Raw genomic sequence first — 57671 nt, forward strand, 5'->3', positions numbered from 1 at the left:
ATTTAACCAAACACAACTTGATCAATAACCCGTTCAAAACCATTATTTGTATATACATTACAATCTATGGTTTGTTATGGATAAGCAAAAGAATAGGCAACCGCGAAACAGGGCTATCGCATCGGCATCAAAGACCACCGAATTTGATGTAGCATTCCTCAATGCGCGCATCGTTTCTATGCAGCCCGGCAAACACGGTTACGCCATAAATTCTAACGCTTATTTGTATCTACGCGACGGTAAAATCGCCGCACTCACCTCTCAGCCTCTCGCAGCAAACGCAAAACAATACATTGATTGCCAAAACAGACTGCTCACTCCCGGCTTTATCGATTGTCACACCCATTTGGTTTACGCTGGTAATCGCGCGGATGAATTTGAAATGCGCTTGCAAGGCATGCCGTATCAAAAAATCGCCGAACAAGGTGGCGGCATCCTCTCCACCGTTGCCGCCACTCGCCAAGCCAGCGAGCAACAATTAGTTGATTTAGCATTGCCCCGTTTAGATGGTTTGATTGGTCGCGGCGTGACAACGGTTGAGGTGAAATCCGGCTACGGATTAGCGCTCAACGATGAGCTTAAAATGTTGCGTGCAGCGAAACAATTACAAGACCATCGTGCGATTCGAATCTCCACCACGTTATTAGCCGCTCACACCGTACCAAGCGAATTTAAACACCAGCCAGAGCGATACGTCGATCTGATTTGCGAGGAAATGATCCCCACGGTCGCCGAATTGGGGCTCGCCACCAGCGTTGATGTCTTCTGCGAATCGATAGGCTTCAATTTAGCGCAAACGGAACGTATTTTTTTGGCGGCATCCCAGTATCAATTGGGCATCAAAGGCCATACTGAGCAACTGTCCAATCTTGGAGGAAGTGCCTTAACCGCCAAGTTCAATGGCTTGTCAGTCGATCATTTGGAATATCTCGATGAAACCGGCGTGCAAGCGATAGCTCAAGCAGGGACAGTCGCCACGCTATTACCCGGCGCGTTCTACTTCCTCAACGAAAATCAAAAACCACCCGTGGCACTACTGCGTCAATATAACATTCCGATCGCGCTGGCTACCGATTTAAACCCCGGCACCTCACCTTTCGCAGATTTAACTATGATGATGAATATGGCCTGTACTCTTTTTGGTTTAACACCAGAAGAAGCGCTACGTGGTGTCACACAGCATGCCGCACAGGCGCTTGGTGTTAGTCAGTCTCGCGGACAGATCCAAGTTGGGTTTGACGCCGATATTGCTATTTGGGATGTCGAGCATCCTGCCGAGTTCAGTTATTTGCAAGGCGTACCACGTTTGTACGCGCGATTAGTCAAGGGAGCAATAAGCTATGCCTAATCCACCCAGCACTCAGCAAGAATTCCATTGGCAAGGCCGAATGGATGAAGAAGATGGCGCTGATGGCCTTCGCATTCATCAAATTATTGAACCGATGCAGGTCAAAGACCTTCCTGCCACCAGCAAGGCGGTTAGCATACTAGGATTTGCCTGTGATGCAGGCGTAGCGCGTAATAAAGGCCGTATTGGCGCGCGAAAAGCTCCTGATTTGATCCGCCGAGCACTGGGCAATATGGCCTGGCACCAACCCACAAAACTGATCGATTTAGGCAATGTTGTCTGTGACGATGACTTACTTGAAAAAGCCCAATCTGACTGTGCAGATATTATTGCCAAAGCCCTGAGCACAACGCCTGTGATCACCTTAGGTGGCGGGCACGAAGTCGCTTGGGCATCATTTCAAGGATTAGCCCGATACTTTGAAAAAAACACGCCAAATCAAATCCCCAGAATTGGCATCATCAATTTTGATGCACATTTCGATTTACGCACTTTTGAGCACACCAGCGCCGCGATAAAACCCAGTTCTGGCACCCCTTTTCAGCAAATCGCCAACTATTGTCAGCAAAAACAGTGGCCGTTTCATTATGCCTGTTTAGGGGTGAGTCGGGCCTGCAATACCAAAGCTTTGTTTCAACGCGCTGATGCGCTCAATGTATGGTATGTCGAAGACAAAGATCTCTCTCATCTCAATCATGTTTACCATCTAACGCAACTGCAGCACTTTATCGATAATTGCGATGCTATCTATCTCACCATCGATTTGGATGTCTTCCCCGCGGCGATTGCACCCGGCGTCAGCGCCCCCGCCGCACGAGGCATCAGTCTAGACACACTTAATCTATTTCTCGATCGCATCTTACATTACAAAGATAAGTTGGTGATTGCAGATATCGCTGAATATAACCCGACCTATGATATCGACAGCCAAACAGCCCGATTAGCCGCAAGGTTATGCTGGGATATTGCCAACGCTTTCTCTGAAAAATAGATCACCACAAGGAATTTGTTATGCCGGAACAAAGCGATACGCGTCTTGATACTCAACGAACCATTCACGCGCCGCATGGCACACAACTCCGTGCTCGTTCATGGATGACTGAAGCCCCGTTGAGAATGCTGATGAATAATCTCGATCCAGATGTGGCAGAACACCCCCACGCTTTAGTGGTGTATGGTGGCATTGGTCGCGCGGCTCGTAACTGGGCTTGCTACGACAAAATCGTTGAAGTGCTAGAGAGACTCGAAGAAGACCAAACCCTGCTGGTGCAATCGGGTAAACCTGTTGGCGTATTCCCCACCCATAAAGATGCCCCTCGCGTTCTGATCGCCAACTCAAATCTGGTTCCGCATTGGGCCAATTGGCAGCATTTCAATCAACTCGATAAGCAAGGTTTAATGATGTACGGCCAGATGACGGCGGGAAGTTGGATCTACATCGGTTCACAGGGCATCGTACAAGGCACTTATGAAACCTTCGTCGCGATTGCAAAACAACATTTTACCGGAACGAGTGAAGGCCGTTGGATTCTCACTGGCGGTTTAGGTGGCATGGGCGGTGCGCAACCCCTTGCCGCAACCATGGCAGGATTTTCGATGTTGGCGGTTGAATGTGACGAATCGCGTATCGACTATCGTCTGCGCACTGGCTACGTTGATAAGAAAGCCACCACGCTCGATGAAGCACTGAGAATCATTGAGCAGGCTACGGCGCCAATTTCAGTCGGCTTAGTCGGCAATGCTGCAGATGTTTACGCTCGATTGGTTGAGCGCAATATCACGCCAGATGTGGTGACAGACCAAACCTCAGCGCACGATCCACTTAACGGCTATTTACCGCAAGGTTGGAGCATGGAATACGCAGCTAAAATGCGTTTGCAAGATGAGGAAAAAGTGGTGAACGCAGCTAAAGCGTCGATGGCAGAACAAGTCAAAGCGATGCTGATACTGCAATCTCGCGGCGCAGCAACGCTTGATTATGGCAACAACATCCGTCAAATGGCTCTCGAACAAGGAGTCGCGAATGCGTTTGATTTCCCCGGTTTTGTCCCCGCTTATATTCGACCACTCTTTTGCCAAGGCATCGGCCCGTTCCGTTGGGCGGCGCTCTCCGGTGACCCTGAGGATATTTACAAGACTGACCAAAAAGTAAAACAACTGATTCCTGACGATCCTCATTTGCATAACTGGCTCGATATGGCGCGTGAGCGGATTCAATTCCAAGGACTACCCGCTCGTATATGTTGGGTTGGCCTTAAAGATCGCGAGCGTTTAGGCCAAGCTTTTAACGCCATGGTAAAAAGCGGTGAACTAAAAGCACCAATTGTGATTGGTCGAGATCATTTGGATTCGGGCTCCGTCGCCAGTCCCAATCGAGAAACAGAATCAATGCTTGACGGCTCCGATGCGGTATCCGATTGGCCACTGTTAAATGCACTACTTAATACCGCTAGCGGGGCAACTTGGGTTTCTCTGCATCATGGTGGTGGTGTGGGTATGGGCTTCTCACAACATTCTGGAATGGTGATTTGTTGTGATGGCAGCGACGATGCAGCTCGCCGCATTGCTCGTGTGCTCCACAATGATCCCGCAACGGGCGTCATGCGCCATGCTGACGCTGGATATGATATCGCCAAACAATGCGCCGCTGAGCAACAGTTGGACTTACCCATGATGAATCATTCCTCACACGAGCTAGGAGAATAGTGATGTTAAACTTAGTTCTTAATCCTGGTCATTTAAGCTTATCCCAACTACGCCAAATCAGCCGTAGCCCCGTCAATTTAAGCCTTGATAACGCCAGCGTTGCCGATATTGAACAAAGTACCCAAGTAGTAGAACAAGTCATTGCGCAAGGACGCACCGTGTATGGGATCAATACCGGATTTGGCCTGCTAGCAAATACGCGAATCGAACCACAAGATCTGGAAATTCTGCAAAAAAGCATTGTCTTGTCTCACGCCGCCGGTATTGGACAATTGATGGCCGATGAAACCGTACGTTTGATGATGGTGCTTAAAATTAACAGTCTTGCACGGGGCTATTCCGGTATTCGCTTATCGGTGATTCAAGCTCTAATCGAATTAGTTAACACTCAAGTTTACCCTTGCGTGCCGCAAAAAGGCTCGGTCGGCGCGTCGGGGGACCTTGCTCCACTCGCCCATATGAGCACCATATTATTGGGCGAAGGACAAGCTCGTCACAATGGCAAAATTATCTCGGGCGCTGAAGCGCTCAATATAGCGGGTTTACAACCGATTACACTCGCCCCCAAAGAAGGTTTGGCGTTATTGAATGGCACCCAAGCATCGACAGCCTTCGCGTTAGAGGGGCTATTCGCTGCAGAAGATCTGTTTGCCTCAGCAACCGTCTGCGGTGCGATGTCGGTTGAGGCCGCACTCGGTAGCCGAAAACCGTTTGATCCTCGCATTCATCGTGTTCGTGGTCATCGCACCCAAATGGATGCCGCCGCCGCTTATCGATACTTACTCGATAACCACAGTGACATCGGTACATCGCACAACCAATGTGAAAAGGTTCAAGATCCCTACTCTTTACGCTGCCAACCTCAAGTGATGGGGGCGTGCCTGCAACAAATTCGCCATGCCGCTGAAACTCTACAAGTGGAAGCCAATTCTGTTTCAGATAACCCACTGGTTTTTGCCGATGATGGTGATATTATTTCAGGCGGTAATTTTCATGCAGAACCTGTCGCGATGTCGGCGGACAACCTTGCGCTGGCGATTGCCGAAATCGGCAGCTTGTCGGAAAGACGCATGGCTCTACTTATTGACAGTGCATTAAGTAAGTTACCACCGTTTTTGGTCGATAATGGCGGGGTTAATTCTGGCTTTATGATTGCCCAAGTCACTGCCGCGGCATTAGCGAGTGAAAACAAAACTCTAGCTCACCCCGCCTCCATTGATAGCTTACCAACTTCGGCTAACCAAGAAGATCACGTTTCAATGGCCACATTCGCCGGCCGACGTTTGCGTGATATGGCCGAAAACACCCGTGGCATTTTAGCTGTGGAATATCTTGCGGCCGCACAAGGGTTAGACTTTAGAGCCCCGCTAAAATCCTCTCCAAGAATCGAAGAAGCCAAGCGCCGCCTACGCGAACAAGTCGCCTTTTATGATAAAGACCGCTATTTTGCAACGGACATTGAACGCGCGAATCGCTTATTAAAACAAGCCATTCATCATGATCTTATTCCTTCGAACATCTTTATGAGCATCTAGAGATTTAATCTTATTTTTAAACTAAAAAGTACCTGGATTAACAGGTACTTTCTCATACAGGTGCTACTTAACGATTAAAATCGGTAACCAAGGTTAGCATAAATTTGCTGTGAATCTTGTTCCAAGTCTAGAGATACGTGATGATTGTCGTATTCATAGTCCTCCGCAGTACCTCGAATACCCACACCTAGATTGAAATTACGAAATTCGTAGCCGGCCTCGACTCCGAACGTAACTGCGATGCCCGTCAAAGGCCCGCTTGATGTGTAATTCAATTTATTATCTTGTAGAAAAAAATCATGATCCGCATTTGCGAAATGAATTCCTGCAATGCCTAAAATATAGAAATTATCCACATAGTATTTAGGTTTTACATTCAAACCGAATGAAATAGAATCGGCCTTGAGGCTATAAGACTTATTGGAGTTAGTTTTTCCTTCAATCTTAATATCACCAAGATCTTGGTATTCAGCCTCAACTCCAATATAAAAATTAGAATCAGGAACAGCCTGAAATTGGTAACCAACCTGAATAGCATAATAATTATTATCTTCTGACACTATAGACGTATCATTAATGTCAATTTCCGTATGCCCTAAATTCGCTCCTAGATAAAACCCTTCGCGGTCATTGGCAGATACACTTACTGATGCTACAAGAGCCATGGTTGCTAATATAGTTTTCACAAATACTTCCTTCTATTCACATATGAACAAAAAGTAGTATATGGCGACAGTTTCGATATGCAACTGTTCGTTTTTGATACGATTCAACATTTTTTTCAGAACAGCATCACTAAAAAACCATAACTAAAACATAATTTAAACATCTGCTACTACAAAAAAATAACCATTTAATTAAAGCCGCTGCATATAAAAATCAAATCAAGCAGGGATATGAACTTAACTAGAGATGCAATTGATGAGATACAAAATAAAATCAACAAGAATATTACATGAGGGAAATTACGTTACAAAAGTAAAACAATTATTTTTCACGAAAGTATATTCAAAAAGCGTAATAGGTACGCCCGAAACTCCTCCAATTCGTGATCTGAAAATTCACTGCTAATTACTGAAAACCGTATTTTATAGGCTTCTGCTATCTTTTTTTCAGTTTCTAACCCTAAGTTAGTCAACTTCAGCATCATATATCGCCTGTCGTCAGGGTCTTCTTGTCTAATACAATATCCACTATCGATTAACTCTTTAATCATTTTACTAACGCGGGATTTATCGCCCAAAAAGTCAGCATCTTTTGTAAACTCTGACATAGCCACCGAACCATTGTTTTTAGCAGCCAAACTAATCATGTAAGATTGCTCTGGCTTAATAGATACACCTTGTTTTTTAAGTTCGCGGCTAAACTCCATTCGACTTTTATTTGCTACCATGTTAGCAATTAAACCAAATGCTTTCGTTTGAGGGTATTTCATATTTAACCTACCTATTTAATTATGGATAAAGATAACATGGCCGTTATTGGTGGAGAAATCTGACGGTTGCAATTAGAGACTACCTCACAATTTATGGCACTCTCTATCAAACAACGTTCAAAAATTACCATTCATCTAACTCATCAACGCCCTCTGGCCCCATCCATTCAACCAATTGCACTCTTCTCTTACTGCAACTGGATTGACCAGTCAAAGAGATTACTCATATATAATCCCTCCCAGTTTTGGCTACTAAGCGTAAGATATGTCTCTAACACCGTACTTTTCTTCACAAGATCATCAATTTCAATTCACTCGTTTACAAGCAAGTCATTTTGCTAAAAAAGTAGCGGGCGACTTCAACCCACTGCACGACGAAGACAACAAGCGCTTCTGTGTACCGGGTGACTTATTGTTTGCTGTTTTATTAAGCAAAGAAGGTGTAAGCCAAAAAATGCGTTTCGATTTTGCCGGCATGGTGAATGATGGCGTAGCGCTGCATGTTGAGCATAAATGTAGCAAAGAAGCGGCCGTAATTGATGCCAACGGTAAAGAATACTTACGTATGTCGCGTGAAGGCGAAGTCAACCACGATGCAACGTTCATTGAACATGTCGTTAGAAATTACGTGCAGTTTTCGGGCATGAACTTTCCGCATATCATGGTCCCATTGATGGAAGAGAAGCAGATGATGATCAACTGCCAACGTCCTTTGGTTATCTATGAAAGCATGGAAGTAGAATTCACTCGCCTCGATATTTCAGCACCTGAAGTCATCTTCTCTGGTGCCACCTTCGATGTACAAGGTAAACGTGGTGTCGTCACGCTTAACTTCGACTTCAAACAAGACGATGAAGTGGTCGGTAAAGGCGTTAAGCGCATGGTTGCCAGCGGCCTAAAGCCCTACACCCAAGAAGACATTGATGATTTAGTTAATCGTTTTAACGAACGTAAAGATCGTTTTCTAGCAGAATTCTCTCAAGCCGCTTAATTCGCGCCTTCAACTGATTTCCCAAGCCCTCGCCTAATCGCGAGGGCTTTTTCGTTGCCGCTTCTCTTCTCTAGATTCTCGCCCCTCGCTTCTATTTATCTACTGCTAATTTTTCTTTTGCTTCGCTTTCAAATAACCCCCACTGTTGCATAGCGATATATCCTGCACCACTGGTCGATAATTATACAAAAAATTAACAAATCAAATTTTTATACATTTATATTGCATAATATCTCACTTGTAGTAGCATGAATGACATGTGGTAATTAATGCAGTATTTAAGCATGAGTATTCAAGTTAAGCAGATCAATAAATCATACGGTGACACGCAAGTTCTTCACGATGTCAGCTTTGAATGTCACAACGGTGAAACGCTTGTTTTGCTTGGCCCAAGTGGTGCAGGTAAAAGTTCACTTCTTAGAGTACTTAACCTACTTGAAACCGCTGACAATGGTCAGTTGTCCATTGCCGATCACAGTTTTGATTTCAATCAGCCGATTGAAGAAAAACAAGAGCGTCAGTTACGTCGTAAAGTCGGCATGGTATTTCAACAGTACAATTTGTGGCCACACATGACGGTCATGGAAAACCTAATTGAAGCCCCAGTTAAAGTCGTTGGCATTCCTGCTGAACAAGCAAAACAACAAGCACTTGAAGCACTTACCACTTTAAAGCTTGCCGACAAAGCAGACACATGGCCAATGCAACTCTCTGGCGGCCAGCAACAACGTGTGGCGATTGCTAGAGCACTGATGATGAAGCCAGATGTATTGCTATTTGACGAACCCACCGCCGCGCTTGATCCTGAAATCACCAATCAAGTGGTGGAGATCATCAAGCAGCTGAGTGCGACAGGCATTACTCAGGTAGTCGTAACACACGAAGTCGATTTTGCGAAAAAAATCGCCTCTCACGTGCTCTATCTGGAACAAGGCCGCATTGTTGAACACGGCACTCATGACGTATTTACCCAGCCACAAACTGAAAAGTTCGCGGACTACTTAAACCACTAATTATTCACGACGCTGCTCATTGACGGAGACAGCTTTTGTAATCTAGGAGTTATACAAAATGAAAAAAATTCTTCTTGCTTCGTTAATCGCTGTTGTTTCATCTCACGCACTTGCACAACAAGACATCAAGTTCGTTATGGAAGCAACTTACCCACCGTTTGAGTTCATGGATGAGAACAACCAAATTCAAGGTTTTGACGTCGATCTTGCTAACGCTCTATGTGACGAAATGAAAGCCAACTGTACTTTCCATAACCAAGCATTCGATAGCCTAATCCCTGCTCTTAAGTTCAAACGTTATGACGCTGCTATCTCTGCAATGGATATTACCGAAGCACGCTTAGAGCAAGTTAACTTCTCTAACGCATACTACGACAACTCTGCCGCTTTTATCTCGCTACAAGGTAAAGTTGCTGACCAAGCCGATCTAAAAGGTAAGCGTGTTGGTGTGCAAAATGGTTCAACTCACCAAAGCTACCTTATTGAACAGATGCCTGGCGTAACCGCAGTACCATATTCAAGCTATCAAGATGCGTTTCTTGATATGAAAAATGGTCGTATCGACTCAGTCTTTGGTGATAACGCAGTGGTTGCAGAATGGTTTAAGCGCGATGATAACCTTACCTATGTTGGCGACAACATCACGAATGCAAAATACTTTGGCAATGGCTTTGGTATCGCAGTCAATAAAGATAACCAAGCGCTAACGGATAAGTTAAACAGCGCACTAAAAGTGGTTATGGCAAACGGCGTGTACGAAGAAATCTACACCCAATACTTCGGGAAATAATATGCCATTAACGGGTTACACATTGTCGCTCGTTCAAGCAAGTTGGATGACTATCCAACTTGCTTGCACCAGCCTACTTGTTGGTCTTGTACTGGCCGTTCTATTTGCTAGTGGAGAGATGTCGCGCCGGGTTGCACTAAGATGGCCAACAACCGCATTCGTAACCCTAGTGAGGGGGTTGCCAGAACTACTCGTTGTACTGTTTATCTACTTTGGCTCAACCCAAGTTTTGTTTTTACTGACAGGCGAATTTATTGAGATCAGCCCGTTTATCTCCGGCGTTGTCGCTCTGTCACTGATTTTTGCCTCTTACGCTTCTCAAACCATTCGTGGCGCGTTGAAAGCAGTAAATCGTGGTCAACGTGAAGCCGCATTAGCACTTGGTATGTCGCGTCTGCATATCTTTTTCAAGATAGTACTGCCACAAGCCGTTCGTCATGCCTTACCGGGCCTTACCAACCAATGGCTGGTGCTGCTAAAAGACACGGCGTTAGTTTCATTGATTGGCGTTACGGATCTACTTAAACAAGCTCAGTTAGCGTCAGCTTCCACCCATGAAGCCTTTACTTGGTATGCCACGGCAGCGGCCATTTATCTGGTGATCACTCTGATCACACAATACTTAGTGAAAATTCTCGATAACAAGTTTGCTATCAAAGGCATGAGTCGTATTCAAGGAGCAAAAGCATGAAAGCAGAATACCTTTGGCAACTCCTTGAAGGCTTAATGACCAGCTTTCAACTGACCATCGCGTCACTGTTGGTCGGTTGTATTTTGTCTTTACTGATGACGGTAACGTTGATCATGCGCACTCCGGTTATTCACTGGTTTAGCCGCGCTATAATCACACTCTTTACTGGGACACCCTTGTTAGTACAAATTTTCTTAGTCTACTACGGGCCAGGACAATTTGAATGGATTCGTGAAAGCATTTTTTGGGTCTGGTTGAGCCAACCTTGGTTTTGTGCCATGTTCGCGCTGGCGCTCAATACAGCCGCTTACAGTGCGCAGCTGTTTAAAGGTGCGTTCAACACTATTCCAGAAGGACAATGGCAAGCCTGTAAAGCACTTGGCATGGGTAAAGCCACCAGTTTACGCGTATTGCTCCCTTATGCGTTACGTCGTGCTGTACCGGCTTATTCAAACGAAGTGATCTTAGTTTTCAAAGGCACATCGCTTGCTAGTACCATCACGATTATGGATTTGATGGGTTATGCGCAGCGTATCAATGCACAAACCTACGACACCCTGACTGTATTTGGTATCGCTGGAGCATTCTATTTGATGGTGAATGGCATATTAACCCTACTGTTCCGTCAACTAGAGAAAAAAGCCCTCGCCTTTGAAGCGGCCTGATGGCAGATAGCAAACAAAAAAAGGGAAGATAAACGTCGTTTATCTTCCCTTTTCCATATGTAGACCAATCAAATTGTTTAGATCCAGCGCCTAACCTTTTGCTTGTAGTCTAAGTATTCTGCGCCAAATAGACTTTCCAACGCCCTCTCTTCTGGGCGAATTTGGAAACGGTTCATATAGAATACAAAGCCGAGCGGAAGAAATAAGCAGATGAGGTTTTGTTGCCAGTAGCCAATACCCAACAATAAGATCAGCAGAGCCAAGTACATTGGATTGCGTGTATAAGCAAATACGCCACTATCAACAACGCTCGTGGCAGTGTGGACTTTGACTGGGTTAACGGTGGTTTTGGCTTTGCGGAATTCATAAACGCCCGCAATACCGATAACCCCAGCCAAAATCACTGCCGCCACCAACACCACATTGGTAAATGGCAGCGCAAGCGCGAAACTCAGCAGCACTTGGTCTAACCTAATCATCGCCATGACAAATAGGATAAACAGTGCCACTGGGGGAATTTTTCGCTCTAGTATCTCCATTAAACGATCTCTAACAAGGCTTGCAATGGGTGTTTTGTTTTCACATGTTCAAAGCGCTTTACTTGGCTGCGACAAGAGTAACCCGTTACCAAGCAACGATCTGCTGGAAGCTCTTCCAAACGAGGTTTCCAACTTAAAGCAAAAATATCCTTCGACATTTCCAGCTTATCCACTTCATGACCAAAAGTACCTGCCATACCACAACATCCAACAGGCACTGTATTGAGCTTAGCCCCAAAGTGGTTAAAGATCGCGCCCCATTCTTTCTCAGCATTCGGCAGCTTTGTTTTCTCAGTACAATGCGCCAATAAATGCCAAGGCTGGGCATCACCTGAGCCAGTATGAAACTCATTCAAACGTGGCAACATCCATTCATGCACTGTCAGAACATCAAACTCACCACGCTTATCACCCAGAATTTCGTTATATTCATCGCGATAACAAAGCACCAATGCCGGATCAACACCCACCATTGGAATACTCAAATCGGCCACTTGTTCTAAAAACATCGCAGTACTTTTGGCATTGCGAGCAAACTGAGCTAAGAAGCCCTTAATATGCTGCGCTTTACCGTTTGGTTTGAATGGCAGTAGCACAGGCGTTTTGCCCAGCTTAATCACCAGTTGAACAAAGTCATCCACCACATCTGCATCGTAGTAACTGGTAAATGGATCTTGCACGATCAACACATGATTGGCTTTATCTTCACTCGACATCGCCGCCAACGCCTGCATATCAAACGCTTTTAACTGTGTCACTCGTTTCGCCAGCGTAGGAATAGAAAGAAGTGGCGCATCAACATAGCCAACCGTTGAAGCAGTTAAACTTTGTACCCACTTTTGCTTGAGTACGCCGTTGACCAATTTTGGTGCTTTCGCCATCAAAGGCAACATGGTTTCAATATTGGCGACCAAATAATCTTTAGCTGGTCGCTGGTAGCGGCTGTAATAGATGTTTAAGAAACGCGAACGGAAGCTTGGTACATCTACCTTTATTGGGCACTGACTTGCACACGCTTTACAGGCTAAACAACCATTCATTGCTTCATACACTTCATGAGAGAAGTCGTATTGGTGGCGTTTATTAAAACTATTACGTACACGATCAAGCAGCGTTTTTACACTGGCTGACTCAAGTGATTGCTTTTCGAGATCAAGGATGTCGATGCCTTGCTCTGTCAATTGACGCAGCCATTCACGTACCAAACCCGCTCGGCCTTTTGGTGAATGACGACGATCCGCAGTTACTTTCATTGATGGGCACATTGGCGAGGCGGTATCGTAGTTAAAGCACAAGCCGTTACCGTTACACTCCATCGCCTGTTTGAAGCTGTCGCGCACTTTGACATCAATTTGGCGATCGTAGAAACCGCGTTTGGTGTCAGACACTTTTACCAACTGTTCGTGGCTTTCAAGCGGTGTACAGATCTTACCTGGGTTCATCTTATTATGTGGGTCAAAGGCAGATTTCACCCGGCGAAGCTCAGTGAATAGAGCTTCTCCAAAGAATTCTGGCCCATATTCAGACCGGAAGCCCTTGCCGTGCTCCCCCCACATTAAACCGCCATATTTGGCCACCAGCTTAACCACTTGATCGGAGATCTCATGCATCAATTTCTCTTGCAATGGATCACACATATCGAGCGCTGGACGAACATGCAGTACCCCCGCATCAACATGACCAAACATGCCGTAGTTAAGCTGTTTTTCATCTAATAGTTGGCGAAATTCGTCGATAAAATCCGCCAGATTTTCTGGTGGAACACAGGTATCCTCGGCAAAAGCGACTGGTTTGGCTCGGCCTTTTGCTGCGCCAAGCAAGCCCACGGCTTTTTTGCGCATATTGTAAATTTTGCCAATGCTAGCGACATCATTCACCACTTGGTAGCCGATAATACCCGCTTCCTCATTGACTAACATTTCGTCCAGACGTGCCGTTAGCGCACTGAGTTGCCCTTCTACTTCCGCAATATCTTGGCCAGCAAATTCGACCATATTGATGCCCAGCATCTCTTTATCTGGCACATCAGTAATTAAGTCGCTGACGGTATGCCAAACAATGTCTTCTTTCGCCAGATTAAGGACTTTTGAATCGACCGTTTCGACCGACAACGCTTGCGCATCCACCATAAATGGCGCATTACGCAGTGCAGAGTCAAAGCTGTTGTACTTCACATTAACTAAGATTCGCGCTTTAGGAATCTTGGTAAGATTTAGCTTGGCTTCGGTAATAAAGGCCAACGAACCTTCAGCGCCACACAGCACGCGAGTTAGATTAAATTGATCGCTACTTTCATCGATAGCATTTTTTAAATCGTAACCGGTTAAAAAACGGTTTAATGGTGGGAATTTCGCCACGATGTCTGCGCGTTTATCACGGCATACTTGCTCGGTCACTTGTAGAGCATGAGCGGCATAAGTATGTTGATTCGGTAGGCCGTTAGATAAATCAGATTCTAAAATGGAGCCATCGGCAAACACGGCTTGCAATGATAGAACGTGATCAGAGGTTTTACCGTACTTTAATGAGCCTTGTCCCGACGCGTCGGTGTTAATCATGCCGCCAAGCGTGGCACGATTACTGGTTGATAGATCGGGAGAGAAAAAGTAACCAAATGGTCGAACCGCATCATTTAGCTGATCTTTGACAACGCCAGTTTGGACACGCACCCAACCTTCTTGTTCATTAATCTCGAGCACTTTATTCATGTGGCGAGAAAGATCCACCACCACGCCTTGAGTCAATGATTGACCGTTGGTACCTGTGCCGCCGCCACGAGGAGAAAACTTCACTCGCTCATAAACAGGTTTGATACTGATTTGACCAATCAGTGCCACATCTTCAGTGGATTTAGGGTGAACAATCGCTTGTGGTAGTAATTGATAGACACTGTTGTCTGTCGCTACAGCTAAACGGCTAGCGTATTGCGTTTCGATATCACCGGTGAATCCTGCCGCTTTTAGTTCTTCTAGAAAACTAAGCACAACATGATCAACATCCGGTTGAGAATGAAGTCTTGGTAACATTGCTTCCTGCCCCTACTACGCTGATCCATTCAGCATTGGGTTGTTATTCTTTGAGTTTGGTCACTTTACAACATTTAAAAGCGTGATCAAAACAGATTCGCAATGCCAAAATGTAATTTGTATCTAAGAATCAACGAGATTAAGCTAGTAGACACTCGCATTCATACAATCTAACCAATTGGCTCAGCGGCAAAATTTGCTGCAGTTTATCGAGAACAATTGGTGCATAATTAACCATCAGGGTTTGGCATTAAAATGAAGAAAAATAAAATCGTAACCACAGAAGATATCCTTCTCAAGCTTTGTCAGTCAGTGACTGGTGTCTTAACTGCCGCCACCAATTCCCCTGTGAATTACTCTGCCATGGTGCAAAAGATCAATAAAACCAGCCTAAAGCCTGATTTTGGCTGTTTCGTATTATTCGATGGTGGTTTCTCAGGTCTTGTCGTCATTAACTTTACCGCAAAATCAGCATTAGAAATTTACACTAACTACATGCGTAACATGGGCATGCCTGCAGAAGAACTCGCGATTGCTCACACCTCCGATGAAGTGGGCGATGTTTTGGGTGAGCTTATGAACCAACTTGTTGGTGACTTTACCAACAAGATCCGTAAAGAGCTGCAAACGCACATCACACAAAACCAACCAAAAATGCTGTCGCTGAACAAGCAAGTCATCTTGTCTGTAGACACTAATCTTGACCGCCCACAGGCGCGTCGAGTGACCTTCTCTACCGAGAAAGGCAACATTTTCTACCTTGAATTGGCGATGGACAAAACTGAATTTATCCAACTAGAAGAATTTGAAGTGGATGCAGATGAGAATCCAGACGATATCCTTGAGTCTGCTCGTCAACAAATGCAAGCAAATGAAAAGAAAAACCAAACAAGCAGCAATAGCGATGCCGATGATTTGCTTAGCGAACTCGGCTTGTAGTATTTCGCTATAACATCAGCCGTAAAAACGAAGCTTTGTTACTTTTAAGGCTCCTAATCATACTCTGATAGGAGCCTTTGCTACTTTCTGGCTACCCCACGAGCAAAATTTGCCGCCGATAATGGCTGCGAGAGTTGCGAGCCACTGCAAGAACACGTTAAAATAGCCGACTTTGTTATTTTTACGAGTTTTGCCGCGATCTATGCATAAACAAAAAGCCTTAAAAAAGATTGCCAAGTGTTTAGAACTTGGTAACTCTGCCAACGTCAATGAAGCTGCGAATGCGATCAAAATGGCGCATCGCCTCATGCTCAAGTATGGCTTGGATAAGGACGATATTGAGTTTATCAAGATGGGCAAAACGCAATCAACCCATCTACTGCCAACCAGTGTGAGCTCAACCCTACTGCGTGTCATTCGTGGTATTAATACCAAATTTGGCGTTGAAGCGGTGCTGCTCAACCACAAAGGGTTAAAACGTGTTGAATTTATTGGTGAAGCCGATCGTGCAATCTTTGCCGCCTTTGCCTTTGACATCGTTTATCGCGAGCTTAATGAGCATACTGGTAAGTTCCGCAACAGTTTTGCCGGCAGTGGTACATCAAGCTTAGAAGTTACCCGTCGCGTTAACTCTTATGTTTCAGGCTGGGTGGAAGGCGCACTCGAGAAATTGCCGATAATTTCTCCTGATGAAGAGTCGGCAAATAAAATCGAAGATTATATTGATAAAGAGTTCAAAAATATCGACCGTGAGACCTTTAAGCAGCAACTGCGTGAGGCGATGAAAAACCTCACCGATGATTATGAAGTTGGCCTTAAAAAAGGCCGTACACTCTCTGTTAGTCGCCCAATCGACGGTGCACCTGCTCGTAAACTGCTCAACTAATTTCGCCTCAAACCCTCTCTAACTGGTGGCATAGTGAACAATTCATTCATGCCACGTTAAGCTTTTGTCAAATATAGTGAAGTGTATTTGACATAAGGAACATCATAAGGTTAATTGCATCCCATCAATTTGCTGTATGTATTCCTCACATGGAGAGACTCACTGTGAAAAAACTGACTCTTGCACTAGCTTTGACTATTGCACTTACCGGCTGTCAAGCAACTCAACGTCAAAACGCAACTACTGGCGAAAGCGAAACTAACTCGGCAACCTCTGGCGCACTTATTGGTGCGATTGCAGGCGTAGCGATTGGTCTAGCGACTGGCGATGATGCTAAAGAGCGTCGTAAAAATGCGCTGATTGGCGCAGCGGGTGGCGCAGCAATTGGTGGTGGCGCGGGTTACTACTTTGACCAACAAGAAGCGGCACTGCGTAAGCAGCTGCTTGATTCAGGTGTTCAGGTTGAACGTGTTGGTGAAAACCAACTGATTCTACGCCTAGAAAACGGCATCGGCTTTGCGTCTAGCTCATACCAACTTGATCCATCAATCCACCGCACTCTAGGTGGTGTGGCTACAATTTTGGTTGAATACCCAGATACTAGCCTTGTGATCAATGGCTACACTGATAGCACTGGTAACGATCAAATGAACCAAACACTGTCTGAGCGCCGTGCTGAATCAGTACGTAGCTACCTTGTTCAACAAGGTGTTGCCCCTGGCCGCGCAATCGCACGTGGTTACGGCGAACGCTTCCCACTTTGTTCAAATGAAACCACCAGTGGCCGTGCATGTAACCGCCGCGTAGAAATTCAGATCCTACCTCTAAAATAATCAGTTTACTGACTATTTACCATGCCAATGGGTTTGCGCCCTGCGGCATGGTTGTTATAGTTCTACCTCCGCGCAGCGAATAAACAACCATACCGACATCGAACGAATGAATAGCCACGGAATAGGAAGTCCCACTATCATGCATACGCTAAAGACATTCATTGCTTCACTTGCATTGTTTTCTTCCGTCACTTTCGCTAACTCGACTTCGATAGATGAACTAACGGCACAAGCAGAACTTAACAACCCTCGCGCTCAATACCAAATAGCTCAAGCCTATAAGACCGGTGATGGAGTTGCCCAATCATCACAAGAAGCTCTCTATTGGTTAGAACAAGCGGCCAACAATCGTTATAAGCTCGCACAACGAGAACTCATCGACCACTATCTCCACGGTGATTTAGGCAAGCCCAATCAAGAACAGGCTTTTTATTGGCTAACTAAATTGGCGATCTCTGGCGACGACCAAGCTCAATTTGAGTTGGGGCAACTGTACCAAACTGATAGCGATAAGGTGGATACATTAGGCCAAGCTAAATTGTGGTATCAAATCGCAGCAGCCAGTAACCCTAAAGCAGAAGAAGCTTTAGCGAGTATTTTGGAACAAGAATTCAATGCTCAAAGAGCTAAACAGTTAGCAGCAATAGAACAACTTGATGATCAACATCGAGAACAAAGTGCCCACAGTGCGACCAATACACTAAGTTCATTGCTCAACCCGCTTAGTTTTGTCCTTCTCACGCTCGTAGCTGCATTGTCGATGATCCTTGTGTGGTTATGGCATAGACAAAAAAAATCCATTGGTCAAATTCATGCTCATTCAGCACAAAACTTGTCGCAAAACGACGAGCTCAAACAACAAATTCAGCAGCAAGATAAAGCGCTGCGCAAGCAAAAGCAGCAGTTAGAATTGCTTTACAGTCAGTTGAAAAAACAACAATTGGCACTAAAAGCACAATCAATACAATCCACTACTGCAAATAGCAGCCAAACACCCCATATGGATCTCGCTTGCGCAATGTTTGGCTATAAGCCAGCGCAGTTGCCTGACGAAAAACAGATTAAGCAACGCTACAAACAGCTAAGTAAAATCTATCATCCTGATCTAAAAGGTAGCGAAGAAGAAATGAAACGATTAAACACGTGTTTAAAACTTCTTCTCAGCACTGTTAATAAATAGTTACACATTAAAAACGCAAACCTTACCTACGGTGAAAACTTAGGCATACCAATGCCTGAGCAATCGATCACCCTCTCAGTTCAAGTAACAAAATATTAACCCGCAATAACTAAATGTGTCATAATACGTCGCGAAGATAACCCCTAGTCATAACGGCGGGAGCCTAACATGTACACTATCGAAGGCGTATGCGATTGGTGCAAGAAGCCAAGCTTACTTGCCAAACATGAATATATTGACGGTTTATGTCACCACTCTTGTAAAGAGTGTTTCGACTTGGCAGCGCTGGACGTGCGCCAATTTAATATTGCTGAATTACAGCAAAGAGCCCGTCAGGCGCAGGTAATGCAATAATTCATCATCATTGTAAAAAGAATGACTCGCGAGAAACCACCAGCTAATGGTGGTTTTTTTATGCTATCAACTTTTGCTTTACGGTTTGCTCAATACCGCATCGGGCTGCCTTTCAGGCTGTGCCATCGCAAAGGCTTCTTTCTGATTAAGCGTGTGATACAGCCGTTCAATGGTTGGGAACGGCCCAAGATCCATCTCCAGCCGCAAGGCATTATAAACTTGAGGTACGAGACAAACATCAACCAACGACACCTCACTACCCACACAATATTTCCCTGCACTGTCGGCTAACTTATTCTCCAAGCTACAAAAACCACGATAAATCCAATGTTTTAACCATTTCTCCTTTGCCTGTTGGTTCAACTTAGCTTGGGCAGTTAAATATTGTTGCACACGTAGGTTATTAAGCGGATGAATATCAACCGCAATATCGTTCGCTAAGGCTCTGATCAGATATCGCTTTTCACCTGAGAGTGGCACTAACAAGGGCTCGGGAAATTGCTCATCCAGATAATCTAAGATCACCAAAGATTGGTTCAAGCGCAAACCACCGTGTACCAGCACCGGAACCAATTCATTCGAGTTAAGGGTATGAAATTCAGGTGAATGTTGCTCCCCGCCATTTTTAAGCAAGTTAACCGCAATATACTGATATGGGATACGCTTTAAGTTGAGCGCAATCCTCACCCGATAGGCTGCGGAGGATCGCCAGTAACCGTATAATTGCATTAGTTCTGCACCACCTTTTGTTCAATTGCACCGAATAAACTGATACCGTGTGAATCTAACATTTCAATTTTTACCCGGTCACCAAAGCGCATAAAAGAGGTGGTAGGTTGGCCATCACGGATCGTCTCAATCATCCGTAGCTCCGCAATACACGAGTAGCCTAACCCGCCTTCACTGATTGCACTACCATGCTCTGTACCTTGCTTATTCGAGACCGTGCCCGAGCCGATAATTGTCCCCGCCCCTAACGCGCGCGTTTTTGCCGCATGAGCGATCAACTGGTAAAAGTTAAACGTCATATCGCATCCAGCATCTGGACAGCCAAACAACTCGTCGTTGTAATAACTGCGCATCGCGAGATGTAGTTTTCCTTCACGCCACGCATCTCCCAACTCATCCGGCGTAACGGCCACCGGCGAAAATGCCGAAGAGGGCTTGGATTGATAAAAGCCAAAGCCTTTGCCGAGCTCTGCGGGAATCAAACCGCGTAAAGAAACATCATTGACCAGCATAAACAAGCGGATCATCTGCTCACTTTGCTCCACGCTACAACCCATCGGCACATCATCAGTGATCACCGCCACTTCCGCTTCAAAATCAATTCCCCACTCTTGAGAGGAAAAAACGATGTCGTCACAGGGACCAATAAACGTATCCGAGCCACCTTGGTACATCAGCGGATCATGCCAGAAGCTTTGCGGCATGTCGGCACCACGGGCCCTACGCACCAACTCAACATGATTGACGTAAGCACTCCCATCGGCCCATTGATAAGCGCGCGGCAGCGGCGATTCACAACGGTGTGGCTCAAACGGTATGCCTTCGATTTCTCCTTGATTAAGGGCGTGATACACCGCTTGCAAAGGCGTTTCTAACTGATGCCAATTATCAAGCAATTGCTGCATCGTATCGGCAATATTCGGCACGGCAATGCAATGTGTCATCGCGCGATTGACCACCACCAGCAAGCCATCTCGAGTTTGATTTTTTAATGTGGCAAGTTTCATACTTCTTCACTCCCTAAAGTGGCTCAGTTAGGCAGATCGCCAACTATAAACATAGTCCGGTAATTCAACCGCCTGCGCCGCGGAAGAAAACTCAAGTGCATGGCGGGTATCAATCATCACGGCAACTTCATCAGTGCGTTTTTTCGGATTTGATTGACTGGCGGCAAAGGCCTTAGGATGAGGTCCATGAGTAAAACCTGCGGGATGAAACGTCACCATGCCCGCTTCAATATTGTCACGACTGAAAAAATCACCTTCGTGGTAAAACAGCACTTCGTCATAATCATCATTGTTATGATAAAACGGCACTTTAAGTGCGCCTGGATCGCTTTCTATTGGGCGTGGCACAAACGTACACACCACAAATCCTTCTCCGACAAACGTCGTGTGGGCAGACGGCGGTAAATGATAACGATGGGACATCAGTGGGCGAATATCGCGCCAATTGAGTCTAACGACCGACAAGTCGCCATGCCAACCAATGGCATCAAGCGGATTAAAGGGATAAGTAATGGTGCTGACTTGATTATGTCGTTTAACCAATACCTGCGTGGTGGCTTCACTGTACTGAGCTTGAAAAGCCGCGTTGATTTGAGGTACATCCAAAGCTGCGGGGTCAAATATCGCATGTTGACCGACTAAGCCTTTCTCTGGCAAACCATAGCTACCATCACTGCACTCAATCATTAACAGAAACATTGGCTCGTGGGGTTCTAAGCGCCAATTGGTTGACCTCGGGATCAAAACGTAATCACCGGTCACGACACTTAAATGGCCATAATCACAAAACAGTTCTGCAGAGCCTTGATGAATAAACAGCAGTTCATCACCGTCGGCATTGCGGGCAATAAAAGGCATATTTTCCTTCAGCCGCCACACGCGAACTTTGCACTGTGCGTTATGCAATAAGGGCGGAACATCCCAAGGCGAAGTTTGCTTACTTTGCTCGACATGATTGAAGTTAAACGCACGTGGCCGCAGTTCGCCCTGCCACTCTTGCCAACCTGTTGGCGCGTGTTGATGGTGAAAATGGGCCGCTGGGCCAAAAAAGCCAGAGCGGCCGGCTTCTCTTTCATAGATGGCTTGCTTAGGGAAATCAGCGTGAGCTTGTTTTGAGCAAATCCCTTCGCGGTGCGGATAAGTGATCCCTTTACGCATCCTTTAGCACTCCTCGCTGTATTTGATCCTCTTCAATCGACTCAAACAGCGCTTTAAAGTTACCTTCGCCAAAGCCCTGATTGCCCTTTCGTTGAATGATTTCGAAAAATACTGGACCGATAACCGTTTGAGTGAAGATCTGTAGCAAAATACCATCTTTCATCGGCGCGCCATCAATCAAGATACGTAACTGCTTTAATCGTTCTAAATCTTCATGATGCCCTTCCACTCTCTGATTCACCTTCTGATAATAGGTATCGGGGGTTGGCATAAACAGCATTCCTCGTGCGCGAAGATCGATTACGGTCTGGTAGATATCATCAGTACTCAGCGCAATATGCTGAATACCTTCGCCGTTGTATTCGCGAATAAACTCTTCAATCTGCGATTTGTCATCTGATGACTCATTGATTGGAATGCGTATTTTCCCACAAGGTGATGTCATCGCTCGGCTCACTAACCCGGTGAGTTTGCCCTCTATATCAAAATAGCGGATCTCACGAAAATTGCCGATACGTTCATAGAATCCCGACCACACGTCCATATGGCCTTGTTTAACGTTGTGGGTTAAATGATCGACCTCAAACAAGCCAACACTTTGTTCACGACAGCGCTGTTCAGCATCGGCATAAAAACAAAAATCGACATCATAAATACTCTGTTCACCATAACGATCGACAAAGTAGATCAAACTGCCGTCGATACCATGAATAGCCGGAATTGAAAGCTCCATAGGGCCAATTTCCGTCTGGTATTCAGTGGCGCCATTGGTTAATGCATAGCGCATGGCCTCGCCACTATTTGCCACCCGAAACGCCATACCGCAGACCGATGGGCCATGCTGCTTGGCGCAGCGATGGGCTTGGCTATAAGGCTCGGCATTGACGATAAAATTAATCTCCCCTTGCCTAAACAACCACGCTTCTTTCGAGCGATGTTTTGCAATTTCAGCAAAACCCAGTGATGCAAACAAAGATTTAAGCTGTTCTATGCCTTGCTCATCCGCGGCGGTGTACTCAACAAACTCAAAACCATCTGTCCCTAATGGATTGTATTCACTGTTCATTTTAACCTCGCTGTCCGTCTATAGCCGTTGTCATTGGTCGTAGGAATGACTGCTTTAATTAACTTTGGCCTACGGAACTAAACATGGAAAACTGAGACGGAAACTTGAATGGGAAAGAGACTTCCTGACAAATGTAAAACCAACTTGCCACTGCTTGTTTTTAATACAATGCGTTGATTTATCGACAATTAAAATCCGCCACCCGTAACAATTGGTTTACATCGTGTAATTGTTGCAGCCAGATAGGGAGAAACTTTGATTTACATCAGGGTATACCCCTGCAAATCAGGGCTATGTTAACTGCCTCTGTTCCCTAATGAGATATAACAATGAATCCAATTAACCGTGATCGCCTGGTAGAGCATTTCTGCCAACTAATTAAAATCGACAGTGAAACAGGCTTTGAGAAAGAGATTGCTGAAGCGCTTGCAGAACAACTTGGTGAGCTTGGCTTCACCGTTCATAAGCTACCAGTACCAAAGCAGTACACTAATGGTTTCAACATCTATGCACGCTTAGAAGGCACACTTGCAGACAGCGTGGTAATGAGTTGCCATATGGATACAGTGACTCCGGGCAAAGGCATTGAGCCTATCATTGAAGATGGCATCATTCGCTCTAAAGGCAATACCATTCTGGGGGGCGATGATAAATCAGGCATTGCTGCGATTATGGAAGCAGTCCGTTGTATCCAAGCTGAAAACCTTGAGCACAAAACGCTAGAAATCGCCTTTACTGTCCATGAAGAAGGTGGTCTACACGGCTCTGAACACTTCGATATGAGCTTCATCAAATCGGATAAAGCGATTGTACTTGATACCGGTGGCCCAATTGGCAGCATCGTTAACGCAGCGCCTGGCCAACAAAAAATCGTTGCCAAAATTATTGGTCGCCCTGCACACGCAGGTCTTGCGCCTGAAGAAGGCATCAGTGCGATTGGTGTTGCTGCCGATGCAATTACCCAAATGAATTTGCTACGCATTGATTCAGAAACTACCGCAAACATCGGTATCGTTGAAGGTGGTAATGCGACGAACATCGTTATGCCTGAACTGAACATCATCGCTGAAGCTCGCTCACTGAATAACGATAAACTAGCAAAACAAGTTCAGCACATGATTGATACCTTCCAAGCAGCAGCAGATAAGCATGGCGCAACGGTAGAGATTGAATCAACCCGAGCTTACGATGGTTTTGTTATTGCAGATGATCACCCACATATCGAGCAAGTAAAAGCCTCTTTCAGCGCCATTGGCGCAGAGCCAATCACCAAAGCAACGGGTGGTGGTAGCGACGCAAATAACTTCAACAAACTGGGTCTAACGACAGTAAACATCTCAACCGGTATGTCTAAAGTACATACCACGGAAGAGTTCATTGCTATTGATGACATGGTTAAAGTCACTGAGTTTGTGCAGCACTACTTAACACACTAATCATTTCCGGTTAGTGACCGACAAATTAACGCTTTAGGCCTGATAAATTGCAATTTATCAGGCCTTTTTTCTTGACCTTCCCCTAGGGGGAAGGATTATTTTAAACACCTCTCTTTTTGAATTGGTCTCAATATGCACGCAAAATCTCTGCGTACAATTTGGTTAGTGTTGCTTACGGCATTGACGCTTGTCGCGTCAAATATGGCGTCGAGCAAAACACTAATGCCAATTCAAATGCTGCAAATGAGCCAACACAATTTAAGCTCATGCACGCCGGAGATGATGTCTGATATGGCATCCGCAACGAGTCATCATCAGATGATGCCGTCATCTAGCGCTACTGAAGATTGTTCAAGTAGCGACTCTCTCTATCATGAATGCTGTGATACCACTTGTATTACCGTCTTAGCAGCGTTACTTGCTGAACCAACCGAACACATTCGCATCGCTCACGCGGTGAGTTTTCCGCTTGAATCCCATCGAGATATTATTGAAATAGCTCGTTCACTCTATCGCCCGCCAAACGCTTAAATTCTATTCATTTCAGTACTGTTTACATCGCAACACGCGCTGTAACCACCCTACTTTCAATGCCCGAGGATTCGCTCCACGCGCATTTACTATGAATGGATTGAATTGTGAAATTTCATCTAAATTTGGTGACGTTTGCGCTCGCAACTGCAATGAGCTCACTCACCCCTGCCATGGCTGCAGAGCAAAATAGGCCAACATCCGCCTCAGAAACGACCTCTGCCAAGGCTAACAGTGTCGATGGTTCGGTTAACCTTGAGCAACTGATCAATCTTGCCATCGCTGGGGACGCAACGCGTCAACAGTTAATCGGTCAATCTCAAGCAAGTCTAAATAGTGGCCTTGCGAAAGCAACGCTGGCCGATCCCACCATCAAAGTGGGTTTTGGCGGTGTGCCTGTCGATAGTTTTGCGCTGGACGAGGATCCAATGAGCAACATCTCTTTAGGGATAATGCAAAAATTTGACCGCGGTGATAGTACCGTCTACCAAGCAGAACAAGCCAAAAATCAAGCTAATGTCGGGCTCAATCAAGCGAATTTGCGCGCGCAAGAAGTCGCAATGCAAATCACCACGCTTTGGTTAGAGCTTGGGTATAACCAAACGGCAGCACAGTTATTACAAGAGCAAAAACGCTGGTTGATTCAATTGGAAGCAAGTCTTGATAGCAATTACGCATTAGGGTTAAGCGAATCACAGGATGTGATTACCGCACAACTTCGCGTCAGCCAATTGGAACAAAAACTGCTCTCTAATCAACAGATGCAACAAGGCATTGTTGCGCAGTTTTCTGAATGGTTTCCTGCTATTTCAGCTCACTCTGTCGAGATGTCGTTGCTAGACCTGAGTCATATCAAAGCATCGAATCAAATCGACTGGACAAGGCTTAACAGCAAATTAGCGACACTGCAGAGCCCAAACGATCGCTATGCGCTATTACGCCAACATCCTATGTTGCAATCACTTGATGCGTCCATTCTCGCGGCAAAATCGCAAGTATCTCTCGCCGAACAAGCTTACTCACCGCAGTTCGGTGTTGAGCTTATGTATGCGCATCGCCAAGCTAATAATATGCGAGGAGAGCCCGCCCCCGATATGGTAAGTGCTTATCTCACCCTCGATGTGCCGCTCTTTACCGGGAACAAACAAGATAAAGCCCACGCAGCAGCACAATACCAAGTTGGTTCGGCGCAAGCACAAAAAGATGCGTGGTTAGCAAAGCTTAATAGCCAACTCTCAGCTCTGCTCTCTAATCGTCAGTTCACTCTCGAACGTATCGAGCGCTACCGCTCGACGCTGCTTAAACAAGCCAATGCTCAGCGTAAGGCAGTTGAACAAGGTTATCAAAATAACAGCGCCACATTTAGTGACATTGTCACAAGCTCAACTAACCAGTTAGCCATTGAACTTGAATACCAGCGTTTACTGACCGACTTGAACATTATCAACAATCAATTAGCCAATTTAGTCGGCGCTTTCAACATAGAGCCACAACTCACGCTTACAACCGACGAACATCGCTAGGAGTATTTCATGAAAAATTTAAAAATCGCTACGGTTGCCCTACTCGTGGGTGGTGCCCTTGGATTTTCCGCTAATCAATGGTTGATGCCAGCTTCGCACTCCACTGCATCGACATCACTAAGCAGCACCAACGAACCTTCGCAAGAACCACTTTATTGGGTCGCGCCAATGGACCCAAATTATCAGCGAGATAAACCGGGCAAATCCCCTATGGGAATGGATTTGGTCCCTGTTTACGCTGAAGACTCAAACCAACCTCAAGCCAAAGGAACCGTCACCATTTCCGCCGCGGTAGAAAACAATCTTGGGGTAAAAACAACCCAAGTCGAGTTACAGCCCCTGCGTCCGACAATCGATGCTGTTGGCTATGTTGCGTTTGATGAAAGCACGCTATGGCAAACGAATGTCCGCACCAGTGGTTGGGTGGAAAAACTTTATGTCGATGCAGTCGGCGAAAAAGTAAAACAAGGTGACGTGTTATTTACGTTCTATTCACCTGACTTAGTCAAAGCACAAGAAGAACTGCTTAATGCTAGCCGTACTGGACGCAAAGCAATTATTAGCGCCGCAAAGCAGCGACTAAGTGCGCTCGGTATTGATGACGCGCAAATTCAACAAATCTATCGCCGTGGCAAGGCCAAACAACACATTGAGATCAAAGCCATTGCTGATGGCGTAATCGCCAATTTAAACGTGCGTGAAGGTGGCTATTTAACGCCGGCGCAAACGGCAATCAGTGCTGGCCCACTAGACCATGTTTGGGTTGATGTTGAACTATTTGAACGCCAAGGCCATTGGGTTAAATCGGGTAGCCAAGCCAATATGACGTTGGATGCGATTCCCGGTCAAACTTGGCAAGGCATGGTCGATTATGTCTACCCGATCCTCGATCCGGCCACGCGTACCTTGCGGGTAAGACTCAAGTTCGACAACCCTCAAGGTGAGTTAAAGCCAAACATGTTCGCCAATATTCGCTTAACCCTCGTGAGCGAAGATCAAGTCTTAACCATTCCTCGCTCAGCCGTTATCCGGTCAGGAGCGATGAGTCGTGTGGTACTTGCCCTAGGCGATGGTAAATATCGTTCAGCCCGAATCGAGACAGGCCGAGAAGCCGCCGACCGAATTGAAATATTATCTGGCTTAACTGCCGCCGATTATGTCGTGATCTCAGCACAATTTATGTTGGACTCAGAATCTAGCCAAAGCGCTGATCTCTCGCGAATTAATGGTACCGATAGTTCACCGGTGACGGCGTGGGCAAATGGACAAATCACCGACATCATGGCAAATCACCGTATGGTGACAATTAATCACCAACCTGTCGAAGCCTGGAATTGGCCTGGCATGGTGATGAATTTTACACTCCATCCTTCACTGGATATTACAGCGCTCAAGCAGGGTCAGTCGATCGACTTTGAGATGGAGAAAACCGCTCAAGGGGATTACCTAATTACACAAATCAAACCTGCGCAAAGCCCTGCAGACCAAGTATGGATCGACGGTCAGATCACCATGTTAATGAGTGACTTCAATATGGTGACACTTTCGCATCAAAATGTTGAATCACTCAAATGGTCAGCGGGAGAGCAAAACTTTGAAGTGACTGATAACTTCGATTTATCCCCCTTTAGCGAGGGCCAAAGGGTTCGATTTCTAGTCGCTAATCAAATGGGTGAATGGCAGCTGAAACAGATTATTCCCTCCACTGAACAACATCCAGTAGCAGGAGACCAACAATGATTGGAGCCATTATTCGTTGGTCTATCAACAATCGCTTTTTGGTGTTAGTTGCCGCCATATTGCTGACATTTGCAGGGCTATACAGCGTTAAAAATACCCCTGTCGATGCGATCCCAGATCTCTCTGACGTACAGGTGATCATAAAAACTAGCTATCCCGGCCAAGCGCCGCAAGTGGTCGAGGATCAGGTCACCTATCCCCTCACTACGGCTATGCTCGCGGTGCCTGGAGCGGAAACAGTGCGCGGCTACTCATTTTTTGGCGATTCTTATGTCTACATCATTTTTAACGATGATACCGACATGTATTGGGCTCGCTCACGAGTGTTAGAGTATTTAAGCCAAGTTGCCCCTAACTTGCCCTCTCAAGCAAAGCCGACCCTTGGCCCGGATGCAACCGGCGTGGGCTGGGTTTACAGCTATGTGCTGCAAGACAAAACTGGCCAACACGATCTAGCTCAATTACGCAGCCTGCAAGATTGGTTCTTAAAATATGAGCTGCAAACCGTCTCGGGCGTCTCTGAGGTTGCGACTGTGGGTGGTATGGTTAAGCAGTACCAAGTACAAATCGATCCGGCCAAATTGCGTGCTTACGATCTGACATTACAACAAGTCAACTCAGCCATTAGTAACGGCAACCAAGAGAGTGGCGCCTCAGTGATTGAGGTCGCTGAAGCGGAACATATGGTGCGCTCATCGGGGTATCTCTCAAGCATTGATGACTTACAAGCATTGCCATTAAAAGTAACACCAAAAGGCACACCACTGCTGCTTGGTGATGTGGCAGATATTAGCTTAGGGCCACAAATGCGCCGAGGTATTTCAGAGCTTAATGGCGAGGGTGAAGCAGTTGGCGGCGTTATCGTGATGCGTTTTGGCGAAAATGCCAGCCAAGTGATTGATAATGTCAAAATCAAACTGGCTGAACTTCAGGCGGGACTGCCTGAAGGCGTTGAAATCGTCACCACCTATGATCGCTCAACGTTAATCAATTCAGCCGTTGATAATCTTTGGCAAAAACTGGCCGAAGAGTTCTTAGTTGTCGCCGTCGTTTGCGCACTGTTTCTATTCCATATTCGCTCATCATTAGTCATAGCCATTAGCTTACCCATCGGTATTCTATCCGCCTTTATTGTGATGCACTGGCAAGGTATCAATGCCAATATTATGTCATTAGGTGGCATCGCCATTGCGATTGGCGCCATGGTTGATGGCGCGATAGTGATGATTGAAAACGTGCATAAGCACATCGAAAAAACGCCGCTAACGGATGAGAATCGTTGGCAGGTAATCAGTAAAGCCGCTGAAGAAGTCGGCGCGCCACTGTTTTTCTCGCTGTTGATCATTACGTTGAGCTTTGTGCCCGTCTTTGCCCTTGAAGGTCAAGAAGGCAAAATGTTCTCTCCGTTGGCATTTACTAAGACTTATGCAATGGCGGCCTCGGCAGGTTTGGCCATCACGCTAGTGCCCGTTTTGATGGGCTATTTCGTGCGAGGCCGAATTCTTCCTGAGCATAAAAATCCTATCAATCGTGGTTTGGTTGCTCTCTATCGCCCCATGCTAAACCTCAGCTTGCGCTATCCGAAAAGCATGATTTGTTTTGCGTTGGTGTTATTAGCATCAGCCTGCTATCCAACCAAACAACTTGGCAGTGAGTTCATTCCTCCGTTGGATGAAGGCGATCTGATGTACATGCCAACGACCTACCCAGGAATCTCGATTGGTAAAGCTCGCGAGTTACTGCAACAAACCAACAAATTAATTAAAACGGTTCCTGAAGTTGAAACCGTGTGGGGCAAGATTGGCCGCGCCGAAACCGCCACCGATCCGGCGCCTCTTACGATGATCGAAACCACCATTCAACTCAAACCACGCGAAGAGTGGCGTGAAGGTGTCACCACCGAGTCGCTACGCAAAGAGTTTGATGATTTGGTGCAATTTCCCGGCTTAACCAACGCTTGGGTAATGCCAATCAAGACTCGTATCGACATGTTAGCGACGGGGATCAAAACCCCGATTGGCATTAAGATCGCAGGCCCCGATCTCAAGGTGATAGAGCAACTCGGCGCAAAACTGGAGCCAATACTCGCTCCGATTGCAGGCACAACCTCTGTTTATGCGGAGCGAGTCGCTGGCGGTCGTTACGTCACGATTGATATCAATCGCCGTCAAGCGGCCCGTTACGGTCTTAACATCCGCGATATACAGCAAGTGATTGCAACTGCGGTCGGTGGAATGAAGGTTGGAGAAACAGTAGAAGGATTAGAGCGCTACCCAATTAATGTCCGCTACCCGCAAGATTATCGTGATTCGGTGGTCAAACTGCAGAATTTACCACTCGTCACCCCAAATGGCGCGCGCATTGCCCTTGCTGATGTGGCTGATATTCGTTACGAAGACGGCCCACCAATGATTAAGACCGAGAATGCACGGCCAAACGGCTGGGTATTTGTTGATATCGAGGGCCGAGATTTAGGTTCCTACGTTAAAGAAGCGCAACAAACCGTCACCGAACAACTCACGCTTCCTGCCGGTTATTCACTGACATGGTCAGGCCAATACGAATACATGGAACGCGCCAAAGAACGTTTGAGTGTCGTTGTACCTGTGACTTTGGCCATCATCGTGCTGCTGCTCTATTTGAGTTTCCGCCGTGTCGGAGAAGTATTGATCATCATGGCCACGCTACCTCTCGCGATGGTTGGCGGCTTATGGTTGATGTACCTACTCGGCTTTAACTTCTCTATTGCGGTTGGCGTCGGTTTTATTGCCCTTGCCGGCGTTGCGGTTGAGATTGGCGTAATTATGTTGGTCTATCTCAACCAAGCATGGGATGAGCGACTCACAGCCGCACAAACAACTCAGCAGCCACTGACAGGCCAACAACTCAATGATGCCATTAGCCAAGGTGCAGGCCTGCGGGTTCGACCTGTGATGATGACCGTTAGCACCGTGATCATCGGCCTCATTCCAATCATGTATGGCCATGGTACAGGTTCTGAAGTGATGCAGCGTATCGCCGCGCCGATGATTGGCGGTATGGCCTCGGCATTATTACTGACGCTATTAGTTTTACCCGCCATTTTCAAATTATGGAAACAGCAACAACTCAAACAATCACAACGTAAGCTCAACGAAATGAAATAAGGAAGACATCATGAAACTCGTAATATTAATCAGCTTAATGCTTAGTGCCTCTTTTGCATATGCCAATATGGATCATAAAACGATGAGTCACGACAACATGGAAAGTCATATGAATCATGACGATGTAGACCATAGCAACACCGATCACAGCAACATGAGCCACGGCCAAATGCAGTCCATGCCCGGCATGACTCAAGTCGGCATGCCCGCGCAAGGTGCAAAAGCCGATAAGGTCATCCACGTAATCCTAAGTGACGATAAACCGATCCAGTTCAAAAAAGATGTCAATATAGAAGAGAACGATGTCGTTCAGTTTGTGGTAATGAATACCGGGACTAAAAGCCATGAATTTGCTATTGGCTCCAAAGATGAGTTAAGTCGCCATAACAAGATGATGACGCAAATGGCCGGCATGGAGCATGACACCAGTAGTTCTATCATCATTGCACCGAAAAAGGCGCGTCAGTTTACCTGGCATTTTCATGGTGACAAACACGTTGAGATCGCCTGTAACATCAAAGGCCACCAGCAACACAGTAAATCACTCATGATCAATTAACCTAAAATCAGACAAGCAACTTATAGCGGCTTGTCATGAACAAGCCCACCGCGGATGAAGATCTATCCCGCGGTGGGCATCTCTAATTTAAAGACTTACAACTGGTAATCGTTACGCTCGTCATTGTGCTGCGACAAGTATTCGACAAACTCAAACTGCATCTTATGCTGATCCATATAATACACATTCTTGCGATGAGGATGTTCCGCGCCCCAATGATCGAGTTCATATCCTGCTTGCTTTAAACGTTCAATCAATTCCTCAACGTTTGGTACCGCAAAGCCCAGATGATTTAAGCCGGTAAAACGCTCAGTCCAATATGGGGCAGAACCTTCGCCCAGTGAATCGATGGCAATATAAAATTGTTCATCGCCAATGTGGAACCACTCAATCTGTTCGTCGCGATCATTAACATAGCGCCCTTGCCCCCGGATTTGCCAATCAGGCAATGCAGAAAGTAGAAACTCGATAGTTTGACGTGGATCGACAACGGATATATTGGCGTGTTCTAGATAACTTTTCATACTCTTAGTCCTTTAAGTGATGGCAAATTTCGTTCTGTCGTTGCAAACACCTTAATGCCCCAAGTTAACTTGAGGTAAAGACTTTTATGATCATTATTGTTCGAATATATTCGTCGAGTTTGATAATTAATATTGAAGAAGGGTGGACAGTAAAAAAGAGAATAATAAAAAGGTTACAGTGTCTCGTTATTAAAGCGAGCCACACGCGCTTCCGCCTCGCTACAATGCGTCAAACTAACCAGCTCAGCAATTGTGATAGTAGGATTATTGAGGATCAATTGAGCTAATTGCTGCTCTAGCGTCAGTGGCGGTTCAACATTGACCAAAGCTGTCGTGATCTTAGAAAGCATAAATTGATAGACAATGACATCACTATCAATAAGCGCCTGCTTAAACAGCTCAATTTGAGCGAACTCTCCCACCAACTGCCAATGGCGCGAGCGTCTAACCCGTTTCAACTCACATTCGTATTGCAAGGCAAGCTCTCTTGCCGTCGACATAGAAGTTCGACCAATTCGGTGAATAAGAGAGGGTAATGCGATAGTAATCAGCGAATCAGACATAGCAACAGGTTCAAAAATTCAATGATGCTACTCTAATTCAAAACCAATAAAAAAACACCGAAACAAGTTCGGTGTTTTTATTTTCTAATGCAATTACATTACTGCGGCTACTTTAGTGGCAATTCGCGAGTAGCTGACGCTTACGCGGTTCTTGGATAAGTTTCCAGTGAATACCTTCGATTGCACCGGCAAATTTCCATAACAACTTTACGTCAACGTCGCTACCATAGGTTTGCTTAACACGAGAAAAGACCTGTGCCGCCCCTAATTCAATAAACTCTTCAACATCATCGATGCCCGCTTTCTTAACCATGCGCTCTAAGGTCAATTGCATATTTGGCAAATCTCTTAGACGACGGTTAGCTGAAGAACGCTTGTATTTACGCTGAGACACTGAATGGTCGATAGATTGTTTTACAACCTTATCTAGCTCAGCGCTCTTCGTATTAAAATGTTCAGTGATATCGTAGTAATTTACAGTTGCTGTCGTTTGTTTCTTAATATGACGATACTTTTCACAACCTAACGCGATGAGTTCTTCATCCAAACCATCTCCACCGCGAATAAATATATGATCACTACTGATTAATGCGAACATTGCATCGTCTTTGAATAGACCCGTTCCTCCGAACATTGAACGCTTTTGGAAGTCACCAAATTTGCCAACATACTCAATAAACAATTGCTCTGTCATATCCATTGATCCTTTTAATCATTAACCCCGATTACTTGTGATCACCAGATAGCAGCGTTTTAGCGAAAAAATTATTTTTTAGGGTCATATAGTGTATTTATTATCAAAAGCTTGACCCTTTATTTGATACCTAAAATGATAGTTAACGAAACGAATTAAGTCTGGTCATACTTCACATCAATAAGAGTCGAATTGCTTAAAAATGAGACAAAAATCACAGTGCCGGAATTCCGTTATTCGCATGCGTCAAAAAAACCACTCTGCGAGTAAGGTAGAATAACTTAGTGAAATATCAATGAATAAGATTTCCCATTGCTTGTTTGCTTAGATAAACGGTAAACTCCACCCAAAATACATAATAAAATTACTATGACTCATTTATCTTTTTATTGGCTGCCAGAAAACCGACAATTGATTGAGCAAGGTATCGAAAGTGAGTTCACCCACTTCCTTGAAAGCTCAATTGACTCTGGAAAAATCACCTTACCCCCTATTCCTGAAGTCGTTCTAAACATTCAACGACTTTGTAACCTAGATACCACGACCATCTTCGATATCGCCGATAGTTTGACGGAAGACCCTGGTCTTGCGGCGGTCGTTATTCGTGTCGCAAACTCGGTTATTTTTAATCGACGAAATATTGAATGCACCGACATTGTTACCGCCGTTTCCCGCCTTGGTATCTTGCGTGTACGTGATATCGTCACCGCCCAATCGATCGAACAGCTGAAAAATTCTGTTAACCTTAGCGACGAATGTAATGCACTTTTACGTAAAAGTGCTCGAACCTCAAAAGAGCTCTCGGCCACCATGGTCATGGTCACCAAAGAGTTTAAGCTAGCCGAACCTGCAAACTATCAACATCTCGACTCTGACAAAGCTCTTCTCACCGGTTTACTAGCCGATATTGGCCTATTCTGCATCTTAAATGAGTACTACCTTTATTTAGAACGAGGCAATTATCTTGAACCTGAATTGGCACTGCGCATATTCAGTTCAATCTGCCCTGCCGCGAGTAAATTGGTACTGAGTAAATGGGGGTTCGATAAAGACTTTATTGATGTCGCGACTAACCAAGATAACCAGCAACTGGATTTCGACGTCAGCTACTTAGAGATTGCACGAATCGCCAACCATATTTTGATGTTCCGCCGTAAAGACGACCGCCTCGATGAACACGAAATTGAAATCGATGTGACGGGCGCAGATATTCTGTACAAATTAACCAATTTGGGAGATAGTGAGTTTCGTCTAAAAATCAACGAACTCATCTGCGCTAGCGGTTTATAGCACTTCAGGAATTTGTATGTTCACAGGGATGTTATTCATCTTCACCCCACTTGTGGTGGGGTATTTAATTGCGGTTTCAAATCAGCGTCTGCTCGACCAAATCAATGCCACAACAGCTCGACTTGTCTTGGTTATTTTGGCCTTGATGGGCTTAAGCCTAGCGGCGCTGGATAATCTTGGCGAAAATCTACAAACCATTGTCAGCTACACGGCAACCTTCTTTATCTGTTTAGGCTTATGCAATATCGCGGTGCTTCCTTTGGTCGACAAATTTTTACCGCTCGAAGCTGACGCTAAACAAACTCACCTGCCTCTTTCTAGTATGGCGCTTGAATCGGTCAAACTGATTTTTGTGGTCGGGGGTGGCCTCGCGGCCGGTTTATTATTGCCAATTGACCTTTCATGGGTTGAGACTGCCAGCGAGTGGATTCTATTTGTCCTACTGTTTTTTATTGGCATTCAACTGCGCAACAGTGGCTTAACCCTCAAACAAATTTTGATCAATAAGCAAGGCATGTGCATTGCCGCTTTGGTCATTGGTAGCTCACTAGTCGGTGGGGCAATTGCCGCGACCATCCTTGATATCGACCTTTATCGTGGCTTTGCTATGGCGTCAGGCTTTGGCTGGTATTCATTGGCCGGTATTTTAATGGGTGATGCATTTGGACCCGTATATGGCGGTGTGTCATTTATGATTGAGCTACTCCGTGAACTCGTTGCGCTGGTGCTTATCCCATTACTGATCCGCTCTCGCCCATGTACTGCTATTGGCTACGCTGGCGCAACCGCAATGGATTTTACCCTACCCGTTATCCAAACCACAGGCGGTGTACGCTGCGTGCCAGTTGCGATTGTTAGCGGCTTTATTTTGAGTTTATTGGTCCCAGTAATGATGCTGTTCTTTGTCTCACTTGCGGGTTAGATCGCGGGAATTTTTGCAGAATTTCCCTACACTATGGCCAATGAATTCGTTCTTATACTCACAATAACGACAACTAGGATGTTAACTATGAATCGAGTCATGATTGCATTGTTGCTCAGCGTTAGCTCAAGCGCTGCATTTTCAGCAGACAATGACTGTCTATCTCAGAAATATGATGCTTACATAGAAGCGTCAATGCATTGGTATGAAGATCTGTCGCAACTCACTGCAGAACAATATCCCGATCTTAAAGAAGTCAGCCAATGGTATTTGGATGCGCGCCGCAATCACTTCGATCTCAATGCCGCCGCTGTAAAATATTATTTAGCCAACGACCCATCTAAAGTGGCAACCCAAAAACCGGTTGAAGGTTGGTTGCAACTAGAACAGCAAGAGATTAAAGCGTTGGCGAACCGTGACGATGAATTAGGTCAAATTGCGGCAAAAACATTTGCCGACCGTCAAGCCGTTCCACATAAACAAAACTACGAATTACGCTCAGCGTTTGCCGACTTGCTGAGTCATCCAACCAAAATCGATACGGCTCTACAACGCTACAATAGTGCGATTGCACAAGTAGAATTAATGAGCTGTAACTGATCTATTTATCTGCTGCAAGTAAACTATCTACGACTAAATGGGCAAGTTGACATCAATTTGCTTATTTAGTCGGCACCTTTGCCTTTCCCATCCACATGCATTTAATCTGTAACTTAAGTTTCTTTAATTAAGACGGGACATTGCTTTATTTTTCGTTTAGATTGTTGCGCTGCAATAAAAAGATAAGAGCAACGTAATTGCATGGTATCGGAACAAAGAATGGCTGACGTAAGTTTCGAAAGTTTACTTCGAATCTTTACCGTCCCAGAAGGCCCAGACTCAACACTGACTCAAATTGAAGAAGAACTGTCTCGTAACTTAAATAAGTTTCTACGAGAGCATATTGTGGCTGAAGAAAAGCCCTTACGAGAAATTGAGAAAGATTTCTCCTGCGCGGTGATCCCCGAGCAGCCCGAGTTTGTTTCCGAACATACCCAACACCTGCTTGATACACTGGTGTCGCATTCCGTTCATACTTCTGCACCAAGTTTTATTGGTCATATGACATCCGCATTACCTTATTTCTTAATGCCATTGTCAAAGATCATGATCGCACTTAACCAAAACCTGGTTAAAATTGAAACATCGAAAGCCTTTACCCCACTTGAACGTCAAGTGTTGGGTATGCTTCATCGTCTCATTTATTCACAAGATCACGGTTTCTATCAGCAATGGATGCACAGTGCCAACCACTCACTGGGCGCATTTTGCTCTGGTGGGACTATTGCTAACATCACTGCACTATGGGTTGCTCGTAATAATGCGTTGCGCGCACAAGGCCATTTCCGCGGCGTAGAAAAAGAAGGCCTCTTCAAAGCCATGAAACACTATGGTTATGAAGGTTTGGCTATCTTAGTCTCTGAACGCGGCCACTACTCATTGAAAAAAGCAGCCGATGTATTAGGGATTGGTCAAGATGGCCTTGTTGCGGTAAAAACAGACAGCAACAACCGCATCTGCCCTGATGATCTCAAGCTCAAAATCAAAGAGCTGAAAGACAAAAAGATTAAACCATTCGCTGTCATTGGCGTCGCTGGTACAACTGAAACGGGTAATATCGATCCGCTAAAAGCCATGGCGGCAATCTGCCAAGCAGAAGGATGTCACTTCCACGTTGATGCCGCTTGGGGCGGTGCCACTTTGATGTCTAACCGTTACCGTCATCTATTGGATGGTATCGAATTGGCCGACTCCGTCACCATCGATGCACACAAACAGCTTTATATTCCAATGGGTGCCGGTATGGTCTTGTTCAAAGACCCAAGCTCAATGAAATCAATCGAGCACCATGCGCAATATATTTTGCGTAAAGGCTCAAAAGATCTCGGCAGCCATACATTAGAGGGTTCACGCTCTGGCATGGCTATGTTGGTGTATGCTGCAATGCATATTATTAGCCGACCTGGCTACGAACTGCTGATCAACCAAAGCATCGAAAAAGCGCGATACTTTGCCGATCTCATCGAGCAGCAAGAAGACTTTGAACTGGTTTCACAGCCGGAACTATGTCTGCTAACCTATCGCTATCTGCCACGTCATGTTCGTGCAGCTCTCGAAAAAGCAACCCCGGCACAACGCACCGAACTTAACGGTCTATTGAATGAACTCACCAAGTTTGTGCAAAAGCGCCAACGTGAAAATGGTCGTTCATTTGTTTCCCGTACGCGCTTAAACCCAGTTCATTGGGACGACTTAAACACCATCGTCTTCCGTGTAGTACTTGCAAACCCACTCACTACTTGTGACATTCTACAAAGTGTCTTAGAAGAGCAGCGTGAAATCGCCCTACATGGTGCGCCAAGCCTATTAGAGAAAATTGAGTCGCTTGCCAGTAAACTCTGAGTAAACTGAAATTTTCTTTCTGATTTATGTAACTTGGCATCATCACAGGCTAATTAATGTGCAATATGAGCCTTATTCGATCGAATTTGTGTAGTTTTCACAAAATATTGTTTGAGGCTTGTCATATTCTAAGGAATTGGTCCGTAGAAAAATTACTGTAATACTTAGGGTTAGGTTTATACTGGCTCAATGGCGCTGGCGAAAAATTACGTTGTTAGAAAACACCGTTTCTAGCTTAAATACAATGATAACTTCGCCCAGCGAGTTGTTCTCTATACCCTTGTGAACACTATGAATACATTAGAAAAAATACAGAAAAATCTAGAGAATTTCAGTAAGTCTGAACGCAAGGTCGCAGAAGTGATCATGGCGTCACCGCAAACTGCTATTCATTCTAGCATTGCAACATTAGCTAAAATGGCTGATGTGAGTGAGCCTACTGTTAACCGTTTTTGTCGCCGCTTGGACACCAAAGGTTTTCCAGATTTCAAACTGCATTTAGCACAAAGCTTAGCCAACGGTACCCCTTATGTGAACCGTAACGTTGAAGAAGACGATGGCCCAGATGCCTACACGCACAAGATTTTCGAATCGACCATGGCGTGTTTAGATGTGGCTAAAAACAGTCTTGATCCTGTGCAAGTTAACCGTGCCGTTGATCTGCTAACTCAAGCAAAACGCATTTCATTTTTTGGCTTGGGTGCTTCGTCAGCAGTAGCCAAAGATGCACAAAACAAATTTATTCGTTTTAATATTCCGATCACTTGTTTTGAAGATATCGTCATGCAACGCATGAGTTGCATTAACTGCACAGATAACGACGTAATTGTGCTGATCTCGCATACAGGTCGCACCAAGAGCCAAGTTGAAATCGCTAACCTTGCCCGTGAAAACGGCGCAACCGTGATTGCGATCACCGCAAAGGACTCGCCACTGGATAAAGCAAGCTCCTTGTCAATTTGCTTGGACGTTCCTGAAGATACTGACGTGTACATGCCAATGGCAAGCCGCGTAGTACAAATGACGGTGATCGACGTTCTCGCGACTGGCTTTACACTACGTCGTGGCTCTGGTTTCCGCGAAAACCTCAAGCGCGTTAAAGATGCACTAAAAGATTCACGTTACGATAAGTTGTCTCACTTCTAAATCGTTACCGGAAAATAAAAACGGAGCCAAGTGGCTCCGTTTTTTATGCTTGCTTGTTACTGCAAGCTTATCTCTATTCTAGTCATTATGTTTGATGGCTTGGCGTGACGCCGCCGCTCTCTCCCCACTCTGCCATCAATTGGGCTTTGGCTTGTTTATCAAATGAGACCTCATCACCGCAACTGCCATCACAATTACACACCTGTTGAAGAATAAACAGTAAACGCTCTTCCGTCAGTGGGATCGGATTGCCCTTGATCGCCATTGATTTCATCGCATCTTCGGCGACTTTTTCAAATGAAGTGTTACACACACCAAACTCATTCAGTTTTGGAAGCTCAAGTTTTTCCAGCATCATATTCACCCACAGCACGCAATCATCTCGGCTCGCATTGGTTCGCCCTGTGAGTATTTGCGCCATCTTTCTGTAGCGTGCCAATATGTCCGATCTACCCGCGACTGTGGCCGCGTCGATATTTTCTTTCATCACGTATGGCGCAAGGCGCGCAGTGATCACACTATGCGGTGCAGCAAGCTTTCCGCCCAATGCTGAAGCTAAGCCGTGCGCGGCTCCCAATTTAGCATTGGTGATCGCCATGCCGCCAAGCATTGCGGCGAAGGAAAGATCGGAACGCGCTTTAAAGTCATCCCTTAAACATCCGGCAACTATCGATGCGCTTAAGCGGCGCAACCCCTCTTCACACACCATATCGGTCAATGGATTGGGTTCACCACACACATAGGCTTCCATCAAATGGGTAAAGGCATCCATCGCACCGCGACCCGAAGTATAGGCATCGGTACCATAAGTCAATGTCGGATCAACAATCGCCACATCGGCCAACATTTCCGGGCTACGTAGACTGACTTTGACTCGATCTTGCCCTGAACGCAACACAGCATTGCGTGTCACTTCGGCGCCAGTACTTGCGGTGGTTGGAATCGCAATAAAAGGAAGGGGTTTAGTTTTTAGCGGAACATTACGCCCCACTACTTCAACATAATCGTACACATCACCTTGGTTGGGAATAATCGCAGATAGGGCCTTACCCATATCAATCACACTGCCACCACCAATCGCCACCACCATATCAGGTTTAAACTTGCGTCCTGCGAGCGCCGTCTCTTCTACCATGGTGATATTGGGTTCACCACGTATGGCGACGTGTTGATAGCGCATGTTCTGCATTTTGAGGTAATTGATGATCGGCGAGGCTCGCTCGATTTTCTGCCCGGTAACCAATAATACGCTGTAGCCAAATTGGTTAAAAACCGAGAGGGAGGATTGCAACGCACCTTCACCAAATATGATGCGTGTGGAGGTCATAAATTGGAACATGCCAAGTACACTCCTTAGGCTAAATTGAACTAAAACTAGCTTGCCTCGTGACGAAACAAAATAAATTGACGTAGCCCACTTTGTGACAAATAACCTTACTTTTTTTAGGACTTTCGAGAGCCAAATCGTGTGTTGTGTTTATTTTTCTAGCAATAGATTTTACCTATCGAATCAAGAGGTAAATCGATCTTTATTTTCCCCATTGATTGAGGCATAGTGACATGTAACAAAATACAGGAGAAAGAATCTATGTTCGTCGTTATTTTTGGTCGCCCAGCATGCCCATTTTGTGTTCGTGCAAAAGAACACGCAGAAACTCTAAAAGCAAAACGTGACGACTTTAACTACCGTTACGTTGACATTCAAGCTGAAGGCATTTCAAAAGCTGACCTAGAAAAAACCGTTGGTAAACCTGTTGAGACGGTTCCTCAAATTTTCATCGACCAAGATCACATTGGTGGCTGTACTGAATTTGAAGCATACGCGAAAGAGCACTTGGGTCTATTTGACGAGTAAATACTCCTCTTCCCCCTTCCTAAAACCGCTGCTTGCAGCGGTTTTTTCATATCTGACAAAACGTTAGCATTACTCCAGATAATCGTTTCTCCCTAATAAAAATAATAGTAGTTTCTACTTATATTTTTTATTTATTCAGCTACAATTTGCACAAATCCTTTCCGCTCACGTAAGTGAGTTTTTACTGGCACAGCACAAGAATTGCCCCTGTGAACATTGACGTCGTACTCTTGCTTGAACAAAACCCTATCCTATTGATTTTCGTAGTGCTTGCGATTGGCCTAGCTATTGGCAAAATTCGCTTTGGCAATCTCCAACTCGGTAATTCTATTGGTGTCTTAATCACATCGCTGATTATGGGCCACCTTGGTTTTACGTTTGATACAGATGCACTCACCATCGGCTTCATGTTGTTTATTTACTGTGTCGGCATTGAAGCTGGCCCTAACTTTTTCGGTATCTTTTTCCGCGATGGGAAGCATTACTTTATTTTAAGTATGGTGGTACTTTCGACTGCATTGCTAATCACCCACTATAGCAGTCAATATCTTGGCCTCGATTTTGGCTTAGCTGCCGGTATGATGGCTGGCGCCTTGACGTCGACACCCGTGCTGGTAGGCGCGCAAGATGCGCTGAACTCTGGGCTTGCCACTATTCCGCGCAATATGGATTTCGGTCTAGTTCTGGAAAACCTATCCGTAGGTTACGCAATGGCATACTTGATTGGCCTGATCAGTATGATTATGTTTGCCAAATTACTGCCAAAACTGCAAAAAGAGAATCTGTCTGACTCAGCACAGAAGATCGCCCAAGAGCGCGGTCTTGGTACATCTGGTCAACGAAAAGTCTATTTGCCGATCATTCGTGCTTATCGCGTGGGTCAAGAGCTGATCGACTGGACTGACGGTAAGAACTTACGTGAGTTAGGCATCTATCGCCAAACGGGTTGTTATATTGAACGTATTCGCCGTGGTGGCATTCTTGCTCACCCTGATGGCGATGCGATTTTGCAAGAGGGCGATGAAATTGCGCTAGTGGGTTTCCCTGATAGCCATGCCCGTCTTGATCCGAGCTTCCGTAATGGTAAAGAAGTTTTCGACCGTAACCTGCTCGACCTGCGTATCGCAGAAGAAGAGATCGTGGTAAAAAGCGATTCGATTGCAGGCAAGCGCCTTTCTGATTTGAATTTATCGGAATACGGTTGTTTCCTAAACCGTGTAGTACGTGCACAAATTGAAATGCCAATGGATCTTGATATCGTCCTGGCGAAAGGTGATGTATTGCAGGTCAGTGGTGAAAAGAGTCGCGTACATGGCTTAGCGGAAAAAATCGGTTTCATCTCGATTCATAGCCAGATGGCCGATCTACTCGCCTTCTGTAGCTTCTTTATCCTAGGCATTCTATTTGGCTTGATCACCATGACTTTCGGTCAAGTCTCATTCGGCCTTGGTAACGCCGTTGGCCTATTGTTGTCAGGGATTACGCTAGGTTTCTTACGTGCCAACCACCCGACTTTTGGTTATGTACCACAAGGGGCGCTGAACATGGTCAAAGACCTCGGTTTAATGTTCTTTATGGTGGGGATTGGTTTAAGTGCGGGTGGAAAAATGTTTGAGCATCTCACTCATACCGGCCCACAAGTGATTGGCTTGGCTTTCTTGGTCAGCGTTGTACCCGTTGTTTTTGCTTACTTGGTTGGTGCTTATGTATTGAAGATGAACCGCGCGCTGTTGTTTGGTGCCATCATCGGTGCTCGTACTTGTGGACCAGCAATGGACATTGTTAATGAACACGCAAAATCGACCATTCCCGCACTAGGTTACGCAGGCACCTACGCTATCGCCAATATCTTAATGACGCTTGGCGGTACGCTGCTGATTATCCTCAGTTAACACCTAAGCGAATTTAATCACTCTGCTAACCACAAGACCCACTCATTGAGTGGGTCTTGTTCGTTTAAGCGATGCCTAACTAGAGATTAGGAAAATTCTTTACGCAGCTTCTTCGCCGCTGAAACCATGTTTGCTAGCGAGACTTCCGTTTCCGCCCAGTTACGGGTTTTGAGACCACAATCTGGATTCACCCACAAACGCTGTGCTGGGATCTGCTCTGCGGCTTTGTTAATCAAACCCTCAATCCACTCTTCTGATGGAATGTTTGGTGAGTGAATATCATAAACACCAGGGCCAATTTCATTCGGGTAATTGAACTCCTCAAATGCTTTCAACAGTTCCATATTTGAACGTGAGGTTTCAATGGTAATCACGTCAGCATCTAGCGCGGCAACTGAATCAATGATTTCATTGAACTCCGAATAACACATATGGGTATGGATTTGCGTCTCTGGTTTTGCACTGGCAGCGGAAATCTTAAAGGCATCGACGGCCCACTCCAAGTACGCCTTGTGATCGCGTTTCTTCAGCGGTAACCCTTCACGAATAGCAGGTTCATCAATCTGAATAATATTAATGCCTGCATCTTGTAAGTCCGATACCTCATCACGTAGGGCGAGTGCCAATTGGTTCGCAATCTCCTCACGGGTGATATCTTCTCGAGGGAATGTCCAACATAGAATCGTCACAGGGCCAGTAAGCATGCCTTTCATCTGCTTACTGGTTAAAGATTGCGCATAAGTAGACCAACCCACCGTCATTGGTTGCTCACGCTCAATGTCCGCGACCACAATCGCAGGTTTCACGCAGCGAGAGCCGTAACTTTGTACCCAACCAAATTTCGTGGTTTGGAAACCGGCCAGATTCTCAGCAAAGTACTCCACCATGTCGTTACGTTCCGCTTCACCATGAACCAGAACATCAAGATCAAGCGCTTCTTGGCGCTTAACGGCATCTTCAATATGGCCTTTCAATGCAACATCGTATTCTGCCTGAGACAATTTTCCCGTTCTAAACGCGCTACGTTGCAAACGAATCTCACTAGTTTGAGGGAACGAGCCAATCGTCGTGGTTGGAAACAGCGGTAAACCGAGGACCTCAGCTTGGTGAGCTGCACGCTCTTTATACGGCGCACTTCGCTCAGCCAAAGCTTTGGTGATGCCACTTAGACGTTGTTGTACTTGCGGTTTATTTACATGTGTTGCGCTCTTACGCGCTTTGATTGGCGCGCTGTAAGTCTCACACGCAGCGATGGCGGCTTGGTCACCATCGAGCGCCTTACCAAGTAGAGCGACTTCCGAAACTTTCTGTTTAGCAAAAGCAAACCAGCTGCGAACCTCTTCTGATAAATTGGTTTCTAATTCAAGATCCACCGGGCTATGCAAAAGCGAACATGAACTTGCAACCCATAGCTTGTCACCCAGTTTTTCTTTAAGCGGTTGCAAGGTCTCTAGTTGGCTTGCCAGATCCGCTCGCCATACGTTACGGCCATTAACCACACCCGCTGAAAGCACCCAACCTTGAGGCAGCTTTTCAGCAACCGTGTTCAATTGCGCTGGCGCCGCCGAGGCATCAATGTGTAAACCATCCACTTCCAAAGCGACAATACGATCTAAGGTATCTTCTACTGAATCAAAGTAAGTGGTTAGAAGCACTTTTACGTCACTACGAATCACTTGGTATGCCAGCTTAAACGAATCTAACCAAGGCTTTTCGAGCTCTAGCGAAAGAATTGGCTCATCAATTTGCACCCATTCAACACCTTGCTTGGCCAATTTAGCCAATATAGCTTGGTATGCACTGAGTAAACGAGGTAATAGTGTTAAGCGGTCAAACCCTTCTTCCACTTCTTTACCTAAGTAGAGATAACTAAGAGGACCAAGCAGAACGGGCTTTACATTATGACCGGCTTTGACCGCTTCGTTCACTTCCTCAAAGAGCTGTGGCCAGCTCACTTCAAAACTGTCGTCTTTGCTAAACTCAGGCACGATATAGTGATAATTGGTGTTAAACCACTTGGTCATGTCGGATGCGGCACTGCCAGAGCAGCCACAGTTTGCTTGTGATTGCCCGCGACCAACACGGAATAGAGTATCCAAATCAGGGAAGCCATCGCTATGACGTTTCGGTGCATGACCAAGCAGCAATGTTGTGGTTAACACATGATCATACCAAGCAAAATCACCTGCTGCTACGAAACTCAAATCCGCGTCCGCTTGAGTTTGCCAGTTTTTAGATCGTAGATCTGCCCCGACTTGTTTTAGCTCAGCCTGTTCGATTTCACCGCGCCAGTACTTCTCTAATGCGAATTTTAATTCACGTTTTTCGCCGATTCTTGGGTAGCCTAAAATGTGCGTTGTCGTTGTCATATCTTTAATTCCTTTACCAAGCCAAAGTATCAATTCTGTGACAGAGCATCTTGTGCATTAAAGGTGCGAATAAGATGTCTGGATGTCCAAACTATCCAATTTCTTTTCACTATGAACAACCGACAATTATTCAACTTGTTTATGAGTAAAATTCATGGTGTTACAACAAGGAGTTTACAATTGGGACGTAAAGGAAACACAAATAGACGTCTAGACGTTTACTTGTGGCATTAAAACAGGTAGGTTAACTCTATTCATGCAAAGGAAATGCAGCTGAAGGGAATTCATGATCGAATTAAAACATTTAAGAACACTGGCCTCTTTGCGAGAGACAGGTTCGTTGACGGCCACCGCAACCTCGCTCCATTTAACTCAATCAGCGTTATCACACCAGATCAAAGATCTTGAATCACGCCTTGGTGGCCAGTTGTTTCTACGCAAAACACGGCCGGTCAAATTTACCTCAGAAGGTGAAATTTTGTTGCGCCTTGCTGATGACATCATGCCGCGACTAGCAAAAGCAGAAAATGAGCTAGCAAGTTTAAAAGAAGATGTGAACGGCCGACTGCATATGGCGATTGAATGCCACTCTTGCTTTCAATGGTTGATGCCAGCGCTGAAGGAGTATCAAATTACTTGGCCCAGTGTCACGCTCGATTTTTCTTCTGGTTTTGGCTTTGAGCCTTTACCTGCCTTAATGAGCGGAGAATTAGATTTGGTGATCACCTCCGATATTCAACCACGTTCGGAAGTGCATTTTGAACCGCTCTTTGATTTTGAGATGCGCCTGATCACTGCAGTCAATCATCCACTCGCTAATAAAACCCAGATTGAGCCACAAGACTTAGCCGATCAAACCATGATCTCCTACCCTGTGCAAAAGCAGCGCTTAGATGTGGTTAAGCACTTCTTACAACCGGCAGGCGTTGAGCCCGCAAAATGGAAGCAGTGCGATAATACCTTAATGCTGGTGCAAATGGTGTCAGCGGGATTGGGTGTGGCGGCATTACCCAATTGGGCAATCAGTGAATTTTCACGCCAAGGCTTGATCAGCAGCGTACCACTAGGTGATGGTCTATCTCGGCGTCTATTTGCAGCAACACGTAATTCAGAGAAAGAAAAACGCTATCTACAAGCCTTCTTCACGACAGCGAAACAGCAGTGTAAAAGCCATTTAGAAGGAATTACCCTCGCCTAATCGTCGTGGGTATGACGCTCTAAATATAAAAAAGAGGCAATCAATGCCTCTTTTTATTGGTGGTTATCATACCTGCCACGATTACATTAGCGCTGGTAGGCTTTGAATTGATTGGTGAGCGGATCATATTGATAGCCTAAAACATCCAACTTACCAACGACCTGCTCTACATCCATCTCATACATACTGACCAGATCATCGAAGCTATCGCACTCTAGGCGCAACTTCTCATTGACGATACCGAGAAGGATAATGCTATCAAAACCACGAACGTCGCTTAAATCCATAACTCCACTCCCTATCATTTCAAGGCATTGCCTACCAACAGACTTGTTGCCAAGCTCATATTTAAAAGCCTAGCTCTGATTAGCGAAATTAAAAGTGAGGCAGATCGAATTTCGTTTAAGCGTCTGTTAGCCGACGAGTGGCTGGCTAAAGACTTGATCAAACATAGGCTGATTGACGACCGTCACTACCACTAAAATAACCAGAGCGAAGCCCAATTGGCCTTTGCTGACTGCTTTGGTAGTAAATAGATGGAAGCACCACACGACCACGGCTGAAATAAGTAAAATCATGCCTAGGATGGTGGGTAAGCTGATCGCCAGTAGGGCTTCTTCGCTCAAACTGTACGCTTGAAAGACTAAAGTAATCGCCGTCAACATCGCCGCTAATACGCCGACAACTGGTAAAATACGCTGAAAAGCTTGCAGACGTGAACGCGCGACCACGAGCAACAGCTGGCCAAAACAGCCGCCAAGAAGCAAGACTTGCACCAAGATATTCGCCCCTGATGCGATACTCGTTTGCTCACCAATCATAATTCCAACGTAAGCAACTGCGAGACCGTTAGCGAGATACAACAGCCATAACGGGCCTTTTTCTCGCGTTTTTCCGGTTTGCACCTGAGAATAAAAATAACCGATTGCGGCTGCCACCATGAAAGCTTCGATTTTTAAAGAAGCGACAGCCAGCCATAACACGACCAAAGGGGTCAGCATTTTATGCACGCGGCCGCGTTGTCCCGGGCAAATTTCGCCCTTGACCAACACGAGTGTTAAGATGAGTTGCGCACCCAATAGCATAGGTGCAAACGTTGCTAACAATTGCTGAATCATATGTGAATAGCTCACGAGAATAATAATTTGTCGCGGATAATAGCAAACTGGTGGTTTTTCGCTAGATTGTTACGCCTTTTAAAATTGGATTTAGCGACACAACGCAAGCATGCGGTAACAGGCTTAACCCTAATTAATATAAGGCCTTCGCCCAATTGAGTTATCTGCAAATAGAAGGCTAGATACCATTGTAATTAGCCGCTATAATTCGCCCTCACTGGAACTAAGAGCAAAATATGTACAACGACATCACTCCAATTCACGAGCATAAAAAATACTGGGCGGAATGCTTTGGTACGGCTCCTTTTTTACCGACTAGCCGTAAGGAAATGGACGCCCTAGGATGGGATAGTTGTGACATCATCATCGTCACTGGTGATGCGTATGTGGACCACCCAAGTTTCGGTATGGCGATCATTGGTCGTCTGCTTGAAGCGCAAGGTTTCCGCGTTGGTATTATTGCTCAACCAGAATGGAATAATAAAGACGCGTTCATGACGTTAGGTAAACCAAACCTCTTCTTTGGTATTACTGCAGGCAACATGGACTCGATGATCAACCGTTATACCGCGGATAAAAAGTTACGTCATGACGATGCTTACACCCCAAATAACGAAGGTGGCAAACGCCCAGACCGTGCAACCTTAGTCTATTCTCAACGCTGTCGTGAAGCCTACAAAGGCATCCCAATTGTATTGGGTGGTATTGAAGCGAGCCTACGTCGCCTAGCCCACTACGATTACTGGTCAGACAAAGTACGCCGCTCTGTACTATTTGATGCCAAAGCAGACATCTTGTTATTTGGTAACGCAGAACGCGCACTCGTTGAAGTGGCACATCGCCTTGCCGATGGTGAAGACATTTCAACGCTGACCAACATTCGTGGTACCGCGGTTAACTTAGCGGCAGAGCCAGAGCACTTCACTATCATTGACTCTTCGCGCATTGAAAAACCGCGTAAAGAGGCTTTTGTACCGCTAAACCCATACGCGGTGGAAGAGCAATGTGAAACTAAAAAAGCAGAGCCTGAAGCGAAAGCGATCACGATTCGTCCTTCTCGTCATGATGCGGCAACGACCGCAGTACGCTTACCGCCGTTTGAAAAACTTAATAACGACCGTATCTTATATGCACATGCAAGTCGTGTGATGCATTTGGAAACCAACCCATATTCTGGTCGTGCACTGATTCAGCGCCATGGCGATCGTGAACTTTGGGTAAACCAAGCGCCGATTCCACTAAGCACCGAAGAAATGGACTATGTATTTGGTCTTAGTTTTGCGCGTGTACCTCATCCAATGTACGGCAAAGCAAAAATTCCAGCTTACGACATGATCAAGACCTCGGTTAACATCATGCGCGGCTGTTTTGGCGGCTGTTCATTCTGTTCAATTACAGAGCATGAAGGTCGAATCATCCAAAACCGTTCTCAAGAATCAATCATTGGAGAACTGGAAGAGATCCGCGATAAAGTACCCGGTTTTACTGGCACAATTTCCGATTTAGGTGGCCCAACGGCGAACATGTATCGTCTTGGCTGTAGCGATCCTAAAGCAGAAGCAAACTGTCGTCGTCCGTCTTGTGTGTTCCCGGGGATCTGTAACAAACTCAATACTGATCACCAACACACTATCGACCTGTATCGCGCAGCTCGTCGCGTCAATGGCGTCAAGAAGGTCATGATTGCCTCAGGTGTTCGTTATGATCTGGCAATCGAATCACCAGAATATGTGCGCGAACTCGTAACTCATCACGTGGGTGGCTATCTGAAGATTGCACCAGAGCATACTGAAAAAGGCCCTCTGGATCTGATGATGAAACCGGGAATGGGCACTTACGATCGCTTCAAAGAGATGTTTGAAAAATACAGCCAAGAAGCAGGCAAGAAGCAATACTTGATCCCTTACTTCATCTCAGCTCACCCAGGTACTGAAGATGAAGACATGGTGAACCTTGCACTGTGGCTGAAAAAGAACAACTTTGAAACTGACCAAGTGCAGAACTTCTACCCATCACCGATGTGTAATGCAACCTCGATGTATTACTCAGAGACGAACCCACTTAAACGCGTGAAATACAAAAAGCGTGAAGATGTTCCCGTTGCGAAAGGTGAACGCCAACGTCGTTTACATAAAGCACTGCTTCGCTACCACGATCCAGATAACTGGCCATTGATTCGTGAAGCACTCACCAACATGGGTAAAAAACACCTAATCGGTGATAAACCAAATTGTCTGGTGCCAGAAACCAACGATGATGTACTGACACCCGCTCAGCGTCGTAAGTCTGGTCGTCATGGTTCGCAGCGCTTTGCTACCAAACACACCAAAAACCAACCTGGTTTTGGCAGCTTACGCGGTGAAGGGAATCGTGATGCTAAACAAGGCAGCAAGCAAAGCGGAGACAATCGCCAACGCAATAATGATGGCAACCCGCAACGCTCTGGGCAAAAACCACAAGGCAATGGTCAAAACCAATCAAAAGGTGGTTTCGCTAAACCAAACCAACGTGGAAACAATAACCAAGGTAATGGTAATAGCCAAAGCCGCGGGACAAATGGTTCACAAGGGAAAGGTTCATCGGGCAAAGGTGCGCAAGGTAACCGACCTGCCTCTTCGGGTAACCGCAAGCCGAAACATCGTTAAGAGATTTCGCTAAGTTTCAAGATCAAAAAAGCCGACGTTCACCACGTCGGCTTTTCTATATTATCGCGATAAACGCACTCTCAGCTTAAAAGAAACTAAGAGGAGCAGTTCAAGCGTTAGCGGCCTCAAACTCGCGCATAAAGTCTACCAGTACTTGTACACCTTCTAATGGCATCGCATTGTAGATTGAAGCGCGCATACCACCTACAGCTCGGTGGCCTTTCAGTGCGACTAAACCACGTGCTTTTGCTTGAGCAAGAAATGCTTCATCCAATTCCGGTTTCGCTAATTGGAATGGCACATTCATACGTGAACGGTTAGCAGAATGAACTGAATTACGGTAGAAATCAGAGCTATCAATGTAGTTGTAAAGCAACGCTGCTTTTTCACGGTTTATTTGCTCCATCGCCTCTACCCCACCTTGCGCTTTCAACCATTTGAAAACGAGGCCAGATAGGTACCATGCAAACGTAGGTGGCGTATTAAACATTGAGTCTTTTTCAGCTAATACCTTATAGTTCAAGAAACTAGGTACAACTTGGCTTGCTAAATCTAATAAGTCATCACGTACAATCGCAATGCACAATCCTGATGGGCCAATATTTTTCTGCGCGCCCGCATAGATCACGCCATATTTTGACACATCAATGCGTTGTGAAAGAATGTTCGAGGACATATCTGCCACGATAGGCTTATCCGTTTGCGGTAGATCGTAAATTTCTACCCCATCAATGGTCTCGTTCGGGCAAAAATGCACATAGGCTGAGTCTTCCGCCACAATCCAATCGCTAGCAGGCGTAACGGCAATCTTGCCATCAATTTCTGTCTTAGCGACGTACGAGTCAACTTCACAATACTTCTGAGCTTCATCAATGGCACTTTCTGCCCAGAAGCCTGCATCAATATACGTCGCTTTATTGTTCTGACCCAATAGGTTTAAAGGCACGGCAGCAAACTGTGCACGTGCACCACCTTGGCAAAACAATACTTTGTAGTTGTTTGGGATGTTTAATAGATCACGCAGATCTTGCTCTGCTTCTTCAGCAACTTGGATGAACTCTTTGCTGCGGTGGCTGATTTCCATCACCGATGTACCAAGATTATTCCAGTTCACCAATTCAGACTGGGCTTGCTCCATTACCGCTTTCGGTAAAGCCGCTGGTCCGGCGCTAAAATTAAATACGTTGTCCACGGATTCTTTCCTTGCTCATGCTTTATGTAAGACTGTTCACATTAATACCACTTTTTTAACGAGTAAAAAAGTGACAAAAGAGGTCTTTAGACCTCTTTTGATTTTAATCGTATCTCTTTTTACTTTATTCCAAAGTAAAAGCTACATCATCAAAGGTAATAGCAAGCTCATTAATGGCACTTTCTGGCCATTTTCAAAGACAAAATTGCCTTCTTTAAGCTCTGCTTTTGCACGGTAACCATTGTCTGTTTGCTTAACAAACTCCATGATCATGCCTTCATCAACACCCTGCTGTAACGCTGGATATTGTTCAACCAAGCCATTCGACACGAAGGTATCAATATGGCCTTGCAGTGCAGGCATAATGCTCATTGGGTTACGCGATACATCATTCGTCCCTTGCGGAACCGTTAACTTCCACTCAGAAGTAAACTCGCCTTGGCCGATTGTTAGGGCAAGTTTATCCATTGAAAGATAAAAACCATTCGAGAACAAACTATCAACATGCGGGATAATGTTTTGCATATCGTCAGCATTCATCATTGGAGCATTTTGATACGCTAATACAAGCTGTTCAAACGCAACAGCATCAAGATCACCCAAGGCGAAATCAACTTCAAAATTACTGACTTTCTCTTGTTCCATTAATAGATCAGCCATCGTGACATTGTGCTTAGTGGTCACACGTTTTGATTGCTCATCCATAAATGAAGAATAAGCATACTTGGCTTTTTTCAACGCAAACAGTGGTGTTTGATCACCATCTAATACCGCCATATCGGCCAGTGAAATTTGCTGATCACCAATCCAGAAACTATTAACCTGCTTACCTTCTCCATCACCAGTAATGCCAGAGACCAGTAATTTTTCACCACTGTTAAAGTCAACTTCAATCGATGGAATATCAAGTTGGTAGCTCACTTCGCCCAACACCGTGACGTGGCCTTTTAGCGTTGACGGAGTCACAGACAACATCGCGCCCTGCTCTCCTTCACTCACTTGATGCCAATTATCCAATTTAAACTCAAAGTCGGTGTTACCGTTTAGCTGAGTCACCGTATGCAAGGTTAACGGTAAATCAGGCCAATTCGTCATTTCTGAATCAGCACTGATGCTCAATAAGCCGTGTGTGATTTGGCTATCAACCATGATCTGCGCTGGAATACCATCCGCCTCCAATTGAGCAACAAGAAGTGGATCAGTAATGGTATAGCGAGTTTGAACGGTAGAAGAAAGATAGCCACGATCGTATTGAACAATTTCCGCAGTGATTGCGTCGTTATTCATCTGAGTCACACCATCTTGAATGACATTCTGCCCAATTTGACCAACGGCTAAAGGCCAACAAAATGCGAGGGCGATAGCACCACCAATCGCGGCGTATTTTTTTAATTGCTGCATGTCACTCATGATTTAAAGTATCCGTAGTTTCAATTATAGCGTGAACCATCTCGCCCATTCGGCTGTGCCAAACATGGCGAACAATCGTTACAGTTTACACCAAAAAACATTGAGATAAATCAGAGTATTGACTGAATTCTTATTGATGCAAGATTTCTATAACTTAGCTCTCAGCAGCCACGCTTGTTTCTTGCTACGGTAACTTGTCTAAACCAACGAAATACAGGTTGCGAAACGAATTGAACCAATATGCCCTACTGTGTCTTGATAACAACCCTATTAGCATTGAACAGCTACGTGGCGAGCTGAATGCATTCACATCAAAATTTGATGTGCATTGCGCTGACAGCATTGAAGATGCGCATTGCGCGTTGCAGTATTGCATGGATAACGATCAACCTGTTGCGCTGGTTATCGCCAGCCACCACGAAAATTTCGACGGGGCGAACTTTCTCAACCAACTTGATAAATCCCCACTAACACAAAACGCACGTAGGATTTTGGTTAGTTGCGGACAAGATATTCAAGCCATCCTTTCTGCCGTTAACGAAGGTCGATTGGACCACTGTTTAACCAAACCGTTGCAAGACAACCTCGTCTACAAAACCATACAAAAAGAACTCACTACTTTTGTGGTGGAGAATGACAAAGAAAACCTGCTCTCATACAGTCTAATTCTCGAACAGCAAAAGCTCTTGCGTGCACATATCGACCAGAAAATGGCCAACTACCAAGCAGGGTTTATTTCTGACCATCACCGCTTATCCGATTCACAATTAGCTGAACAAGTGATTGATGCCCTGTCGGACTTTTTTGCTGATCATGATGAAAACCAAGCGATGCGACACTATTCAAGCGACCATTTATTAACCGTAGAAGGTGAAGAAAACCGCTTCTTGTGGTTCATCACCAATGGTGAAGTGGCACTGTACAAAAAAGATGAATTAGGCATGCAACGTGAAGTGGTTCGCCACAGCAAAGGCAACTTAATCGGCGGAATGTCATTTGTAACGGGCGAACCATCCTTTTCCACCGCGGTAACCTTGACCGATACTGATGTCATCAAACTCGATCGTGATGAATTTAGTAAAGTCATGCAATCCAACACCGCTCTACTGCCTTTGTTTACCAACTTACTCTTACGGCACTTTAACCGCCGTCTGCAACGCAGTATCAATACGAAATTACAACTGCAAAAGACCATTGAATCACTCGAATCCGCCCACCAGCAACTCATCGAACGTGAAAAAATGGCAATGCTTGGTCAACTCGTTGCCGGAGTGGCACATGAACTCAACAACCCAATTGCCGCCATTTTACGAGGCACCGATACCCTTACCGATAATATCCATCAGCTTGTCGCCAATCAAAACCCTGTAAATAAGCAGCTAGGTGACGAGATTTTAACTCGTGCTCTTTCCTCACGACCCAGCTCTACCGCCGATGAGCGAAAGCGCACTAAAGAGACCGAGCAAAAAGTAGGCGACCGTCGTATAGCCAAAAAGTTGGTTAAGTTAGGGTTAGAAAATGATGCCTACTGGGCACAACGCGTCAAGCGCGATCAGCAGCAGGCGACCTACGACTTAGTAGAGCTGGAAAATTTCCACCTTGCGGGTGCAACTCTACGGTCGATCAATGTCTGTGCTCAGCGTATTGCTGACATGGTTAAAAGCTTAAAAGGCTATGCGCGTCCTGATGATGAGACCTTTCACTACGTCGATATTCATGAAGGCATTGAAGATACGTTAGTGATCTTTGAAAACAAACTAAAACGCCACAACGTCGAAAAGCACTACGCCGAACTGCCACCAATTCGTTGTTTACCTATTGCGCTACAACAAGTGTGGACCAATCTCATTTCCAACGCGATTGATGTCTTTCCAGAGAAAGGAAGCCTGACGGTGACCACGAGAGCGACGACCCGTTACGGAAAAATGTGGGCCGTGATCGCAATAAAAGATAATGGTTGTGGCATTTCCAAAGCACTGCAAGAGAAGATTTTCGAACTCAATTTCACAACAAAACGTGAAGGCAACTTTGGACTCGGTATTGGCTTATCGGTATGCCAACAGATAATTCAACAGCACGGCGGTACGATTGAAGTCGAATCTGTCGAAAACCAATTCACGCAAATGTCGGTATGGCTACCGATAGAGGCACAAGCTTAATTCAGCGAGGAAGAAACCATGAATAAATACCTGATCCTATGTGTCGATGACGAACGAGAAGTATTAGATAGCGTTATTCAAGATCTCGACTGTTTTGAAGAGCACTTTGTATTGGAAGGGGCAGAATCTGTCGCTGAAGCAAAGGAAATCATTCAAGAAGCACAAAGCGAAGATACACAGCTTGCGTTAATTTTGTGTGACCACATCATGCCAGAACAAACCGGAATTAGTTTTTTGATTGAACTAAGCGAAGACCGTGAAACCAACAAAGCTAGAAAATTGTTATTAACAGGACAAGCAGGTTTAGAAGACACGGTAGAAGCGATTAATCATGCAAGCCTCGATTTTTATTTAGCGAAACCATGGGATGGTGAACAAATCCGTCAAGTAATCAAAGATCAACTCACTCAATTTATGATCGACAACGAGCCAGAACTGATGCCATGGGCTGCCGTACTCAACACCGAACAGATTTTTAACGCCATTGCGGAAAATCGCTTGAGTTTTGGAGAATAGTCACATTTTAACCAGTGCAACTGGCATAACACTTGCTGCGAGTTTCAGCATTGGAAAAATAACGCCAAAACAATGACATTTTGCCTTGTGAGCAGAGCTTATGAACCAGTATTATACGCACTGCTTTGCGGGCAAATCGCCCTAACACAGAATTTAATTATTATAGGTTAATCTACTTATGCGCAAAACAATCTTAGCTGCGGCGCTAGTGCTGGTATCTGGTCAGTCACTTGCGATGGACGATCCAAACAGCCCAACGGTTATGAGCAACTTTAGCTACGATTACGTTGAAGCACGTATCGGCGCAAGCCCTGGTACGTTCGGTGCAGGTATTAGCAAGTCTATCCACCCTAATGCGCACGCCGTTGCTCGCCTTGATTCTGAGTTTTCTGGTGACTACGATTTGTCAACGGGTGTTGGTTTCCATGCGCCAATTAACAACTGGGCGGATCTAACTGGTGAGATCCTATTCCGTATGGTAGATACAAAAGCAATTAGCACCGATACTGGTATGGAACTGAACCTAGGCGTACGCCAATGGCTGGGTCCACAACTTGAGGTTGGTGGCAAATTGGGTTACGTATCAATCGATGAGAATGAAGATTGGATGGGCTCTGCGTATGCTCGCTTCCATGCGACTGAACTATTCTCTCTAGGTGCAGAAGCTCGCATCAACGAATTCTATGGTGACCAAGTGATGTTCACCACTCGTTTCCGTTTCTAAGTTTAGCGATATTAGCCAAGAAGTAATTTGGCAAGAATAAAAAATCCCGCCAGGAATGGCGGGATTTTTCTTAATACAATGATATTAAATAGCTAGCCTATTCCATTCCCAGCTGTTCGGCTATTGTCTTGATCTGCTCCAAATCCATCTGATGTACTCGAATCATTTGATTGATTTGGCTAATTCTCGAGCTCGCTTCATCTTGTTTATCACAAGAGTCCGATTTAGCATCCCAAGATGTGCCATCTAAATACGTATCACACTCTGTTTTTAACGCTTCGAGTTTAGGTTCAAGTTCTTGACGCTCTTGCATCAAGGCTTCTAATTCCTGTTTAACTTGTAGTTCTCGTTGGAACAATTCACGAGAACGTTCCAATAAAGTAACTTGCATATTGGCTTGATAGTTAAGTTTATTGTTGGCTTTGTTCGCATCCGCCAATTGCTGCTTCTGACCATTAAGTTGCTCTTCGAGCGAAAGGTTGGCTTTTTCCAATTCGGCCACTTGGGTATTCATCGCTTGCAACTGTTGATCAAACTTCGCTTGCTGCTCAACCATCGCTGCTTTCAGCTTTTGCTCAACTTCGTCATCCACTTTAGCAACGCGTTTTTCTACAGTGACCACCAAGGTCTCTCTATCTTGCTCTAGAGATTTGTATTGTTCTTGAAGCTCAAGATACGTACTTTGCCATTGCTTGGCCGTGAATGAAGATCCAATCAATCCACCGATTGCTAACCCCAATACACCAGCGACCACGATATAAAGATAAGTGCGTTTATCACGCTCCTCTATCACGACAACATCATCATCGGTGCTTTCAATATCAGTTTGGTTATTCACTCTTCGCTCCTACTGGCTCAGCGCATAAGTTCGGTGATCATCAATGTGGTAACGTACACGACAAACCCTGAGAGCAGAGTGATTACCACGTATTTCTGTAATTTTTCATTGGTGCGATATCGAACTAGTACATAAGCTAGCGCAATTAAAAACACGATTGCAATCAGTCTTGTCATACCCTCTCCTTAGGCTAATCTCACCAATTTAACTGCCTCATTTATACCATTTTTTACCTAAAATAGGTCAGAACGATGTCGTTTTATTACTTTAAATGTAGATCATCGACGTTCGCAGCTAAAGAGTTGGTGGATTACCGTACTATAAAATAATAAATCTGGCATTAAGTTT

At 45.3% G+C, this 57671-nt stretch carries 51 protein-coding genes; 32 read left to right on the forward strand and 19 right to left on the reverse strand.

Annotated elements, in window-relative coordinates; genetic code table 11:
* Positions 1 to 76 precede the first annotated feature (76 nt).
* From hutI to hutH, 4 genes are read left to right on the forward strand one after another with little or no spacing between them, the layout of a single operon-like run.
* Entirely contained in the window at positions 77 to 1348 is a 1272-nt protein-coding gene (gene hutI, locus RH88_RS15180) for an imidazolonepropionase (RefSeq protein ID WP_005597579.1), read from the forward strand.
* A complete protein-coding gene (gene hutG, locus RH88_RS15185) occupies positions 1341 to 2339 on the forward strand; it encodes a formimidoylglutamase (RefSeq protein ID WP_005597580.1) in 999 nt (332 codons plus the stop codon). The genes hutI and hutG overlap by 8 nt, the downstream gene beginning before the upstream one ends.
* 20 nt (positions 2340 to 2359) lie before the next feature.
* On the forward strand, positions 2360 to 4054 hold the full coding sequence (gene hutU / locus RH88_RS15190) for a urocanate hydratase (protein WP_005597581.1): 1695 nt from the start codon (positions 2360 to 2362) through the stop codon (positions 4052 to 4054).
* A gap of 2 nt (positions 4055 to 4056) precedes the next feature.
* On the forward strand, positions 4057 to 5589 hold the full coding sequence (gene hutH / locus RH88_RS15195; protein ID WP_005597582.1) for a histidine ammonia-lyase: 1533 nt from the start codon (positions 4057 to 4059) through the stop codon (positions 5587 to 5589).
* A 74-nt stretch (positions 5590 to 5663) separates the two neighbouring features.
* Here hutH and RH88_RS22775 read toward each other — a convergent pair whose 3' ends face one another.
* Positions 5664 to 6275 carry an outer membrane protein gene (locus RH88_RS22775; RefSeq protein ID WP_005597583.1) on the reverse strand — a complete coding sequence of 204 codons (612 nt, stop codon included), beginning with the start codon at positions 6273 to 6275 and terminating at the stop codon, positions 5664 to 5666.
* A 308-nt stretch (positions 6276 to 6583) separates the two neighbouring features.
* A complete protein-coding gene (locus RH88_RS15205; RefSeq protein ID WP_005597584.1) occupies positions 6584 to 7024 on the reverse strand; it encodes a MarR family winged helix-turn-helix transcriptional regulator in 441 nt (146 codons plus the stop codon).
* 265 nt (positions 7025 to 7289) lie between these two features.
* On the opposite strand from RH88_RS15205, the gene RH88_RS15210 reads away from it, so the two are divergent.
* The 5 genes from RH88_RS15210 (at position 7290) to artM (ending at position 11174) form a co-directional block, all read left to right on the forward strand.
* The gene (locus tag RH88_RS15210; protein ID WP_005597585.1) at positions 7290 to 8015 is read left to right on the forward strand and encodes a DUF3581 domain-containing protein; all 726 of its coding nucleotides are present in this window, start codon (positions 7290 to 7292) and stop codon (positions 8013 to 8015) included.
* A gap of 284 nt (positions 8016 to 8299) precedes the next feature.
* Positions 8300 to 9028, forward strand: a complete 729-nt coding sequence (artP, locus tag RH88_RS15215) for an arginine ABC transporter ATP-binding protein ArtP (protein ID WP_005597586.1) — start codon at positions 8300 to 8302, stop codon at positions 9026 to 9028.
* Between the two features lie 58 nt (positions 9029 to 9086).
* The gene (locus RH88_RS15220; RefSeq protein WP_005597587.1) at positions 9087 to 9818 is read left to right on the forward strand and encodes an arginine ABC transporter substrate-binding protein; all 732 of its coding nucleotides are present in this window, start codon (positions 9087 to 9089) and stop codon (positions 9816 to 9818) included.
* A 1-nt stretch (position 9819) separates the two neighbouring features.
* Positions 9820 to 10509 (forward strand): arginine ABC transporter permease ArtQ, encoded by a 690-nt coding sequence (gene artQ / locus RH88_RS15225; protein ID WP_005597588.1) that lies wholly within the window; start codon positions 9820 to 9822, stop codon positions 10507 to 10509.
* Entirely contained in the window at positions 10506 to 11174 is a 669-nt protein-coding gene (artM, locus tag RH88_RS15230; RefSeq protein WP_005597589.1) for an arginine ABC transporter permease ArtM, read from the forward strand. Before artQ ends, artM begins: the two co-directional genes overlap by 4 nt.
* Before the next feature lie 77 nt (positions 11175 to 11251).
* On the opposite strand, the gene RH88_RS15235 is transcribed toward artM, so the two are convergent.
* Both RH88_RS15235 and ydiJ read right to left on the reverse strand, forming a co-directional pair.
* Positions 11252 to 11713: a methyltransferase family protein gene (locus RH88_RS15235; RefSeq protein WP_005597590.1), complete on the reverse strand. Its 462-nt coding sequence runs from the start codon at positions 11711 to 11713 to the stop codon at positions 11252 to 11254.
* On the reverse strand, positions 11713 to 14739 hold the full coding sequence (ydiJ, locus tag RH88_RS15240; protein WP_005597593.1) for a D-2-hydroxyglutarate dehydrogenase YdiJ: 3027 nt from the start codon (positions 14737 to 14739) through the stop codon (positions 11713 to 11715). The genes RH88_RS15235 and ydiJ overlap by 1 nt, the downstream gene beginning before the upstream one ends.
* Before the next feature lie 255 nt (positions 14740 to 14994).
* Between ydiJ and RH88_RS15245 the strand changes: the two genes are divergently transcribed.
* The 5 genes from RH88_RS15245 to RH88_RS15265 all read left to right on the forward strand — a co-directional run bounded on the left by RH88_RS15245 (position 14995) and on the right by RH88_RS15265 (position 18931).
* A complete protein-coding gene (locus RH88_RS15245) occupies positions 14995 to 15678 on the forward strand; it encodes a DUF3334 family protein (RefSeq protein WP_005597596.1) in 684 nt (227 codons plus the stop codon).
* Positions 15679 to 15880: 202 nt separating this feature from the next.
* On the forward strand, positions 15881 to 16564 hold the full coding sequence (locus RH88_RS15250; protein ID WP_005597597.1) for a DUF2786 domain-containing protein: 684 nt from the start codon (positions 15881 to 15883) through the stop codon (positions 16562 to 16564).
* A 164-nt stretch (positions 16565 to 16728) separates the two neighbouring features.
* Entirely contained in the window at positions 16729 to 17397 is a 669-nt protein-coding gene (locus RH88_RS15255) for a YiaD family glycine zipper/OmpA-like lipoprotein (RefSeq protein ID WP_005597599.1), read from the forward strand.
* Positions 17398 to 17536: 139 nt separating this feature from the next.
* Positions 17537 to 18577 carry a J domain-containing protein gene (locus RH88_RS15260; RefSeq protein ID WP_005597601.1) on the forward strand — a complete coding sequence of 347 codons (1041 nt, stop codon included), beginning with the start codon at positions 17537 to 17539 and terminating at the stop codon, positions 18575 to 18577.
* Positions 18578 to 18745: 168 nt separating this feature from the next.
* Positions 18746 to 18931 (forward strand): hypothetical protein, encoded by a 186-nt coding sequence (locus RH88_RS15265; protein WP_005597603.1) that lies wholly within the window; start codon positions 18746 to 18748, stop codon positions 18929 to 18931.
* Positions 18932 to 19009: 78 nt separating this feature from the next.
* On the opposite strand, the gene maiA is transcribed toward RH88_RS15265, so the two are convergent.
* Genes maiA through hppD form a run of 4 tightly spaced genes read right to left on the reverse strand, consistent with a single transcriptional unit; the run spans position 19010 to position 22891 of the window.
* The gene (gene maiA, locus RH88_RS15270; RefSeq protein ID WP_005597606.1) at positions 19010 to 19660 is read right to left on the reverse strand and encodes a maleylacetoacetate isomerase; all 651 of its coding nucleotides are present in this window, start codon (positions 19658 to 19660) and stop codon (positions 19010 to 19012) included.
* The gene (locus RH88_RS15275; protein WP_005597608.1) at positions 19660 to 20667 is read right to left on the reverse strand and encodes a fumarylacetoacetate hydrolase family protein; all 1008 of its coding nucleotides are present in this window, start codon (positions 20665 to 20667) and stop codon (positions 19660 to 19662) included. The genes maiA and RH88_RS15275 overlap by 1 nt, the downstream gene beginning before the upstream one ends.
* A gap of 27 nt (positions 20668 to 20694) precedes the next feature.
* Entirely contained in the window at positions 20695 to 21825 is a 1131-nt protein-coding gene (locus tag RH88_RS15280) for a homogentisate 1,2-dioxygenase (RefSeq protein WP_005597610.1), read from the reverse strand.
* Entirely contained in the window at positions 21818 to 22891 is a 1074-nt protein-coding gene (gene hppD / locus RH88_RS15285; RefSeq protein ID WP_005597613.1) for a 4-hydroxyphenylpyruvate dioxygenase, read from the reverse strand. The genes RH88_RS15280 and hppD overlap by 8 nt, the downstream gene beginning before the upstream one ends.
* A gap of 329 nt (positions 22892 to 23220) precedes the next feature.
* Here hppD and RH88_RS15290 point away from each other — a divergent pair, with 329 nt between their 5' ends.
* The 6 genes from RH88_RS15290 to copI all read left to right on the forward strand — a co-directional run bounded on the left by RH88_RS15290 (position 23221) and on the right by copI (position 31826).
* On the forward strand, positions 23221 to 24327 hold the full coding sequence (locus tag RH88_RS15290; protein ID WP_005597615.1) for a M20/M25/M40 family metallo-hydrolase: 1107 nt from the start codon (positions 23221 to 23223) through the stop codon (positions 24325 to 24327).
* Positions 24328 to 24459: 132 nt separating this feature from the next.
* Entirely contained in the window at positions 24460 to 24858 is a 399-nt protein-coding gene (locus RH88_RS15295) for a hypothetical protein (protein ID WP_005597617.1), read from the forward strand.
* A gap of 107 nt (positions 24859 to 24965) precedes the next feature.
* A complete protein-coding gene (locus tag RH88_RS15300; RefSeq protein ID WP_005597619.1) occupies positions 24966 to 26381 on the forward strand; it encodes a TolC family protein in 1416 nt (471 codons plus the stop codon).
* Between the two features lie 9 nt (positions 26382 to 26390).
* Positions 26391 to 28121 carry an efflux RND transporter periplasmic adaptor subunit gene (locus RH88_RS15305; RefSeq protein ID WP_005597622.1) on the forward strand — a complete coding sequence of 577 codons (1731 nt, stop codon included), beginning with the start codon at positions 26391 to 26393 and terminating at the stop codon, positions 28119 to 28121.
* Positions 28118 to 31267, forward strand: a complete 3150-nt coding sequence (locus tag RH88_RS15310) for an efflux RND transporter permease subunit (protein ID WP_005597624.1) — start codon at positions 28118 to 28120, stop codon at positions 31265 to 31267. Before RH88_RS15305 ends, RH88_RS15310 begins: the two co-directional genes overlap by 4 nt.
* A gap of 10 nt (positions 31268 to 31277) precedes the next feature.
* Positions 31278 to 31826: a copper-resistant cuproprotein CopI gene (gene copI / locus RH88_RS15315; protein ID WP_005597626.1), complete on the forward strand. Its 549-nt coding sequence runs from the start codon at positions 31278 to 31280 to the stop codon at positions 31824 to 31826.
* A 95-nt stretch (positions 31827 to 31921) separates the two neighbouring features.
* On the opposite strand, the gene RH88_RS15320 is transcribed toward copI, so the two are convergent.
* From RH88_RS15320 to RH88_RS15330, 3 genes are all read right to left on the reverse strand, one after another.
* On the reverse strand, positions 31922 to 32350 hold the full coding sequence (locus RH88_RS15320; protein ID WP_005597629.1) for a VOC family protein: 429 nt from the start codon (positions 32348 to 32350) through the stop codon (positions 31922 to 31924).
* Between the two features lie 173 nt (positions 32351 to 32523).
* Positions 32524 to 32913 carry a ribosome recycling factor family protein gene (locus RH88_RS15325; protein ID WP_005597630.1) on the reverse strand — a complete coding sequence of 130 codons (390 nt, stop codon included), beginning with the start codon at positions 32911 to 32913 and terminating at the stop codon, positions 32524 to 32526.
* Between the two features lie 112 nt (positions 32914 to 33025).
* Positions 33026 to 33613, reverse strand: a complete 588-nt coding sequence (locus tag RH88_RS15330; RefSeq protein WP_005597633.1) for a TfoX/Sxy family DNA transformation protein — start codon at positions 33611 to 33613, stop codon at positions 33026 to 33028.
* 363 nt (positions 33614 to 33976) lie between these two features.
* Between RH88_RS15330 and RH88_RS15335 the strand changes: the two genes are divergently transcribed.
* The 5 genes from RH88_RS15335 to RH88_RS15355 all read left to right on the forward strand — a co-directional run bounded on the left by RH88_RS15335 (position 33977) and on the right by RH88_RS15355 (position 39407).
* Positions 33977 to 34897, forward strand: a complete 921-nt coding sequence (locus tag RH88_RS15335; RefSeq protein ID WP_005597634.1) for an HDOD domain-containing protein — start codon at positions 33977 to 33979, stop codon at positions 34895 to 34897.
* Between the two features lie 16 nt (positions 34898 to 34913).
* Complete coding sequence (locus RH88_RS15340; RefSeq protein ID WP_005597636.1) at positions 34914 to 35819, forward strand: LysO family transporter; 906 nt, start codon at positions 34914 to 34916, stop codon at positions 35817 to 35819.
* A gap of 87 nt (positions 35820 to 35906) precedes the next feature.
* A complete protein-coding gene (locus tag RH88_RS15345) occupies positions 35907 to 36419 on the forward strand; it encodes a hypothetical protein (RefSeq protein ID WP_005597637.1) in 513 nt (170 codons plus the stop codon).
* Between the two features lie 201 nt (positions 36420 to 36620).
* The gene (gene panP / locus RH88_RS15350) at positions 36621 to 38261 is read left to right on the forward strand and encodes a pyridoxal-dependent aspartate 1-decarboxylase PanP (protein ID WP_040757982.1); all 1641 of its coding nucleotides are present in this window, start codon (positions 36621 to 36623) and stop codon (positions 38259 to 38261) included.
* Positions 38262 to 38552: 291 nt separating this feature from the next.
* Positions 38553 to 39407, forward strand: a complete 855-nt coding sequence (locus RH88_RS15355; RefSeq protein ID WP_005597641.1) for a MurR/RpiR family transcriptional regulator — start codon at positions 38553 to 38555, stop codon at positions 39405 to 39407.
* An 85-nt stretch (positions 39408 to 39492) separates the two neighbouring features.
* Here the strand turns inward: RH88_RS15355 and RH88_RS15360 are convergent, their stop codons facing one another.
* On the reverse strand, positions 39493 to 40746 hold the full coding sequence (locus RH88_RS15360) for an iron-containing alcohol dehydrogenase (RefSeq protein ID WP_005597643.1): 1254 nt from the start codon (positions 40744 to 40746) through the stop codon (positions 39493 to 39495).
* A gap of 249 nt (positions 40747 to 40995) precedes the next feature.
* Here RH88_RS15360 and RH88_RS15365 point away from each other — a divergent pair, with 249 nt between their 5' ends.
* Together RH88_RS15365 and RH88_RS15370 are read left to right on the forward strand one after the other, a co-directional pair.
* A complete protein-coding gene (locus tag RH88_RS15365) occupies positions 40996 to 41262 on the forward strand; it encodes a GrxA family glutaredoxin (RefSeq protein ID WP_005597645.1) in 267 nt (88 codons plus the stop codon).
* Positions 41263 to 41471: 209 nt separating this feature from the next.
* Positions 41472 to 43154, forward strand: a complete 1683-nt coding sequence (locus RH88_RS15370; RefSeq protein WP_005597647.1) for an aspartate:alanine antiporter — start codon at positions 41472 to 41474, stop codon at positions 43152 to 43154.
* An 86-nt stretch (positions 43155 to 43240) separates the two neighbouring features.
* Here RH88_RS15370 and metE read toward each other — a convergent pair whose 3' ends face one another.
* The gene (metE, locus tag RH88_RS15375; RefSeq protein WP_005597649.1) at positions 43241 to 45523 is read right to left on the reverse strand and encodes a 5-methyltetrahydropteroyltriglutamate--homocysteine S-methyltransferase; all 2283 of its coding nucleotides are present in this window, start codon (positions 45521 to 45523) and stop codon (positions 43241 to 43243) included.
* A gap of 286 nt (positions 45524 to 45809) precedes the next feature.
* Here metE and RH88_RS15380 point away from each other — a divergent pair, with 286 nt between their 5' ends.
* Positions 45810 to 46721 (forward strand): LysR substrate-binding domain-containing protein, encoded by a 912-nt coding sequence (locus RH88_RS15380; protein WP_005597650.1) that lies wholly within the window; start codon positions 45810 to 45812, stop codon positions 46719 to 46721.
* A gap of 86 nt (positions 46722 to 46807) precedes the next feature.
* Here RH88_RS15380 and RH88_RS15385 read toward each other — a convergent pair whose 3' ends face one another.
* Together RH88_RS15385 and RH88_RS15390 are read right to left on the reverse strand one after the other, a co-directional pair.
* Positions 46808 to 47008 (reverse strand): DUF4250 domain-containing protein, encoded by a 201-nt coding sequence (locus tag RH88_RS15385; RefSeq protein ID WP_005597651.1) that lies wholly within the window; start codon positions 47006 to 47008, stop codon positions 46808 to 46810.
* 126 nt (positions 47009 to 47134) lie between these two features.
* Entirely contained in the window at positions 47135 to 47839 is a 705-nt protein-coding gene (locus tag RH88_RS15390) for a hypothetical protein (RefSeq protein ID WP_005597653.1), read from the reverse strand.
* Between the two features lie 236 nt (positions 47840 to 48075).
* Here RH88_RS15390 and RH88_RS15395 point away from each other — a divergent pair, with 236 nt between their 5' ends.
* Positions 48076 to 50484, forward strand: coding sequence for a YgiQ family radical SAM protein (locus RH88_RS15395; protein WP_005597656.1), 2409 nt, complete (start codon positions 48076 to 48078; stop codon positions 50482 to 50484).
* 109 nt (positions 50485 to 50593) lie between these two features.
* Here the strand turns inward: RH88_RS15395 and serC are convergent, their stop codons facing one another.
* A complete protein-coding gene (gene serC, locus RH88_RS15400) occupies positions 50594 to 51676 on the reverse strand; it encodes a 3-phosphoserine/phosphohydroxythreonine transaminase (RefSeq protein ID WP_005597659.1) in 1083 nt (360 codons plus the stop codon).
* 141 nt (positions 51677 to 51817) lie between these two features.
* Positions 51818 to 53086: a DUF945 family protein gene (locus RH88_RS15405; RefSeq protein WP_005597660.1), complete on the reverse strand. Its 1269-nt coding sequence runs from the start codon at positions 53084 to 53086 to the stop codon at positions 51818 to 51820.
* A gap of 230 nt (positions 53087 to 53316) precedes the next feature.
* Between RH88_RS15405 and RH88_RS15410 the strand changes: the two genes are divergently transcribed.
* The 3 genes from RH88_RS15410 to RH88_RS15420 all read left to right on the forward strand — a co-directional run bounded on the left by RH88_RS15410 (position 53317) and on the right by RH88_RS15420 (position 56485).
* Positions 53317 to 55245, forward strand: coding sequence for an ATP-binding protein (locus tag RH88_RS15410; protein WP_040757988.1), 1929 nt, complete (start codon positions 53317 to 53319; stop codon positions 55243 to 55245).
* 18 nt (positions 55246 to 55263) lie between these two features.
* Entirely contained in the window at positions 55264 to 55761 is a 498-nt protein-coding gene (locus tag RH88_RS15415) for a response regulator (protein WP_005597664.1), read from the forward strand.
* A 178-nt stretch (positions 55762 to 55939) separates the two neighbouring features.
* Positions 55940 to 56485, forward strand: coding sequence for a hypothetical protein (locus RH88_RS15420; RefSeq protein ID WP_005597666.1), 546 nt, complete (start codon positions 55940 to 55942; stop codon positions 56483 to 56485).
* A gap of 97 nt (positions 56486 to 56582) precedes the next feature.
* Here RH88_RS15420 and RH88_RS15425 read toward each other — a convergent pair whose 3' ends face one another.
* Positions 56583 to 57323, reverse strand: a complete 741-nt coding sequence (locus tag RH88_RS15425) for a chromosome segregation ATPase (RefSeq protein ID WP_005597668.1) — start codon at positions 57321 to 57323, stop codon at positions 56583 to 56585.
* A 17-nt stretch (positions 57324 to 57340) separates the two neighbouring features.
* A complete protein-coding gene (locus RH88_RS23745) occupies positions 57341 to 57499 on the reverse strand; it encodes a hypothetical protein (protein ID WP_005597669.1) in 159 nt (52 codons plus the stop codon).
* Positions 57500 to 57671 lie beyond the last annotated feature (172 nt).

The sequence above is a fragment of the Vibrio scophthalmi LMG 19158 genome (assembly GCF_000222585.1).
GTDB classification, from domain to species: Bacteria; Pseudomonadota; Gammaproteobacteria; order Enterobacterales; family Vibrionaceae; genus Vibrio; species Vibrio scophthalmi.

Coding starts and splice junctions, on each gene's coding strand:
- artM (WP_005597589.1), top strand. CDS start 10,506: ATGAAAGCAGAATACCTTTGGCAACTCCTTGAAGGCTTAATGACCAGC.
- panP (WP_040757982.1), top strand. CDS start 36,621: ATGGTATCGGAACAAAGAATGGCTGACGTAAGTTTCGAAAGTTTACTT.
- RH88_RS15415 (WP_005597664.1), top strand. CDS start 55,264: ATGAATAAATACCTGATCCTATGTGTCGATGACGAACGAGAAGTATTA.
- RH88_RS15420 (WP_005597666.1), top strand. CDS start 55,940: ATGCGCAAAACAATCTTAGCTGCGGCGCTAGTGCTGGTATCTGGTCAG.
- RH88_RS15260 (WP_005597601.1), top strand. CDS start 17,537: ATGCATACGCTAAAGACATTCATTGCTTCACTTGCATTGTTTTCTTCC.
- RH88_RS15380 (WP_005597650.1), top strand. CDS start 45,810: ATGATCGAATTAAAACATTTAAGAACACTGGCCTCTTTGCGAGAGACA.
- maiA (WP_005597606.1), bottom strand. CDS start 19,660: ATGCAATTATACGGTTACTGGCGATCCTCCGCAGCCTATCGGGTGAGG.
- RH88_RS15355 (WP_005597641.1), top strand. CDS start 38,553: ATGAATACATTAGAAAAAATACAGAAAAATCTAGAGAATTTCAGTAAG.
- RH88_RS15310 (WP_005597624.1), top strand. CDS start 28,118: ATGATTGGAGCCATTATTCGTTGGTCTATCAACAATCGCTTTTTGGTG.
- RH88_RS15325 (WP_005597630.1), bottom strand. CDS start 32,913: ATGTCTGATTCGCTGATTACTATCGCATTACCCTCTCTTATTCACCGA.
- hutI (WP_005597579.1), top strand. CDS start 77: ATGGATAAGCAAAAGAATAGGCAACCGCGAAACAGGGCTATCGCATCG.
- RH88_RS15275 (WP_005597608.1), bottom strand. CDS start 20,667: ATGAAACTTGCCACATTAAAAAATCAAACTCGAGATGGCTTGCTGGTG.
- RH88_RS15405 (WP_005597660.1), bottom strand. CDS start 53,086: ATGAGTGACATGCAGCAATTAAAAAAATACGCCGCGATTGGTGGTGCT.
- RH88_RS15205 (WP_005597584.1), bottom strand. CDS start 7,024: ATGAAATACCCTCAAACGAAAGCATTTGGTTTAATTGCTAACATGGTA.
- RH88_RS15220 (WP_005597587.1), top strand. CDS start 9,087: ATGAAAAAAATTCTTCTTGCTTCGTTAATCGCTGTTGTTTCATCTCAC.
- ydiJ (WP_005597593.1), bottom strand. CDS start 14,739: ATGTTACCAAGACTTCATTCTCAACCGGATGTTGATCATGTTGTGCTT.
- RH88_RS15210 (WP_005597585.1), top strand. CDS start 7,290: ATGTCTCTAACACCGTACTTTTCTTCACAAGATCATCAATTTCAATTC.
- RH88_RS15345 (WP_005597637.1), top strand. CDS start 35,907: ATGAATCGAGTCATGATTGCATTGTTGCTCAGCGTTAGCTCAAGCGCT.
- RH88_RS15340 (WP_005597636.1), top strand. CDS start 34,914: ATGTTCACAGGGATGTTATTCATCTTCACCCCACTTGTGGTGGGGTAT.
- artP (WP_005597586.1), top strand. CDS start 8,300: ATGAGTATTCAAGTTAAGCAGATCAATAAATCATACGGTGACACGCAA.
- RH88_RS15360 (WP_005597643.1), bottom strand. CDS start 40,746: ATGTTCCAATTTATGACCTCCACACGCATCATATTTGGTGAAGGTGCG.
- RH88_RS15290 (WP_005597615.1), top strand. CDS start 23,221: ATGAATCCAATTAACCGTGATCGCCTGGTAGAGCATTTCTGCCAACTA.
- hutG (WP_005597580.1), top strand. CDS start 1,341: ATGCCTAATCCACCCAGCACTCAGCAAGAATTCCATTGGCAAGGCCGA.
- RH88_RS15295 (WP_005597617.1), top strand. CDS start 24,460: ATGCACGCAAAATCTCTGCGTACAATTTGGTTAGTGTTGCTTACGGCA.
- hutH (WP_005597582.1), top strand. CDS start 4,057: ATGTTAAACTTAGTTCTTAATCCTGGTCATTTAAGCTTATCCCAACTA.
- RH88_RS15320 (WP_005597629.1), bottom strand. CDS start 32,350: ATGAAAAGTTATCTAGAACACGCCAATATATCCGTTGTCGATCCACGT.
- hutU (WP_005597581.1), top strand. CDS start 2,360: ATGCCGGAACAAAGCGATACGCGTCTTGATACTCAACGAACCATTCAC.
- RH88_RS15385 (WP_005597651.1), bottom strand. CDS start 47,008: ATGGATTTAAGCGACGTTCGTGGTTTTGATAGCATTATCCTTCTCGGT.
- RH88_RS15265 (WP_005597603.1), top strand. CDS start 18,746: ATGTACACTATCGAAGGCGTATGCGATTGGTGCAAGAAGCCAAGCTTA.
- artQ (WP_005597588.1), top strand. CDS start 9,820: ATGCCATTAACGGGTTACACATTGTCGCTCGTTCAAGCAAGTTGGATG.
- RH88_RS15395 (WP_005597656.1), top strand. CDS start 48,076: ATGTACAACGACATCACTCCAATTCACGAGCATAAAAAATACTGGGCG.
- RH88_RS15245 (WP_005597596.1), top strand. CDS start 14,995: ATGAAGAAAAATAAAATCGTAACCACAGAAGATATCCTTCTCAAGCTT.
- RH88_RS15390 (WP_005597653.1), bottom strand. CDS start 47,839: ATGATTCAGCAATTGTTAGCAACGTTTGCACCTATGCTATTGGGTGCG.
- metE (WP_005597649.1), bottom strand. CDS start 45,523: ATGACAACGACAACGCACATTTTAGGCTACCCAAGAATCGGCGAAAAA.
- RH88_RS15280 (WP_005597610.1), bottom strand. CDS start 21,825: ATGCGTAAAGGGATCACTTATCCGCACCGCGAAGGGATTTGCTCAAAA.
- hppD (WP_005597613.1), bottom strand. CDS start 22,891: ATGAACAGTGAATACAATCCATTAGGGACAGATGGTTTTGAGTTTGTT.
- RH88_RS15250 (WP_005597597.1), top strand. CDS start 15,881: ATGCATAAACAAAAAGCCTTAAAAAAGATTGCCAAGTGTTTAGAACTT.
- RH88_RS15305 (WP_005597622.1), top strand. CDS start 26,391: ATGAAAAATTTAAAAATCGCTACGGTTGCCCTACTCGTGGGTGGTGCC.
- RH88_RS15335 (WP_005597634.1), top strand. CDS start 33,977: ATGACTCATTTATCTTTTTATTGGCTGCCAGAAAACCGACAATTGATT.
- RH88_RS23745 (WP_005597669.1), bottom strand. CDS start 57,499: ATGACAAGACTGATTGCAATCGTGTTTTTAATTGCGCTAGCTTATGTA.
- copI (WP_005597626.1), top strand. CDS start 31,278: ATGAAACTCGTAATATTAATCAGCTTAATGCTTAGTGCCTCTTTTGCA.
- RH88_RS15365 (WP_005597645.1), top strand. CDS start 40,996: ATGTTCGTCGTTATTTTTGGTCGCCCAGCATGCCCATTTTGTGTTCGT.
- RH88_RS15330 (WP_005597633.1), bottom strand. CDS start 33,613: ATGGATATGACAGAGCAATTGTTTATTGAGTATGTTGGCAAATTTGGT.
- RH88_RS15235 (WP_005597590.1), bottom strand. CDS start 11,713: ATGGAGATACTAGAGCGAAAAATTCCCCCAGTGGCACTGTTTATCCTA.